General features: G+C 68.0%; 49 protein-coding genes (2 of these 49 running past the window's edge). 23 read left to right on the plus strand and 26 right to left on the minus strand.

The genetic code is table 11. The features are described from left to right. The 5 genes from TSH20_RS05925 to TSH20_RS05945 all read left to right on the plus strand — a co-directional run. On the plus strand, positions 1–1,095 hold the final stretch of the coding sequence (locus tag TSH20_RS05925) for a ligase-associated DNA damage response DEXH box helicase (protein ID WP_109073856.1). It extends 1,392 nt beyond the left edge of the window; the window shows 1,095 of its 2,487 coding nt (coding positions 1,393–2,487); the start codon falls outside the window, past its left edge; its stop codon occupies positions 1,093–1,095. Continuing rightward, positions 1,095–1,802: a ligase-associated DNA damage response endonuclease PdeM gene (pdeM, locus tag TSH20_RS05930; protein ID WP_109073857.1), complete on the plus strand. Its 708-nt coding sequence runs from the start codon at positions 1,095–1,097 to the stop codon at positions 1,800–1,802. Before TSH20_RS05925 ends, pdeM begins: the two co-directional genes overlap by 1 nt. 67 nt (positions 1,803–1,869) lie before the next feature. Next, positions 1,870–3,351, plus strand: a complete 1,482-nt coding sequence (locus TSH20_RS05935; protein WP_109073858.1) for a deoxyribodipyrimidine photo-lyase — start codon at positions 1,870–1,872, stop codon at positions 3,349–3,351. Between the two features lie 200 nt (positions 3,352–3,551). Then, positions 3,552–4,022, plus strand: coding sequence for a Fur family transcriptional regulator (locus TSH20_RS05940; protein ID WP_109073859.1), 471 nt, complete (start codon positions 3,552–3,554; stop codon positions 4,020–4,022). Beyond that, positions 3,992–5,191, plus strand: a complete 1,200-nt coding sequence (locus TSH20_RS05945; RefSeq protein ID WP_109073860.1) for a GTP-binding protein — start codon at positions 3,992–3,994, stop codon at positions 5,189–5,191. The genes TSH20_RS05940 and TSH20_RS05945 overlap by 31 nt, the downstream gene beginning before the upstream one ends. Before the next feature lie 241 nt (positions 5,192–5,432). Here TSH20_RS05945 and TSH20_RS05950 read toward each other — a convergent pair whose 3' ends face one another. From TSH20_RS05950 to TSH20_RS05960, 3 genes are all read right to left on the minus strand, one after another. Then, the gene (locus TSH20_RS05950; protein ID WP_247871521.1) at positions 5,433–7,472 is read right to left on the minus strand and encodes a M1 family aminopeptidase; all 2,040 of its coding nucleotides are present in this window, start codon (positions 7,470–7,472) and stop codon (positions 5,433–5,435) included. Further along, entirely contained in the window at positions 7,469–9,148 is a 1,680-nt protein-coding gene (locus TSH20_RS05955; protein WP_109073861.1) for a cache domain-containing protein, read from the minus strand. The genes TSH20_RS05950 and TSH20_RS05955 overlap by 4 nt, the downstream gene beginning before the upstream one ends. A 180-nt stretch (positions 9,149–9,328) precedes the next feature. After that, entirely contained in the window at positions 9,329–9,934 is a 606-nt protein-coding gene (locus tag TSH20_RS05960) for a gamma-glutamylcyclotransferase (protein ID WP_109073862.1), read from the minus strand. Positions 9,935–10,058: 124 nt separating this feature from the next. On the opposite strand from TSH20_RS05960, the gene TSH20_RS05965 reads away from it, so the two are divergent. Together TSH20_RS05965 and TSH20_RS05970 are read left to right on the plus strand one after the other, a co-directional pair. Further along, positions 10,059–11,123, plus strand: coding sequence for a DUF2125 domain-containing protein (locus tag TSH20_RS05965; protein ID WP_247871520.1), 1,065 nt, complete (start codon positions 10,059–10,061; stop codon positions 11,121–11,123). Between the two features lie 149 nt (positions 11,124–11,272). Next, complete coding sequence (locus TSH20_RS05970) at positions 11,273–12,040, plus strand: class II glutamine amidotransferase (protein WP_109073864.1); 768 nt, start codon at positions 11,273–11,275, stop codon at positions 12,038–12,040. Positions 12,041–12,050: 10 nt separating this feature from the next. On the opposite strand, the gene TSH20_RS05975 is transcribed toward TSH20_RS05970, so the two are convergent. The 4 genes from TSH20_RS05975 to TSH20_RS05990 form a co-directional block, all read right to left on the minus strand. Continuing rightward, complete coding sequence (locus TSH20_RS05975; protein ID WP_109074070.1) at positions 12,051–13,268, minus strand: ATP-binding protein; 1,218 nt, start codon at positions 13,266–13,268, stop codon at positions 12,051–12,053. A gap of 121 nt (positions 13,269–13,389) precedes the next feature. Further along, complete coding sequence (locus TSH20_RS05980; protein WP_109073865.1) at positions 13,390–13,839, minus strand: DNA polymerase III subunit chi; 450 nt, start codon at positions 13,837–13,839, stop codon at positions 13,390–13,392. 24 nt (positions 13,840–13,863) lie between these two features. After that, positions 13,864–15,372, minus strand: coding sequence for a leucyl aminopeptidase (locus TSH20_RS05985; protein WP_109073866.1), 1,509 nt, complete (start codon positions 15,370–15,372; stop codon positions 13,864–13,866). Between the two features lie 252 nt (positions 15,373–15,624). Further along, the gene (locus TSH20_RS05990) at positions 15,625–17,022 is read right to left on the minus strand and encodes an RsmB/NOP family class I SAM-dependent RNA methyltransferase (RefSeq protein WP_109073867.1); all 1,398 of its coding nucleotides are present in this window, start codon (positions 17,020–17,022) and stop codon (positions 15,625–15,627) included. Positions 17,023–17,435: 413 nt separating this feature from the next. Here TSH20_RS05990 and TSH20_RS05995 point away from each other — a divergent pair, with 413 nt between their 5' ends. The 3 genes from TSH20_RS05995 to TSH20_RS06005 are packed head-to-tail and all read left to right on the plus strand — an operon-like array spanning position 17,436 to position 19,948. Further along, complete coding sequence (locus tag TSH20_RS05995; protein ID WP_247871519.1) at positions 17,436–18,581, plus strand: murein transglycosylase A; 1,146 nt, start codon at positions 17,436–17,438, stop codon at positions 18,579–18,581. After that, on the plus strand, positions 18,581–19,123 hold the full coding sequence (locus TSH20_RS06000) for a GNAT family N-acetyltransferase (protein WP_109073868.1): 543 nt from the start codon (positions 18,581–18,583) through the stop codon (positions 19,121–19,123). Before TSH20_RS05995 ends, TSH20_RS06000 begins: the two co-directional genes overlap by 1 nt. A gap of 57 nt (positions 19,124–19,180) precedes the next feature. Continuing rightward, complete coding sequence (locus tag TSH20_RS06005; protein ID WP_109073869.1) at positions 19,181–19,948, plus strand: RNA methyltransferase; 768 nt, start codon at positions 19,181–19,183, stop codon at positions 19,946–19,948. A gap of 85 nt (positions 19,949–20,033) precedes the next feature. On the opposite strand, the gene TSH20_RS06010 is transcribed toward TSH20_RS06005, so the two are convergent. Then, entirely contained in the window at positions 20,034–22,583 is a 2,550-nt protein-coding gene (locus tag TSH20_RS06010) for an HWE histidine kinase domain-containing protein (RefSeq protein WP_109073870.1), read from the minus strand. Between the two features lie 394 nt (positions 22,584–22,977). On the opposite strand from TSH20_RS06010, the gene TSH20_RS06015 reads away from it, so the two are divergent. Together TSH20_RS06015 and TSH20_RS06020 are read left to right on the plus strand one after the other, a co-directional pair. Beyond that, entirely contained in the window at positions 22,978–23,577 is a 600-nt protein-coding gene (locus TSH20_RS06015) for an NUDIX domain-containing protein (RefSeq protein ID WP_109073871.1), read from the plus strand. 61 nt (positions 23,578–23,638) lie between these two features. Then, on the plus strand, positions 23,639–24,532 hold the full coding sequence (locus TSH20_RS06020) for a LysR family transcriptional regulator (protein ID WP_158281958.1): 894 nt from the start codon (positions 23,639–23,641) through the stop codon (positions 24,530–24,532). A gap of 30 nt (positions 24,533–24,562) precedes the next feature. Here the strand turns inward: TSH20_RS06020 and recN are convergent, their stop codons facing one another. The 10 genes from recN to TSH20_RS35620 all read right to left on the minus strand — a co-directional run bounded on the left by recN (position 24,563) and on the right by TSH20_RS35620 (position 38,624). Beyond that, positions 24,563–26,254, minus strand: a complete 1,692-nt coding sequence (recN, locus tag TSH20_RS06025) for a DNA repair protein RecN (RefSeq protein ID WP_109073873.1) — start codon at positions 26,252–26,254, stop codon at positions 24,563–24,565. A gap of 8 nt (positions 26,255–26,262) precedes the next feature. Next, on the minus strand, positions 26,263–27,078 hold the full coding sequence (locus TSH20_RS06030) for an outer membrane protein assembly factor BamD (protein ID WP_109073874.1): 816 nt from the start codon (positions 27,076–27,078) through the stop codon (positions 26,263–26,265). Positions 27,079–27,205: 127 nt separating this feature from the next. Then, positions 27,206–27,940, minus strand: a complete 735-nt coding sequence (locus TSH20_RS06035; protein WP_109073875.1) for a protein phosphatase CheZ — start codon at positions 27,938–27,940, stop codon at positions 27,206–27,208. 201 nt (positions 27,941–28,141) lie between these two features. Next, positions 28,142–29,251 carry a protein phosphatase CheZ gene (locus tag TSH20_RS36105; protein ID WP_109073876.1) on the minus strand — a complete coding sequence of 370 codons (1,110 nt, stop codon included), beginning with the start codon at positions 29,249–29,251 and terminating at the stop codon, positions 28,142–28,144. A gap of 114 nt (positions 29,252–29,365) precedes the next feature. After that, positions 29,366–29,731 carry a chemotaxis response regulator CheY gene (locus tag TSH20_RS06045; RefSeq protein WP_012974572.1) on the minus strand — a complete coding sequence of 122 codons (366 nt, stop codon included), beginning with the start codon at positions 29,729–29,731 and terminating at the stop codon, positions 29,366–29,368. Between the two features lie 245 nt (positions 29,732–29,976). Next, the gene (locus TSH20_RS06050; RefSeq protein ID WP_109073877.1) at positions 29,977–32,040 is read right to left on the minus strand and encodes an aminopeptidase P family protein; all 2,064 of its coding nucleotides are present in this window, start codon (positions 32,038–32,040) and stop codon (positions 29,977–29,979) included. Positions 32,041–32,295: 255 nt separating this feature from the next. Beyond that, entirely contained in the window at positions 32,296–32,766 is a 471-nt protein-coding gene (locus TSH20_RS06060) for a TerB family tellurite resistance protein (RefSeq protein WP_109073878.1), read from the minus strand. Between the two features lie 80 nt (positions 32,767–32,846). Continuing rightward, positions 32,847–33,737, minus strand: a complete 891-nt coding sequence (locus tag TSH20_RS06065) for a 50S ribosomal protein L11 methyltransferase (RefSeq protein ID WP_109073879.1) — start codon at positions 33,735–33,737, stop codon at positions 32,847–32,849. 113 nt (positions 33,738–33,850) lie between these two features. Further along, a complete protein-coding gene (locus TSH20_RS06070; protein ID WP_109073880.1) occupies positions 33,851–35,047 on the minus strand; it encodes a hypothetical protein in 1,197 nt (398 codons plus the stop codon). A 151-nt stretch (positions 35,048–35,198) separates the two neighbouring features. Continuing rightward, positions 35,199–38,624, minus strand: a complete 3,426-nt coding sequence (locus TSH20_RS35620) for a UvrD-helicase domain-containing protein (protein ID WP_247871518.1) — start codon at positions 38,622–38,624, stop codon at positions 35,199–35,201. Positions 38,625–39,204: 580 nt separating this feature from the next. Here TSH20_RS35620 and TSH20_RS06085 point away from each other — a divergent pair. Both TSH20_RS06085 and TSH20_RS06090 read left to right on the plus strand, forming a co-directional pair. Then, complete coding sequence (locus tag TSH20_RS06085) at positions 39,205–39,885, plus strand: response regulator transcription factor (protein ID WP_109073881.1); 681 nt, start codon at positions 39,205–39,207, stop codon at positions 39,883–39,885. 300 nt (positions 39,886–40,185) lie between these two features. Then, the gene (locus TSH20_RS06090) at positions 40,186–40,857 is read left to right on the plus strand and encodes a response regulator transcription factor (protein WP_109074072.1); all 672 of its coding nucleotides are present in this window, start codon (positions 40,186–40,188) and stop codon (positions 40,855–40,857) included. 71 nt (positions 40,858–40,928) lie between these two features. On the opposite strand, the gene TSH20_RS06095 is transcribed toward TSH20_RS06090, so the two are convergent. Together TSH20_RS06095 and TSH20_RS06100 are read right to left on the minus strand one after the other, a co-directional pair. Further along, entirely contained in the window at positions 40,929–41,630 is a 702-nt protein-coding gene (locus TSH20_RS06095) for an alpha/beta hydrolase (RefSeq protein WP_109073882.1), read from the minus strand. 240 nt (positions 41,631–41,870) lie between these two features. Next, positions 41,871–42,419 carry a hypothetical protein gene (locus tag TSH20_RS06100; protein ID WP_109073883.1) on the minus strand — a complete coding sequence of 183 codons (549 nt, stop codon included), beginning with the start codon at positions 42,417–42,419 and terminating at the stop codon, positions 41,871–41,873. Between the two features lie 284 nt (positions 42,420–42,703). On the opposite strand from TSH20_RS06100, the gene TSH20_RS06105 reads away from it, so the two are divergent. Then, entirely contained in the window at positions 42,704–43,141 is a 438-nt protein-coding gene (locus tag TSH20_RS06105) for a YccF domain-containing protein (protein ID WP_109073884.1), read from the plus strand. Between the two features lie 28 nt (positions 43,142–43,169). On the opposite strand, the gene TSH20_RS06110 is transcribed toward TSH20_RS06105, so the two are convergent. Next, positions 43,170–44,384, minus strand: coding sequence for a DUF3095 family protein (locus TSH20_RS06110; RefSeq protein ID WP_109073885.1), 1,215 nt, complete (start codon positions 44,382–44,384; stop codon positions 43,170–43,172). 247 nt (positions 44,385–44,631) lie between these two features. Here TSH20_RS06110 and TSH20_RS06115 point away from each other — a divergent pair, with 247 nt between their 5' ends. From TSH20_RS06115 to TSH20_RS06130, 4 genes are read left to right on the plus strand one after another with little or no spacing between them, the layout of a single operon-like run. Next, positions 44,632–44,997, plus strand: a complete 366-nt coding sequence (locus TSH20_RS06115; RefSeq protein ID WP_109073886.1) for a hypothetical protein — start codon at positions 44,632–44,634, stop codon at positions 44,995–44,997. Between the two features lie 60 nt (positions 44,998–45,057). After that, the gene (mutL, locus tag TSH20_RS06120) at positions 45,058–46,971 is read left to right on the plus strand and encodes a DNA mismatch repair endonuclease MutL (protein WP_109074073.1); all 1,914 of its coding nucleotides are present in this window, start codon (positions 45,058–45,060) and stop codon (positions 46,969–46,971) included. 39 nt (positions 46,972–47,010) lie between these two features. Beyond that, positions 47,011–47,307 carry a type II toxin-antitoxin system HigB family toxin gene (locus TSH20_RS06125; protein ID WP_109073887.1) on the plus strand — a complete coding sequence of 99 codons (297 nt, stop codon included), beginning with the start codon at positions 47,011–47,013 and terminating at the stop codon, positions 47,305–47,307. A gap of 2 nt (positions 47,308–47,309) precedes the next feature. After that, positions 47,310–47,684: a helix-turn-helix domain-containing protein gene (locus TSH20_RS06130; RefSeq protein WP_109073888.1), complete on the plus strand. Its 375-nt coding sequence runs from the start codon at positions 47,310–47,312 to the stop codon at positions 47,682–47,684. A gap of 55 nt (positions 47,685–47,739) precedes the next feature. Here TSH20_RS06130 and TSH20_RS06135 read toward each other — a convergent pair whose 3' ends face one another. Continuing rightward, positions 47,740–48,351: an NAD(P)-dependent oxidoreductase gene (locus TSH20_RS06135; RefSeq protein ID WP_109073889.1), complete on the minus strand. Its 612-nt coding sequence runs from the start codon at positions 48,349–48,351 to the stop codon at positions 47,740–47,742. Between the two features lie 132 nt (positions 48,352–48,483). Here TSH20_RS06135 and TSH20_RS06140 point away from each other — a divergent pair, with 132 nt between their 5' ends. Continuing rightward, positions 48,484–48,891, plus strand: a complete 408-nt coding sequence (locus TSH20_RS06140; RefSeq protein ID WP_109073890.1) for a helix-turn-helix domain-containing protein — start codon at positions 48,484–48,486, stop codon at positions 48,889–48,891. On the opposite strand, the gene TSH20_RS06145 is transcribed toward TSH20_RS06140, so the two are convergent. After that, positions 48,888–50,573, minus strand: a complete 1,686-nt coding sequence (locus TSH20_RS06145) for an alpha-amylase family protein (RefSeq protein WP_109073891.1) — start codon at positions 50,571–50,573, stop codon at positions 48,888–48,890. The two genes, TSH20_RS06140 and TSH20_RS06145, sit on opposite strands and share 4 nt — an antisense overlap. A gap of 312 nt (positions 50,574–50,885) precedes the next feature. Here TSH20_RS06145 and TSH20_RS06150 point away from each other — a divergent pair, with 312 nt between their 5' ends. Next, positions 50,886–51,107, plus strand: a complete 222-nt coding sequence (locus tag TSH20_RS06150) for a hypothetical protein (protein WP_109073892.1) — start codon at positions 50,886–50,888, stop codon at positions 51,105–51,107. 93 nt (positions 51,108–51,200) lie between these two features. Here TSH20_RS06150 and oxlT read toward each other — a convergent pair whose 3' ends face one another. From oxlT to TSH20_RS06165, 3 genes are all read right to left on the minus strand, one after another. Continuing rightward, positions 51,201–52,544 (minus strand): oxalate/formate MFS antiporter, encoded by a 1,344-nt coding sequence (gene oxlT, locus TSH20_RS06155; RefSeq protein WP_109073893.1) that lies wholly within the window; start codon positions 52,542–52,544, stop codon positions 51,201–51,203. Positions 52,545–53,205: 661 nt separating this feature from the next. Beyond that, positions 53,206–53,766: a 16S rRNA (guanine(966)-N(2))-methyltransferase RsmD gene (gene rsmD / locus TSH20_RS06160; RefSeq protein ID WP_109074074.1), complete on the minus strand. Its 561-nt coding sequence runs from the start codon at positions 53,764–53,766 to the stop codon at positions 53,206–53,208. Continuing rightward, entirely contained in the window at positions 53,747–55,162 is a 1,416-nt protein-coding gene (locus TSH20_RS06165) for a pseudouridine synthase (protein WP_109073894.1), read from the minus strand. Before TSH20_RS06165 ends, rsmD begins: the two co-directional genes overlap by 20 nt. A gap of 105 nt (positions 55,163–55,267) precedes the next feature. Here TSH20_RS06165 and TSH20_RS06170 point away from each other — a divergent pair, with 105 nt between their 5' ends. Together TSH20_RS06170 and TSH20_RS06175 are read left to right on the plus strand one after the other, a co-directional pair. After that, on the plus strand, positions 55,268–55,720 hold the full coding sequence (locus tag TSH20_RS06170; RefSeq protein ID WP_109073895.1) for a nucleoside deaminase: 453 nt from the start codon (positions 55,268–55,270) through the stop codon (positions 55,718–55,720). Positions 55,721–55,962: 242 nt separating this feature from the next. Continuing rightward, positions 55,963–56,996 carry the 5' portion of a PAS domain-containing protein gene (locus TSH20_RS06175; RefSeq protein ID WP_109073896.1) on the plus strand. Its footprint extends 472 nt past the window's final position, so 1,034 of the gene's 1,506 nt are visible here — the first part of the coding sequence; the start codon lies at positions 55,963–55,965; its stop codon lies off the right edge, out of view.

Genomic DNA, 56,996 nt, shown 5'->3' on the forward strand with positions numbered 1-56,996 from the left:
GACGGGCGGATGGCGGTGGCCGGCCCGGCGGTGGCACGCCAATACCGCATGAATGTCGGCACCATCACGCAGGAGGCGCTGCTGCGCGTCCGCCTGAACCGCGGCCCGGTGCTGGGCGAGGTGGAGGAGTATTTCATCCAGGGCCTGACCCCCGGCGACACCTTCCTGTTCGCCGGCCAGTTGCTGAAGTTCCTCGGCGTCCGCGAGATGGAGGCGCAGGTCGCCAAGGGCGGCAGCGGCGACCCGAAGGTTCCCGCCTATGCCGGCGGGCGGCTGCCGCTGACCACCCATCTGGCAGAGCGCGTGCGCGCCATGCTGGCCGATCCGCGCCAGTGGGACGGGCTGCCAGAAGACGTGCAGGAATGGCTGCGACTGCAACGCTACCGCTCGGTCCTGCCGAACCGCGACGGGTTGCTGGTCGAGACCTTTCCCAAGGCGGGCAAGCAGTTCCTCGTCGCCTATGCCTTCGAAGGGCGGAATGCGCACCAGACGCTGGGCATGCTGCTGACCCGGCGGATGGAGCGCTTCGGGTTGGGGCCGCTGGGCTTTGTCGCCACCGATTATGTGCTGGCGGTGTGGTCCTTGCGCTCGCCGACGGACATGGATGCGCTGTTCGACCAGGACATGCTGGGCGACGATCTGGAAGCCTGGATGGACGAATCGTCGATGCTGCGGCGGACCTTCCGCAATGTGGCGCTGATCGCCGGCGTGATCGACCGCCGCCATCCGGGGCAGGAGAAGACCGGGCGGCAGGTCACCTTCTCCTCCGACCTGATCTATGACGTGCTGCGCAAGCACGACCCCGGTCATGTGCTGCTGCGGGCGACACGGGCCGATGCAGCGGGCGGGCTGACCGACATCCGCCGCCTGTCCGATTTCCTGGCGCGGGTGCGGGGCCGGATCACCCACAAGGACCTCGACCGCATCTCCCCGCTGGCGGTGCCGGTGATCCTGGAGATCGGACGCGAGCGGGTGGACGGCAGCGCCACCGACGAACTGCTCGCCGCCGCCGAGGCCGAGCTGCTGGCGGAGGCGATGCCGGAACTGGCGCCTCCCAAACGTGTCAAACCGGAACAGGGCCGGTTGATCCTGTGATGAGCCTCACCGAGAGCACCAGCCGCGCGGCGCTGACGCTGTGCGGCGCCGATCTGCTGGCCGATCCGTCGGGCGCCCTGCTGTGGCCGGAGGAAGGCATCCTCGCCGTCGCCGACCTGCATCTGGAGAAGGGATCGGCCTTCGCCGCGCGCGGCCGGATGCTGCCGCCCTATGACACGCGGGCGACGCTGGGCCGGCTGGCGGAGATCATCGCGATGGCGCGCCCGGCGCGCGTGCTGTGCCTGGGCGACAGCTTCCACGACCGCCGCGCAGCGGAGCGGATGGACCCGGCCGACGTGGAGCGGCTGCGCGGCCTGACCGCCACCGTCGCCGACTGGGTGTGGATCACCGGCAACCACGACCCCGAACCGCCGCAGGGCCTGGGCGGCCGGGTGGCGGCGGAGCTGTCCATCGGCCCCCTGACCTTCCGGCACGAGGCGCAGCCGGGCGCGGTCGGCGAGTTGTCGGGCCACCTGCACCCGGCCGCCACGGTGGCGTTGGCCGGGCGGCGGGTGCGCGAACGCTGCTTCGCCCATGACGGTGCCAAGCTGATCCTGCCGGCCTTCGGCAGTTTCACCGGCGGGCTGAACGTGCTGGATGCCGCCTTCGACGGGCTGCTGGCGCCGGGCTTCGAGGTGCTGATGACGGCGCGCGGCCGGGTCTACCGCTTCCCCTGCGCCCGTTTGTCGCCGGACCGCGCGCGCTGACGCTCTGGCCGAAGCGTGAGCGCGGCCTATATCGGTGGATCCGGATGAGACCAATCGAGCACCGCGCATGCCCGCCCCCATCATCGTCTGGTTCCGCAACGATCTGCGCCTTGCCGACAATCCGGCGCTGACCGCCGCCGCCCAGGCCTCCGCCGAACGCGGCGCCCCGGTCATCCCGCTCTACATCCTGGAGGAGGAAACCGGGGATCCCCCCTTGGATCCATGGACGCTCGGCGGGGCGCAGCGCTGGTGGCTGCACGGCAGCCTGGAACGGCTCGCCACCTGCTGCGCCCGCCATGGCTCGCCGCTGGTGCTGCGCCGGGGCGAGCCGGGGGCGGTGCTCGACGCGCTGATCGCGGAGACGGGGGCGGAGTGCGTTCTGTGGAACCGCCGCTATACCCCCGCCAAGACCGCCCGCGATTCGGCGATCAAGGAGCGTCTGAAGGCGCGCGGCATCGACACACGCAGCTTCAATGCCGGCCTGCTTGCCGAACCCTGGACCGTCCGCAACAAGAGCGGTGGTCCCTTCAAGGTCTTCACCCCCTTCTGGCGCCATCTGTCGGCCACGCTGAACCCACCGCTGCCGACCCGCGCCCCATCCGAACTGATGGCGCCGGGCACCGCACCGGCCAGTGACGATCTCGACGGTTGGGGCCTGCTGCCGACAAAGCCCGACTGGGCGGCGGGCCTGCGCAAGCGCTGGGTGCCGGGGGAGACGGCGGCGCTGTCCCACCTTGCCGATTTCCTCGACGGGCCGGTCGGGGTCTATGCGACGGAGCGTGACCGGCCGGACCGCCCCGGCACTTCCGTCCTGTCGCCCTATCTGGCCTTCGGGGAGATCGGGCCGCGGCAGATCTGGCATGCCGCCCGCCATGCCGCCGAGGCCCGGCCGGAACTGGCGCCCGGCATCGACGCCTTCCTGCGCGAGATCGGCTGGCGCGAGTTCCAATACCACCTACTGCACCATGCGCCGGAACTGCCCGACCGGCCGCTCGATCCCCGCTTCGCCGACTTCCCCTGGCGCGAGGATGCCGCCGGCCTGAAGGCTTGGCAGCGCGGGCGCACCGGATATCCCATCGTCGATGCCGGTATGCGCCAGCTGTGGGAGACCGGCTGGATGCACAACAGGGTGCGGATGATCGTCGCCTCCTTCCTGATCAAGGATCTGCTGCTGCCCTGGCAGGAGGGGGAGCGCTGGTTCTGGGACACGCTGGTCGATGCCGATCTGGCCCAGAATGCCGGCAACTGGCAGTGGGTGGCCGGCTGCGGCGCCGATGCCGCCCCCTTCTTCCGCGTCTTCAACCCGGTCCTGCAGGGCGAGAAGTTCGACCCCCAGGGCGATTACGTCCGCCGGTACGTCCCGGAACTGGACCGGCTGCCGCCGCGCTGGATCCATCAGCCCTGGGCCGCGCCGACCGAGGTGCTGCGGCAGGCCGGCGTCCGGCTGGGCGACGACTACCCGCGCCCGATCATCGACCATGCCGTCGCCCGCGACCGCACACTGGCCCTCTACAACGAGCGCAAGGGCAAGGTGGAGGCCGAGACCTGAGTGTCGATCTTCATCGAAGAGTCATGGCGTCGCCCGCAATCGGTCACGCACCTTCGCTATCGTGCGTTCAGCGGCCCGGTGCGGTCGCGCCGTCCCAAAAAGAAAGAACGACCGCCACCTGACAAGGCGGCCCCTCCCCCGGGGCCGCCTTTTCCCTTGTCGCGTTGCATCAGCCGACAGAGCGTTATAAAGTAACACCCATGTCCGCGCTTCACGACCATACCCACTGCATCGCCGATGCCCTGACCCGTGCCGACGCGCTGTGCGCCGAACGGGGCGCGCGGCTGACCGCATTGCGCCGCCGCGTGCTGGAGCTGGTGTGGTCCAGCCACCGGCCGCGCGGCGCCTATGCGATCCTGGAGGATCTCAGCCAGCAGGACGGCAAGGCGGCGGCACCGCTGACCGTCTATCGCGCGCTGGAATTCCTGGTCGAGCAGGGGCTGGTCCACCGCATCGAATCGCTGAACGCCTATGTCGGCTGTGCCGCGCCGGGGGATGTCCATTCCGGGCAGTTCCTGGTGTGCGAGGCCTGCGGCGACGCCGCCGAGATCGACGATCCGGGCGTCGGCGCCGCCATCATCGCCGCGGCGGCCGAGCGCGGCTTCCGCGTCCAGCGCCCCACCGTCGAGGTGCGCGGCCTGTGCAAATCCTGTCAGGAGAATCCCCGTTGAGCGCTCCCGCCGCCTCTCCCGCCCGTCTTCCCGTCTCGGTGCTGACCGGCTTCCTCGGCAGCGGCAAGACCACGCTGCTGCAGGCGCTGCTGCGCAACCCGGCCATGGCCCGCACCGCCATCGTCATCAATGAGTTCGGCGAGGTCGGGCTCGACCATCTGCTGGTCGCCAAGGCGTCGGAGAACATGGTGCTGATGGACAGCGGCTGCCTGTGCTGCACCATCCGCGGCGATCTGGTCGACACGCTGCGCGACCTGTTCCTGAAGCGGGTGAAGGGCGAGATCCCCGAATTCGACCGGGTGGTGGTGGAAACGACCGGGCTGGCCGATCCGGCTCCGATCATCCACACCCTGATGTCCGATCCGTTGCTGGCCGCCCGCTTCCGCCTGGACGGCGTCATCGCCACGGTGGACGCGGCGCACGGCTCGCTCCAGCTCGACCGCCAGCCGGAAAGCGTGAAGCAGGCCGCCGTCGCCGACCGCATCGTCCTGACCAAGACCGACGTCGCCACCCCGGCGGCGACCACCGCCTTGATGCAGCGCCTCGCCGCCATCAACCCGGCCGCCCCGATCATCCCCGCCGCCCATGGCGAGGTCGATCCGAACAAGCTGTTCGACGCCGGGCTCTACAACCCCGAGACCAAGAGCCCCGACGTCGCCCGCTGGCTGCGCGAGGAGGCCTATCGCGACGAGCAGGCCAAGGCGCACGGGCATGAGCATCATGACCATGATCACCATGGACACGATCATGATCATGACCACGGGCACAGTCACGACCATGACCACGATCACGGCGACCATTGCGGTCCCGACTGCGGCCATGACCATCATCACCACGACGCCAACCGCCATGACGACCACATTCGCGCCTTCTGCATGGTGATCGACCGGCCGATTCCCTGGAACGGCTTCGTCGACTTCATGGAGGCGCTGATCGCTCAGGCCGGCGAGAATCTGCTGCGGGTGAAGGGCCTGCTGAACGTCCAGGAAAGCGAGCTGCCCGTGGTCGTCCACGGCGTCCAGCACATGTTCCACCCGCCGGTCCGCCTGGAGGACTGGCCCAGCGACGACCACCGTACCAAGCTGGTCTTCATCACCCGCGACCTCGGCCAGCCGGTGATCGAGCCGCTGTTCAACGGGCTGGTCTGGGGTGAGGGGAAAGAGGGGTAAGTGCGGGCTATGGGGTGCCCCCTCACCACATTGGTTGCCCCCTCCCCATCCCTCCCCCGCTTCGCGGGAGAGGGGGCAGGACCTTTGCAGAGGTTAGCAAAGAACGGCGGCAGTCCCCTCTCCCGCGAAGCTCTCGCACAAAGCTTTGCTTTGTGCTGACGCGACAGGCGGACCATAGGTCCGCTGAGAGCGGGGGAGGGTTAGGGAGAGGGCACTCGAAGCCGACACCGCCCCACCACCCTCACTTCCCCACCACCCGCCGCAGCGGGCTGTCGCCGACCGCCCACACCCCGCGGTCCGTCACCTTCGCCCCCTCAAACACCAGCCAACTCTGCCGCCCGTAATGCGGCAGCGGCCGGAGCAGCGCCTTCAGCGCCTCGGCATCGGCGCCCGACACCACCAGCGCCGTCCGCCCATCCGCCGCACGTGACACCCACACCCGTGCGCTGCCGCGCCCGGCCAACTCCGCCGGCACCGGCGGCAGCCTGCGCGCCTCCAACGTCCGCGCCACCGCCGCGTCGGTGCCGACCAGCAGCAGCGGCGCCGCTCCACCGCCACTCTCCCTGCCGCCACTCTCCCGACCGGAAGCGTCGATCAGCCGGCCGGCCAGCGTCCCTGCCGCCTCCGCCGCCTCGCCATCCATAGGGCCATCAACGGCGATCACCCGCTCCGCACCCGGACGCAGGGTCACGTCGCGCAGGATCGGCGGCGCCTCCCCCGGAGCCAGACGGCGGAACAGGTCGAAGTCGGGGTCGACCGCCACCGCCCGGACCTCCGCTTTCGATGGAATGCGCAACGTCGCCTGCCGGCTGTCGAATTGGGCGCTATGCTCCTCCACCCCGGCCGCCGTCTCCAGCCGCACCGGTAGGGTCAGGGCATAGGGCGCGTCGGCCTCCTGCCGCAGGGTCAGCTGCACACCGTCGCCCACGGCACGGGCATCGACCAGGGTCAGCATCGGCGCGCCCCGCCGCTCCACCCATTGACTGAACAGCCCGCTCAGGTCACGGCCGGACGCTGCCTCGAAGGATTGGCGGAGGTCGGACCAGCCGGCATTGCGAAAGGCAAACCCACTCCAGAATTTCCGGATGCCGGCATCGAAAACGTCGCGCCCGATCTCCGCCTCCAGCATGTGGAACAGCATCGCCGCCTTGCCGTAGCCGACGATCTGCGAGGCATCGTGCGTCTTGGACAGGAACTCCGTCAGCGGGCGGTCGCGCTCGGCCGGCAGGGCAGCATAGTCGCGCAGCCAGTCCAGCCGCATCGCCCGCGCCGCGTCGGCGCCGCGTTCGCGGGCGGCGGCATAATCGGCCATGTAGGTGGTCAGCCCCTCCGCCCAATTGCCGCCCTCACCGACCCGCACGCCGTTGCCCCACCAGTTGTGCATGATCTCGTGGGTCAGCGACTGGCTGCGGATGAAGGGCAGCGGCAGCACGGCACGGCCGATGGCGGTCAGGCCGGGGAAACCCAGCCCCACCGGCGGTGGAACCGATACAACGCTGAAGCCGTCGAAGGGATACGCGCCGATGCGGGCGGACCCGGCGGCGATCGCCTGCTCCGACAGTCCAAGATAGCCATCGGCCAACCCGGTCTGTTCCGGATGGCGGTAGAGCCGCAGGCGCAAGGTTCCGGCCATCCGCTCCTCCACCGTCCAGGGGCCGGCGAAGACGGAGGGTTCTTCCACGCTGCGGCTTTCCTCGAACACCGCGCGGTAGCCGGCGGCGTCGCGCCCCTCTTCCACCAGCCGTCCGGTGGCGACGGCGACATAGGGCGCCGGCACCCGCACCGACAGGCGCCAGGTCGGCGGTTCTTCCGATGCCGAGGCCGGATCGGGCAGCCAGCCGCCAAGCCCCGGCAGGAAGGCGCCCTCTCCATCCAGCGCAAGCCCGGTGCCGGCGGTGAAGCCCGGCAACCGGCCGCCGTAGCGCAATGTCACCGGCCCGCCTCCCTCCGGCACCACCAGCCGCAACCGGTCGCCACGCCGATCCACCGGGACGGGCTTGTCGCCGGCCCGCGCCTCCTCCAGCGTCAGGGCCGGGTCCAACCGCAAGGACTGAGTCCCGGCCGGCAGTGTCAGCCGATCCACCGCCTCTATCCGTCCGGCGGCGGGATCGAGCGTCAGGTCGATGTCGTGGTGAAGCGGTGCGGCACCGGCCGGGGCGACCACGCCCAGGACCAGTGCCACTCCCACCAGGGTCCCCAGCGCAGGGAACCGGATGCGCAGGATGGTCGTCATGGCCCTGAAGATGGTCGCCGGACCGGCAAGGCGCCAGCGCGGCGTCATGCCGCGCGGATGCTCTCCAGGAAGCCGTCCACCTCGCGGCGCAGCCGGTCGGCGACGCCGGTCAGGAGCCCGGATTCATCCAGCATCTCGTTTGCCTTGGCACCGGCATCAGTGGTCGCCTCGCTGGCGCCGGCGACATTGACCGAGACCGCCTGCGCACCCTGGGCCGCCTGATGGACGTTGGCGGAGATGTCCCGTGTCGCAGCCCCCTGCTGTTCCACCGCCGCGGCGATGGCGCTGGAGATGCTGGTCATCTCGCCAATGACATGGCCGATGTCGCGGATCGCCACCACCGCCACGTTGGTCGCCTGCTGGATTTCGGCGATCTTCTTCTGGATGTCGTCGGTGGCGCGGGCGGTCTGGTTGGCCAGTCCCTTCACCTCCGACGCGACGACGGCGAAGCCCTTGCCGTGCTCGCCGGCACGCGCGGCCTCGATGGTGGCGTTCAGCGCCAGCAGATTGGTCTGCCCGGCGATCGAGTTGATGAGGCTCACCACCTCTCCCACCTCGTTGGCAGCGCGGACGAGGCCATTCATCACCTCGTTGGTCTTGGCCGCTTCGGTCACCGCCTGGTTCGCCACGTCGTTGGAGGCGCTGACCTGCCGGCCGATCTCGCCGATGGAACTGGACAGCTCCTCCGTGGCACCGGCGACGGTGTTGACGCTCACTGCCGCCTCTTCCGCGGCCTGGGCGGCGGCGCTGCTGCGGCTGGTGGCTGTGCCGGTGCTGACGGTCAGCGACTGGGCGGTCTGGCGCATGGTGCCGGCCGAGGCCGTCACCTGCCGCACCACCTCGCCGATGGACCGTTCGAAGCCGTCGGCCAGCCTGGACAGCAGGGCCACCCGCTCGGCCTCCGCCTTGACGTGCATCTCTTCCTGCTGGGCGCGCAGGCGGCGGTTTTCCAGCCCGCGTTCCTTGAACACGCCGACCGTCGCGGCGATCTGCCCGATCTCGTCCCGGCGGTCGGTGTCGGTGACCTCGACATCCAGGTCGTCATTGGCCAGCCGCCGCATCGCCGCGGTCAGCCGCGACAGCGGATGAGTGATGGAACGCGCAATCCACAACGACAGCAACAGCGCCGCGATGCCCAAACCACCACCGAGCAATCCGGCCTGCAGTGCATGACGGCGGAACTCGGCCTTGATGTCGTCGACATAGACACCGGTGGCGACGATCCACTTCCAGCCCGGCGTCATCTGCGAATAGGCGATCTTGGGGCTTGGTTTGGCCCCCGCCACCTTCGGCCAGGAATAGGAGACGTACCCGCCACCCTTGCGCCCCTCTTCCACCAGAAGCTGCGCAAATGGGACGCCATTCGGGTCCTTGGAGTCGCCGAGATTTCGCCCTTCGATTTGCGGCTGTCCACCGTGGACTTCAACCAAGCCATCGGCATCTGTGGCGAACAGATATTCGTTCCCGGCGTAACGCATCGAACGTATGGCGTTGCGGGCTGCGGTACGGGCCGCGTCCAAGGGCATCTCACCCTTTGCAGCACGGGTTTCAAAATCTTTGACGACACCGATGGCAGCCTCGACGATCGAACGAACCTTTGCCTCGCTGGCCTCCTGTTGAGTGGTGTGAAGAGAAGAGAGAAGGATGGCGGCCACACCTATGATTGCGCAGAGCATAACTGCGGAAATGGTGAGGAATTTTTTTCCTATGCTGACGTTCTGCATTCACACGACCTCCCGGATAGAATATTAGAATTCTATGGATTCGGTCGGTCAGTGTCAAAACGGAATAGTGAAGACACAATTGAACGTCAAATGCGTCAGAAGATTACAGGCCGCTAAGAGATTGATAGCAAATCATCACAATTGATCGGAAAGACTCCAAAAACAGATCCCAAGCCTAGGTCAACCCGCATAGGCGCGCACCCGATCATACAACTTTGACAACCGGACATCGCAGATCTCTAGCTCTTTCAAGTGATCAACTGTGTTGGCCAAGTAATCGATGTTGGGCCCGCGCTGGCCGCAGCAGCCGGCGATGCGACAAACGACCGCAGCCTCTTCCAGGCCTCGGCAGTATTGCGGGTGGTTGCGGTCGACGACGAAGCAGCAGGCGCTGACCGACTCCAGCCCTTCCGCCGAGCAGCCGTCGCGCAGGCGGACGCGCAGCAGTCTCGGCCGGTAGACCCGGCTGTCCATCTCGCGCTCCCACAGATAGTCGAGGGTCGAGGGCACGTCCGTTGCGGCCACCCGGAAGACGATGCCCCGGCAGGAACCGCCGCGGTCCAGCCCCAGCACCAGCCCCGGCCGCTCCGGTGTCCCGCGGTAGCGGTAGGAGGCGACGCAGAAGCTGCGGTGGTATCCCGCCAGGGTCGCCGCATGCCGCTCGGCGAAGGTGAAGCCGGGGTTCCACATCAGCGAGCCATAGCCGAACACCCACAGGTCGGCACCGGGGTCGACGGCGATGTCGCCAGTCCAGGCAGGAGTCGGAAGCGGTGAATCGGGAGCCATGGAAGATCGCTGGAGAAGATCGCGGTGGAAAGATCGCTTGGGGACGTTTGGAACCGAATCGGAAGTGGCCGAGCCTAGCATGCGGGTTCCGGGGTCGCTATAACGGTGCGGATATGGAACGGACATGCCACGGATGCGACCCAACGCCACCTTTTCCGCCCCGCGCCGCCTGCTGACCGGGCGCCGGATCGCGACCATCCTGGTGCTGATGGTCCTGCTGCTGCCTGCCCTCCTCTATTCACTGTGGTGGTGGCAGGCGGCCCGCTCCGTGCGGGAGGGGCTGGAGACCTGGGTCGCCGACCAGCGCTCCAATGGGGCTGTGGTCGAGCATGGCGGGCTGACCGTCGGCGGCTTCCCCTTCACCCTGCGGGCCGAGATGGAAAAGCTCCATCTGGCGACCCGCGGCGCCGACTGGCAGGGTGCTGGTCTGGTGGCGGAGGCGGCGCCCTGGAACCCCACCCGCATCGCGCTCGCCTTTCCCGGCGAGCAGCGCCTGTCCGTCATCCAACCCGGTCAGCCGCCCATCGACATCCTGGCCCCGCAGGGCGGCAGCGGCGACGTGACGATGCGGATGTCGGGCACACTGGAGCGGCTCGCCCTGCATTTCACCGGCCTGACCGTGCAGGTCGCCGGACAGCCGGTGCCGGTCGCCACGCTCGACGTCAGCGCCGCCCAGCCGGACCAGCCGCCGGCCGAACGCGGCACCGCCGGCCTGACCGTGACGCTGTCCGCCGACGGGCTGACCCTGCCCGACGGCATGCCGCCGACGCTGGGCCGCGAGGTGAAGCGGACCGAGATGACCCTGCGCGTCATGGGCACCCCGCCCCGGCCGGAACCGGCCAGCCTGTCGGCCTGGAGCCGCGACGGCGGCACGGTGGAGTTGGACCGGCTGGCGCTGGACTGGGGACCGCTGGGGGCGGTGCTGTCCGGCACGTTGGCGCTGGACGCACAGTTGCAGCCGCAGGCGGCGCTGACCGCGGAGATCCGCGGCGCACCGGCCATCCTGGACGCGGTGAAGCCGATGATGCGCCCGAACGAGGCCGCCATCGCCAAGACCGTCCTGGCCATGCTGGCGCGTCCGACCGGCCCGAACGGCGAACCGGTGGTCACCGCCCCGGTCACGGTGCAGGACCGCGCGCTCTATGTCGGGCCGCTGCGCGTCGCAGCATTGCCCAAGCTGGTCTGGTGACAAGTATCGGGCGGCGCGGTCGATAACCGGCGGAAATGCAACAGGTGCCGGCGGGCATGACGCTTCCATGACTCCGCCCCCTTGTTTCACACGGCGCATCAGGTCAAATTGACGCAGTCCCTGTCGCGGCTGCCATGGTGCGTCGGTCGATGTGTCGGTTTCTTGCCTATTGCGGCGAACCCGTGTTCCTGGAAACGCTGGTCTGCACGCCCTGCCATTCCCTGATCGAGCAGTCGATGCACGCCGCGGAGGCGAAGACCGAAACCAACGGTGACGGTTTCGGCGTCGGCTGGTACAGCGAGCGGACCGAGCCCGGCCGCTATTGCGAGATCCGCCCGGCCTGGTCGGACGAGAACCTGCAGTCGATCTGCAACCATGTCCGCTCCCACCTGTTCTTCGCCCATGTGCGGGCGGCCACCGGCACCGCGGTCAGCCGGGCCAACTGCCATCCCTTCAAGGCCGGGCGTTTCCTGTTCATGCACAACGGGCAGATCGGCGACTGGCCCCGCCTGCGCCGCCGGGTGGAGGCGATGATCCCGGACGAGCTGTACAGCTCGCGCACCGGCACCACCGACAGCGAGGCGATCTTCCTCGCCGCCGTGGGACAGGGGTTGGAGCAGGAGTCGGTCGGCGCCTTCCAGCGCGTTCTGCATGCCATCCGCGACGAGATGCAGGCGCTGGACATCACCGCGCCGCTTCGCTTCACCGCGACCTGGACCGACGGCGAGCGGGTGTGGGCGGTGCGTTGGGCATCCGACGACAAGCCGCCCAGCCTGTACTGGCGCCGGGCCGAGAACGGCCTGATCGTGGTGTCGGAGCCGGTCGACGCCCAGCGCGACCAGTGGCGGCAAGTGCCGCCCAGCGGCGGGCTTGTGGCACGCATCGGCGCGGCGCCGGAGATGTTCACGTTTCATTGAGGGAGGGGCATCACCCCTCCAGCAACCGCTCCTTCGGAAGCAGGATCGTCACCGCCGTCCCCCGCCCCGGTGCGCTGTCGATCTCCACGCCGCCGCCATGCAATTCGGCAAAGCGGCGCACGATGGGCAGCCCCAGCCCGACCCCCTCATGCTGGCGGATCAGCGAGCGTTCGGCCTGGGTGAAGGGGTTGAAGATGCGTCCCATCAACTCGGTGGGAATTCCCGGCCCGTCGTCGCGCACGGTCAGCCCGACGAAATTGCCACGGTCCTCGACCGCCACGGCGACATGGCCACCGGCGGGCGTGAACTTGACGGCGTTGTCCAACAGGTTCAGCACCATCTCGCGCAACCGCCGGCGGTCGATGCGCATGCGGAAGGCGGGACAGGGATGGACGGCCAACGTCAGCCGCTTGCCCGCCGCCTTCGGCGCCAGCATGTCGGCGCAACCGGTCAGCAGTTGGGGAATGTTGACGTCGCTTTCCTGGATTTCGATGGAGCCGGTGGAGCCGCGGGTATAGTCCAGGATGTTGTTGACCATGGTCAGCAGCGACCGGCCGCTTTCCTCGATCAGCTTCACATATTCCAGGTAATCGGGATGGCCCAGCTTGCCCATCCCCTCTCCCGCCAGCACGTCGGCGAAGCCAATGATGGAGTTCAGCGGCGTGCGCAGCTCGTGGCTCATCACCGCCAGGAAGTCCAGCTTGGCGCGGTCGGCCTTGCGCGCCGCCTCCAACGCGTCCGACAGCGCAGCGGTGCGCTCCGACACACGGTGTTCAAGCTCGCGGTTCTGTTCGGCGGCGCGGCGGTAGAGCTTGCGGATCTCCACCATGTTGCGGACACGGTGCAGAAGCTCCCAGGCGATGAAGGGCTTGGTCAGGAAGTCGTTGGCGCCCAGTTCCAGCGATTTGCGCCGGGTCTCCTGGTCGGTCTGGGCGGTCAGCACCAGGATCGGCACGTAATCGTCGCCGAAGATCGGCTTCAGCCGCTCCATCAGGTCGAAGCCGCTCATGTGCGGCATGCGGATGTCGATCAGCAGCAGGTCGAATGGCTCGGCCGCGCAAAGGTCCGGCACCTTGCGCGGGTCGGTCTCGCCGCGCACACGGCGATAGCCGTCATGGCTCAGGATTTCCCGCAACAGGTCGACGTTGGACGGGTTGTCGTCCACGATCAGGATGCTCGCGTCCTTGACCTGCTGGGCGAGCGCCGGGTCGATCTGGCTCCTGTTCATCGGGAGCATGCACCTTTGAACCGTCCGCGTGGGCAATTAGATTTGCCTCTGAACGGATCGAATGCAATCCAAAAGGAGCAGGCCGGCGAAATGAGCGGCCGGGCATCCGGCCCGGCACCGCTCAGGCCCGCTTTTCCCAGCCGCCCCGGTCGGTCTGCTGCCAATAGGTCAGACTGTGGCCGGCCGCCTTGCAGGCTTTCCAGCGCTGACGGGCGGCCAGCACCGCTTCGTCGTCGTTGCCGTCGAACAGGTCACAGACAAGCTCGAAGCCGTCCATCCGATCGCTGACGCAGCCGTCCACCGTGACCAGCACCGTGGCGCCGTTGGGGTTCTCGTCGGCATCGGTCAGCCACACCGGCTGACGGTCGGCGAAGCCGTCGCGCGCCGCCCCGTGGGGCAGGAAGGAGCCGGGATCGTAGGTCCACAGATGCTGGTTCAGCATGTCCACCCGCTCCGGCGAACCGGCCAGCACGACGGCACGCCAGTTCCGCTCAAGAACCTTCTCCAGGATCTTGGGCAGCGCCTGCTCCATCGTGCGCCGTTGCAGGTGGTAGAAGCGGACTTCGGTCATGGCTCCTTCACTCAACTCAGGTCATCAGGCCTCGTGGAAATCCGCCACGAAGCGGTCGAGCAGGCGCACGCCGAAGGCGGAGGCGCCCTTCGGAACGGTGGGTCCGTCCTTCTTCGCCCAAGCCACGCCGGCGATGTCGATGTGCGCCCAGGGCAGGTCGTTGACGAAGCGCTTCAGGAACTGCGCGCCGACGATGCTGCCGGCGCCGCCGCCCGACCCGGTGTTCTTCATGTCGGCGGCCGGCGAGTCGATTTCCTTGTCATAGCCGTCGCCCAGCGGCATGCGCCACACCGGCTGGCCAACCTTCAGGCCGGCGGCCGTCAGGTTCATGGCGAGGTCGTCGTCGTTGGCGAACAGGCCGGCATGCTCGTGGCCCAGCGCGACAATGACGGCGCCGGTCAGGGTGGCGAGATCGATCATCAGCTTGGGCTTATAGACGTCCTGCGCGTACCACAGGCAGTCGGCCAGCACCAGACGGCCTTCGGCGTCGGTGTTGATGACCTCGATGGTCTGGCCGGACAGCGAGGTGACGATGTCGCCCGGACGCTGCGCCGTGCCCGACGGCATGTTCTCCACCAGACCGACGATGCCGACGGCGTTGACCTTCGCCTTGCGGGCGGCCAGCGCGTACATGGTGCCGATCACGGTGGCGGAGCCGCCCATGTCCCACTTCATGTCTTCCATGCCGGCCGCACCCTTGATCGAGATGCCGCCGCTGTCGAAGGTCACGCCCTTGCCGATGAAGGCGACCGGGCGCTTGTCGGCGGCATCCGGGTTGCCGTTCCAGCGCATCACGACCACGCGCGGCTCGAAGGCGCTGCCTTGCGCGACGCCCAGCAGGGCGCCCATGCCGATCTTCCTCAGCTTCTTCTGGTCGAGGATCTCGACCTCGACGCCGAACTGCTCCAGCTCCTTCGTCTTCTCGGCGAGGCTTTCCGGATAGATGACGTTGGCCGGTTCGGACACCAGATCGCGGGTGAAGCGGATGGCGTCGGCCAGCGTGTCCAGCTTTTTGAAGGTGGCCTTGGCGGCGCCGTCATCCTCGACCAGCAGCGTCACCTTGCGCAGGCTGGGCTTCGGCTCCTTCTTGTCGGACTTGCGGTCGTTGGTCCGGTACTTGTCGAACTTGTAGCTGCGCAGCTGCGCGCCGAAGGCGATCTCCGCCGCGGCGGCGGCCGGGGAAAGCTTGGCCCCCTCCGGCAGTTCGACCAGCAGCGCCGCCTCGTCTGCGGCCTTGTCGAGCTGGACGGCGATGGCGCCGCCGGCGGCCTGGAGGACCAGATCGGTCAGGTCGGCGCCCTTGCCGATGCCGACCAGCAGGATGCGGTCAAGCTCGGTCCCGGCTGGAGCGAGCAGCGTCAGCGTCTCGTCCTTCTTGCCGGTGAAGCGGGCGGCGGCCATGGCGCGGGCCAGCGCCCCGCCGGTCTTCTGATCCAGCTCGCGCCCGATCAGGCCGAGGCTACGGTCGGCGGCGACGGTCACGGCGAGCACGCCGGAGGACGGCAGGGACGGCTTGGCGAAGGAGAACTTCATCTGGTCCTCTTGAGGGGGATTGGGCGAATACGCCCGGATGGCATCGGCGGCGGAAAGCCTACCCCACCGATAAGGAGCGCGCCACCCCGGCTGTCAAGGGTGGGGTTCTTCGGCTTTCGTGCGAAGTCAGACCCCCACCTAACCTCCCCCGCTGGGCGGGGGAGGGACTGCCGCCGCTCTCCCGAACAAGCACTTGCCCCCTCCCCCGCCCAGCGGGGGAGGGTTGGGGTGGGGGCATTCAGCAGGCGCTACTCACGCATCGATCGCCTTGCCCAGTTCGACCGGATCGACCTCGCCCTGCTCCATCCCGACGTCGGACACGCTTTCCTCCGACACCGTCTCCTCTACACGGCGTTCCAGCACGGCGGCGAAGAAGCCGTCGGTATCGTGCTTGGCCGGGGTCAGGCGCAGGTACGGACCCTCGACCGGCGGCGCGCCGGCCTCCTCCTCCGCCCACACCTCGGCGACGGGCTTCACGATGAAGTCGTGGTGGGTCTGCAGGAAGGCCTCGACCTGCGCCTCGTTCTCGTCATGCAGCATGGAGCAGGTGGCATAGATCAGCCGCCCGCCCGGCTTCACCAGACGCGCCGCGCTGTCCAGGATGTTGGCCTGCAGCGGCAGCAGCTGTTCCAGCCCCGGCCCGAGCTGGCGCCAGCGGGCATCCGGGTTGCGGCGCCAAGTCCCGGTGCCGGAACAGGGGGCATCCACCAGCACCCGGTCGAACTTGCGCTTGTGGCGCTTCACCCAGGGATCGCGCTCGCTGGTCAGCGGGTGGGCCTCGATGTTGTGCAGGCCGGCACGCCGGAAGCGCTCGGCGGCGCGCTTCAGGCGCTTGTCCAGAACGTCGCAGGCCACCACACGGCCCTTGTTCTTCATCAGCGCCGCGACGGCCAGCGTCTTGCCGCCGGCGCCGGCGCAGAAATCGACCACCTGATGGCCGGGCTTCGGCGCGACAGCCAGTGCGACCAGCTGCGAGCCCTCGTCCTGGATCTCGACCAGACCGTCCTTGAAGGCGTCGACGCTGCCCAGCGGCGGCCGGCCCTTCACCCGCAGGCCCAGCGGCGACCAGCGCGTGGTCTCCGCCGTGATCTGCGCCTTGGCCAGCGCCTTGATGGCGCTCTGCTGGTTCGCCTTCAGCGGATTGATGCGCAGGTCGAGCGGCGCCGCCTCCAGCAGCTTTTCCATCTCCACCCCGAAGCGGTCGCCCAGCGAGGCGCGCATCGCCGCTTCCGCCCACTCCGGGCATTCCACCCGCACCGTCTCCGGCATGTCGGGATGGTCCATCGTGTGGCTTTCCAGCTTGCCGACCAGCGCCAGTTCGTCATCGGTCAGGCGGGCCGGGGCGAACTTGCCACCGCTGAACATCTCCAGCACCACGCCGGCGTTGCGGTTCTCTTCCAACAGCAGATAGGCCAGGACGCGGGCGCGCGGGGTGGCGCGCTCATAGCCGCCGCGCTCGATCCACCAAGTGAGCCGGGCATGGCGGCGCAGGATCGCGTAGGCCATCTGGGCGACGGCGGTGCGGTCCTTCGACCCGATGTAGCGGCGATTGCGGAAATAGGCGCTCATCACCGCGTCGGCGGGGCGAGGGGTCTCGTCGATCTCGGTCAGCAGATCGATGACCGCCTGGAGGCGGGCGGCGGGTGTCATGGCGTCTGGTCCCTTGGGGTGTCACATGGCGGCGAACAGGACCGGCCGCCCGCATGTTCCCCCGCATCGGATCGGGGACGGGATGCACAGTTGCGGACGGTCCTTCACGTATGGGCTGTCGATACCGCGTTTGCCGCGTCCTGTCACGCCTTGCCGCCGCGCGGCTGCCCCGCTTGCCGCCGGAAAGGCGCGGCCGGCGCCCACCCGTGACAACCGGCCGCGACCTACCCGAAAGTGCAGGTTGGGGATTGACGACTCGGGGTAACCACCGGCACAAACGATCGGGTGATGTGACCTTATCGTGACCGGACCGCCAGAGCGGCCGGACGATCCGGGTCTTCGAATGGACAGATCGATTGCTGGTGGCGGAGTGCGCGATGGCGGCTGCGGCTGGGGTGGCGTGTGCGCGTGAAATGAAGCGGCCCAAAGTGCGGCAGCTCCTGCGGCTTTCCCTGCTCGGCGGCCTGCTGGCGACGCTGGCGGCCTGTGCCGGCACCGCGCCGACGGTGGACGGGCAGCGGACCACGGCCCAGCGCCCGACCTGGGATCAGGTGTCGCCCGACTTCCGCCATCTCGCCGGCTGGATCGACGACGACCATGCCCAGGCGGTTCCGGCGGTGCAGCGCACCTGCGGCTGGGTGAAGAACCAGCCGCCGGGCAAGGCGCTGGGGCAGTTGCGCGCCGCCGGCACCACCGACGACTGGCGCGCCATCTGCGCCGCCGCCCGCGACCTGCCCGCCGGAGACAGCGAGGCGGCCCGCCGCTTCTTCGAGACCTTCTTCACCCCGCGCGATGTCAGCAACGGCGAGAACGGCCTGTTCACCGGTTACTACGAGATCGAGCTGCACGGCAACTGGACGCGGACCGAACGCTACAACGTCCCGCTCTACCGCATGCCGGCGCGCGGCAAGCGCGGACTGCCGACCCGCGCCCGGATCGAGTCCGGCGCGCTGAAAGGCAAGGGGTTGGAGCTGATGTGGGTGGACGACCCGGTCGACGCCTTCTTCCTGGAAATCCAGGGCTCCGGCCGGGCGGTCATGGCCGACGGCTCGGTGGTCGGCATCCATTACGCCGGCCAGAACGGTCACAGCTATTACCCGATCGGCCGCCATATCATCGACATCGGTGACGCCACGCCGGAACAGATGTCCTTGCAGACGATCCGCCGCTGGCTGAAGGACCATCCGGCCGAGGCCCAGCGGGTGATGAACCTCAATCCCTCCTACGTCTTCTTCAAGGTCAAGCCCGAGGTTGGCGCCCGCGGCGCCCGCAACATGGAGCTGACCCCCGGCCGCAGCCTCGCCGTCGATGTCAAGCATATCCCGCTGGGCGTCCCGCTCTGGCTGGAGGTGCGCGACGCCCCGGTGCCGGGCGGCGCCATCAACCGGCTGGTGGTGGCACAGGACACCGGCGGCGCCATCAAGGGTCCCGTGCGCGGCGACCTGTTCTGGGGCCACGGCCAGCAGGCGGAGGAAGGGGCCGGCGTGATGAAGGCGCGCGGCCACTACACCATGCTGGCCCCGCGCAGCCTGTCGGTCCAGACCGCACAGCGGAAGTGATGACGGCGGGTGGAGACATCCGGCTGGAGCGCCTGACCGCACTGCCGGACCGCGCGGCGGCGCTGTCTGCCCTGGAGGACATCTTCTTCGCCTCCACCACCCGGACGGAGTTCGCGTCGGATGCCGACCGCGCCGCCTTCCTCTCCACCTGGACCGGCTGGTTCGTGGCGGAGGCGCCGCGGGACATCTGGATGGCGGTGGCAGGCGACGGGCTGGTGGTCGGCTATCTCACCGGCTGCAAGGACAGCGCCGGCTCGGTTGAGTTGGCGCGGCGCATCCCGAAATACGAGGTCTTCGCCGACCATTTCACCGCATATCCCGCCCATTTCCATGTGAATGTCCGGCCGGGCTGGCGGGAGCATGGGCTGGGCCGCCGGCTGGTCGACCGCTTCGCCGAGGATTGCCGGGCCGACGGTCTGCCCGGCGTGCATCTGGTCACCGCCGTCTTCGCCCGCAATGTCGAGTTCTACCAGCGCGCCGGCTTCACCGACGCCTGCCAGCGCGGTCCGCTGCTGTTCCTCGGCCGCCGCCTGAACCCCTGACTTTGGGGACGCTGCTGTGCTAGGCAGGGGCATCCCCTTGCCGGAAAGCCCGTTGCCATGACCCGCCCGCCCCTGCTGATCGAAAGCCCGCAGAACCCGCAGTTCAAGCTGTGGGAATCGGCGCTGGAAAGCCGTGGGCTGAAGAAGAACGGCAAGTTCCTGCTGGCCGGCCTGAAGACCGTGCCGGAGGCGCTGCGCCAGCATCCCGACCGGTTCGAGCGGCTGCTGTTCACCGACCCGGCGCAGATATCCGCCTGGCGCCTGCCGCCGGGGGTGGAGCCGGTGCAGTTGGCCCCTGCCCTGTTCCGGACGCTCGACGTGTCGGGTACCGGTTTCCCGCTGCTGGTCGGCGCGGTGCCGAAGATGCCAGCCATCGACCTGTCGCAGCCGCCGCAGGGGCTGGAACTGCTCTGTGCGCTGGGCGATCCCAGCAATTTGGGTGCTTTGCTGCGTAGCGCGGCGGCGTTTGGGGTGTCGCGGATCGTGCTGCTGGAGGGGGCTGCGCATCCCTTTCATCCAAAATGCCTGCGGGCAGCATCGAATGCGCAGTTCGCGCTGACTCTGCTGCGTGGGCCGCGATGGTCGGCGGTGAACGACGCGGCCGGGCCGCTCTATGCGCTGGACGGTGGGGGCGAGGATCTGACGCGCTTCGACTGGCCGGCCGACATGCGGCTGATCCTGGGCGAGGAAGGCCAGGGCGTGCCGGCCGACTGCCCAGCGACGCGGCTGTCGGTGCCGACGACCGGCGCGGTGGAGTCGCTGAACGCCACGGTGGCGGTCAGCGTGGCGCTGTTCGCGCGGTACGCGGCGGTGAGGGGCGGTTAAGGGATGGGCTTCGATTTGCCCCCACCTAACCTCCCCCGCTGGGCGGGGGAGGTTAGGTGGGGGTCTAATTCAGCAAGTAACCTACCTACCCCATCACCGACGCCAGCACCTGCACCACCTGATCCGACCCGTAAGGCTTCTTCAGCACCGGCACGTCCGCGAACCGCTCCGGCACCGCGGCGCTCTCGCCATAGCCGGTCGCGAACACGAAGGGGATCCCCAGTTCCCGCAGCCGTTCGGCGACCGCGAGCGAGGTCTCGTTGCCCAGGTTGATGTCCAGCACGCCGACCACCGGCGGGTCCTCGTCGATCAGGCGCAGGGCGTGGCGGACGCCGGCGGCGGTGTTGACGCGGCTGGCGCTGAAGCTCAGCAACACGTCCTCCGTCGCCATGGCGATGATCATATTGTCTTCCAGCAGCAGCACCGGACCATCGATTGAGAAATCGGCCGCAGGCACCGGCAGGCTGCGCCGCCCGCCCCCCGGCAGGCTGGCGGCGACGGTGACATACTGGGCCGGGATCATGAAACGCGCCCGCAAGCCCGACAGGGCATAGGTCACCTCGGCCTCGCCCTGCAGATCGTGGGGGACGGAGCGCTCGATCACCGTGGTGCCGAAGCCGACGCGCGAGGGCGCCCGCACCGGCGGACCGCCATTCTCCTGCCAGTCGATCTGCAGCCGTCCGCCCTCGTCGATCGACCAGACGGCCTCCACCCAGCCGCCGCTGTCGCTGAGCGCACCGTATTTGGCCGAATTGGTGGTCAGTTCATGCACCACCAGCGCGAAGACGGAGAAGGCCTGCGGCGCCAGCAGCACCTCCGGCCCGGTCAGCCGCACCCGCTCGCTTTTGGCCGACAGATAGGCGCCGATCTCCGCCGCGACCAGGGCGCGCAGGGATGCCGGCCCCCAATTGTCGGCGGTGATCTGATCATGGGCGCGGGCCAGCGCCTCGATGCGGCCGGCGACGATGGCGGCGAACTGCTGCACCGTCTCCGCCCCGGTTTCGCTCTGCCGCACCAGGGCACGGACGAGGCTGAGGATGTTGCGGACGCGATGGTTCAGTTCGGCGATCAGCAGCTCCTGCCGCTCGGTCGCCTCCTTGCGGGTGCGGCCGGCGATGTCGGCCAGCCGCAACACCACCTCCAGCAGCGTCACCCGCAGGGATTCGGCGTTGCGCTCATCCAGCTCGGCCCAGGGCTTGGACCGGCCGCGCACGGTTTCCTTCCAGGCCTCGAAGCTCTTGCGCGGGGTCAGGCGCGGACCGTTGGGGCCATATTGCGCCGGCTTGGTCGGGTCGCCGCCCCAAGTGACGGTGCGGATCAGCTCCTTGCGGAAGAAGACCAGATAGTCGCGCGGCATGCGCGAGACTGGGATGGCCAGCAATCCGCAGGCCCGTTCGGTGAAGTCGCGGGCCGGCGGGTGGACGGCCCCCAATTCGTCGGTCAGATAGACCTTGCTGGGCGGCGTCCGATGGAGGAAGCGCATGATGCCCTGCGTCTCCTCCCGCGTTGGCGTCTCGCCCTCCATATGCAATTGGCCGTCGATGCAGCAGGCGAAGCCGTCGCACTCGATCAGCGTCCGCAGCTCCGCCGCGAAGGTGAGCAGGTTTTCCAGCGGCGATTCGCTGTCGGCCAGCATCGACATGATGCGGACATGGGCGCGGCGGGCCTGGGCCTCGTGCTGGCTTTCCTGTTCGCGCTCGCGTCCCTCCAGCAGAAGCGAGGCCATTTGGCCGAACAGTTCGGCGGTGGTGCGCCGTTCGAAGGAAAGCGAGCGGGCATGGCGATGGTGGCAGGCGAACAGACCCCACAGCTTGCCATGCCGCAGAATCGACACCGACAGCGAGGCGTTGACACCCATGTTGCGCAGATATTCGACATGGATCAGCGAGACGCTGCGCAGCAGGCTGAGCGACAGGTCCAGCGGCTGCCCCGTGGGATCGAGCGTCGGCACCACCGGCACCGGCGGCGCATTCACGTCGGCGATGCAGCGCAGCCAATTGCGTTCGTACAGGCGCCGGGCCTGCTGCGGGATGTCGGAGGCCGGATAGCGCTGGCCAAGGAAGCTGCCGATGCCGTGCACCGCCGATTCGGCGATCACCTCCCCCGCCCCGTCGGGGCCGAAGCGATAGACCATCACCCGATCGAAGCCGGTCAGCGCCCGCATCTGGCGCGCCGCCTCGCGGCAGAAGGCATCGAAGCCGCGGGTGTTCTGGACCCGCGCGATCATCGAGCGCAGGAGCGACCCGGAGTCCTGCGGCCCCTCCCCCTCGCTCGGCTCCGCTTCGATCACGATGGCGGAGCCGGACAGGTGAACGGCGACGTCGCAGATTGGAGCGAGTTCGGACAGATGGACGCCGAAGGCGCGCTCGACGCTGCCGTTGATGTGGGCGACCTGCAACCGGCCGCGGATGGTGTGCAGCGCCTCACCGGTGATCACGCGGGACAGCGGAAGCCCCAGCAGGTCTTCGGGTTCCACCCCCAGCCAGCGGCCGATATTGGCCGAGACATGCAGGACGATCCAATCGGCCGTAACGGCGATCAGGAATCCGGTGGGCTGGATAAGACCAAGCTGGTGAATGGGCTCCCGGTCACAATCGGTGAGGTCTACAGACCCCGAAGGAACCGGTCCGCTCATCGAACAAAGACTTCGGACAAACGCGACCTCAAGCGGAAGCTGGACCGGCGGCGTTTGTCACGCACTGCCAAGGGATTTCGTCAACAATTTAGGCAGGTGGATGGAAGGCCGCAACGCTCCAAAATGGCTATACCTATGCTCTCATTAAGGCTTGTTAACTTAACATAGGATAAGCACCTGAGCGTTCTGCGCGTGATTTGAACCGCCAAGCTTTGGCATTGCGCGAGATCGTCAGAACTTGGTGCCGGCTTTCTACAACCAGAAATACGTGGCCCGAGAACCGGACGCGCGACCCCCAAAATTCCGCAGTGGGACCTTTCATCCCTGACGGGCTGCTCGAAAGCCGACGGCGGCGCAGGATGCCGGCCTTTCCAACCGCCACAGGATTCCCGCAATGACGACGCTGGCCGCAGGTCAGGACGACCGCATCCGCATCCGTGAGGTCACGCTGCTGTCCGACGACTGGTATGTGCTGAAGAAGACCATTTTCGATTACCGCCGCCGCGACGGCAGTTGGCAGACCCTCAGCCGGGAGACCTATGACCGTGGCAACGGGGCCGCCCTGCTGCTGTACGATCCGACCCGCGGCACCGTCCTGCTAACCCGGCAGTTCCGCTTTCCCGCCTACGTCAACGGCCACGCCGAGCCTCTGCTTGAGGTGTGCGCCGGCCTGCTCGACGACCGCAGTCCGGAAGAGGCGATCCGGGCCGAGGCAGCGGAGGAGCTGGGCGTGACCGTCCAGGCGCCGCGCCGGGTGTTCGATGCCTTCATGAGCCCCGGTTCGGTGACGGAGCGTTTGGCCTTCTTCGTCGCCGAATACCGCGCCGCCGATCGCAGTGAGGGCGGCGGGGTTGCCGAAGAAGGCGAGGACATCGAGGTGGTCGAGTTGACGTTCGCCGATGCCCTTGCCATGGTCGGCAGCGGGGCGATCCTGGATGGCAAGACCATCATGCTGCTGCAGCACGCCGCCCTTCATGGCCTGCTGCCACGGTGACGACATCCGCCCGCCCCGCCGGCCCAGGCAATTCGGATGGGGCGATTCGGATGGGGACTGGATGATCGACGATGCGGATCTCGACTGGGAGGATATCCGCGCCTTCCTGGCCACGGCGCACAGCGGCAGCCTGACCGCAGCGGCACAGCGCCTGCGGCTGAGCCCGCCGACCCTGGGCCGCCGGCTGAAGCGGTTGGAAGAGACGGTGGGCGGTCCGTTGTTCGACCGGCTGCCCAACCGGCTGGAACTGACGGCGCTCGGCCGCTCCGTGCTGGACAGTGCTGCGGCCATGGGCGATGCCGCCGCGGCCTTCGCCCGCAATGCCGACCGGCTGGCCGCAACGGCCCGGCCGGTGCGGGTGACGGCAACCACGTCCGTCTCCGCCTTCCTCACCCTGCATCTGTCCGATCTGCTGGCGGATACCGGCGCCGACCTGACCATCCTCAGCACCCGCAACCCCTTGAACCTCGCCCAGCGCGAGGCCGACATCGCGCTGCGCATGGACCGGGTGCCGGCCGAGGGCGATCTGGTCACCCGCCGGCTGGGACACTTCGGCTTCACCCTCTATGCAAAGCGGGAACTTCGCGACGATTGGTCCGGCCGCTGGGATGGCGTTCCGGTGGTCGGCCTGCCGGAAACCCGGCGGCGGCCGTCACAATCGGGTTGGGTGGACGATACGATCCGGGATCGCGGCGCCCGAATCGTGGCGCGGCTCAGCGAATTGCCGATGCGGCTCGACGCCGCCCGGCGCGGAATGGGGATGACGCTGCTGCCCTGCGTACTGGGCGATGCCGAACCAGCGCTGGTCCGCGTCGTCGATCCGCCGGCCGCGCTCGGCGAGGATGTTCATCTGCTGGTCCACCGCGACCGGCGCGAGGCGCCGGCCGTGGCAGCGGTGGTGGATGCTCTGGTCCGTCTGTTCCGCCGCCATGCCAAGGCGCTGGCGGGGAAGTGATGCTCCTTTTCAGAGCATCCGCTCTGGGCGTCAGCCGCGGCCGGCGATCAGGCTGTCGGCGGCCGCGCGGGCCTCTGCCGTGACGGTGGCGCCGGACAGCATGCGGGCGATCTCCTCGCGCCGCTCGTCGCCGTCCAGTTCGGCGACGCCGGTGGTGACCTGCTCGCCCTTCTGCGACTTCTGCACCTTCAGGTGAACGGCGCCGCGCGCCGCGACCTGCGGGCTGTGGGTGACGACCAGCACCTGCAGGCCATGGCCCAGCGTTTCCAGACGCTCGCCCACCGCCGCGGCGACGGCGCCGCCGATGCCGGTATCGACCTCGTCGAACACCAGCGTGCCGACGGTGGAGGTCTGGGCCAGCACCACCTTCAGCGCCAGCATGAAGCGCGCCAATTCGCCGCCCGACGCGATCTTGTTCAAGGCACCCGGCGGGGACCCGGGGTTGGTGGCGACCTGGAAGGCGACGCGGTCGATGCCGGCCGCATTCCATTCCGACTCGTCGAGCGGCTCGACCAGCGTGCGGAACTTGGCCTTTTCCATCTTCAGCGGCGCCAGTTCGCCGGCGACCGCAACATCCAGACGGCCGGCGGCCTCGCGACGGGCGGCGCCCAGCGCCTCGGCGGCCTTGTGGAAGGCGGCGCGGGCCTGTTCGGCCTCCTTCGCCAGCTTGGCAAGCAGGTCGCCCTGATCCTCGATCAGCAGCAGGCGTCCGGCCATCTCCTCGCGCAGAGCGGCCAGCGCATCGACATCGACGCCATGCTTGCGGGCGGCGGCGCGCAGCGCAAACAGCCGCTCCTCCAGCTTCTCCAGCGCCCGCGGGTCCATGTCGACACTGCTGGAGGCGGCCTGCAGCGCGGCGATGGCCTCCCCCGCCTCGGTGGCAGCGCGGTCGAGGGCGGCGATCACCGGGTCCAGCGTGCCGCCGGCCTTGTCGGCGATGCGGGACAGGGTGCGGATGGCCGAGGACAGCGCGCGTTCGACACCGCGGTCGCCCGACAGTTCCGCATAGGCGGCGTTCATGCCGTCGACCAGCTTCTCGCGATGCATCAGCACCGCGCGGGTCTCCGACAGTTCCTCCTCCTCGCCGGCCTTGGGGGCGAGCGCATCCAGCTCGGCCACGGCGTGGCGGAGATATTCCTCTTCGGAGCGGGCGCGGGCGATGTCGGCGGCGGCGGAATGGCGCGCATCCTCGACCTGACGCCAAGCCCGATGCGCGGCGGCGACCTGCGCCGCTTGCGCCGACAGCCCGGCATAGGCGTCGAGCACGCCGCGGTGGGTCTGCGGGTTCAGCAGGCCGTGGGTGTCGAACTGCCCATGCACCTCGACCAGCTCGGCGCCCAGCGTCTTCAGCAGGCCAACGCCGACCGGCTGGTCGTTCACCCAGGCGCGGCTGCGCCCATCGGTGTTGACGGTGCGGCGGATCACCAGTGTTTGGTAACCGGCCGCGCCGTCGCCCGAATCGGCGTCCAGCCCCTGTTCCTTCAGGATGGCGAAGGCCGGGTGGTCGCCGGACAGCTCGAACTCCGCGGTGACGGAGGCCTGATCGGCGCCATGGCGCACCAGCCCGGAATCCGCACGCGCGCCAAGGGCCAGCCCCAGCGCGTCGAGCAGGATGGACTTGCCGGCACCGGTCTCGCCGGTGAGGGCGCACAGGCCCTTGCGGAAGGACAGGCTCAGCCGCTCGATCAGGACGACGTCCCGGATCGTCAGCGACACGAGCATGGAGCGTCCTAGAACAGGGAGTTCCAGGCTCGATTGAGCCACGACTTCTCGTTTCGCTCGGGACGCAGATTGGCGTCCACCAGCAGTGCGTAGCTGTCCGTGTACCATTCGCTGCCGGGGAAGTTGTGGCCGAGCACGGCCGCGGCGGCCTTCGCCTCGTCGGTCACGCCCAGCGCCAGATAGCACTCCACCAGGCGGTGCAGCGCCTCAGGCACATGGGACGTGGTCTGGTAATTTTCAACGACGGCGCGGAACCGGTTGATCGCGGCGGTATACTGATGCTGACGCAGGTAGAAGCGCCCGACCTCCATCTCCTTGCCGGCGAGGTGGTCGTTGGTCAGGTCGATCTTCAGCTTCGCGTCGCGGGCGTATTTGCTTTCGGGGAAGCGGCGGACCACTTCCTGCAGGGCGTCGAGCGCCTGACGCGTCATCTTCTGATCGCGGCGCACGTCGGTGATCTGCTCGTAATAGCACAGCGCCCGCATATAATAGGCGTAGTCGACATCCGGGCTGCCCGGATGAAGCTGGATGAAGCGGTCGAGCGCCAGGATGGCGTCGTCGTACTTCAGGTCCTGATAGTGGGCATAGGCGGCAAGAAGCTGCGCCTTGCTGGCCGAATCCGAATAGGGATGCTGGCGCTCCACCTCGTCGTAGAGCTTCGCGGCCTTCTTGAAGGCGTCCTCGCGCATCGCCGCGTCGGCTTCCGACAGAAGCTGGTCGGCCGGGCGTTCGACATACGCGTCCTCCTTGGTGGAGGAACAGGCGGACAGGGCGGCGGACAGGAGGATGGCCGTCAGCGGCAGGCGGTACGGGCGAGGAAGCATCGTCGTCTTGGGCGCTTTCGAAGTTGCCCCTGTATAGCACGCCGGGGTGAGGGCGCCGCAAGCGGTAACGCGGGGGCGGGCGATATGCCCCTCCCCGCCCCTGGCGGAAAATCTGCGGATAAGCGCCTTAGCCGAACAGCGCGTCGATGTCGGCCTGGCTGATGTTGCCGCTTTCGGGCGTGGCTTCGGCCGGACCGTGCAGGTCCAGATCCTCGTCCTTCTTGGTGACGGACGGCGGCAGCGGCATCGCCTCGAACTCGCGCTTGTTCCACAGGCCCATCATCGCGTCGACGCGCTCTTCGATGAAGGACATGGCTCGGACGACCTTGGTGATGCGCTGGCCGGTCAGATCCTGGAAGTTACAGGCTTCGTAGATGCGGACGATGACGTCGACCATGTCGTTGACGCGGTCGTTGTGATAGCCCTCCGGCAGGGACGACTTCAGTTCCGACACCACCTCTTCCAGTTCTTCGGCGCAGGCCATGATGGTGTTGGTCGCGGCCTCCGTCGCGGCGACGACGGCGCTCAGTTCCTGGCTGGCCTGCTGGAACTTGTCGTCGCCGGCCAGCGGGTGGCGGATGGCCGCCATTTCCACCTTGGTCGCCTTGATGCGGCCGGAGATGTCGGCGATCTCCACCTGAATCTGGTCGATCTGCGCCGCGTCCATCGTCAGGAAGCGGTCCAGCTTGGCGCCGAGATCGCCGATGGCGCGCAGCACTTCGGTGTTGTCGGCCTGGACAACCGGGGCCGGCACAGGAAGGGTCGGAGCCGCCGCACCGTCCTCGATCAGGGACTGGAAGGGATGCCCGGATTTGCGGGCTTTCTGAAGCTCGGCCATGAAGGGCTTGGTCATCTGCTTCATTCTCGGTCCCGCCTCTCGGAAACGGCCGCCAGTGGCCTGTATGTGGTGGATGTCTGGTCGCGTGCGTCGGTTCTGCGTTTGGATCGGCTGACCGCACGCCATCCAGCCATCGGCGGGCGGAGGCGGTCAATCGGGAGAGAGCCTGAATGCCCGGGTCGGAATGCCCTTATCTGAATGCCTGCGCCGGAGTCGGACCGCCCCCTATCCGAACAGGGCGTCGATGGCCGCCTGATCCAGCGGTGCCGGCGGCTCTGCCGCGGCGGGCGGCGGAGGCGGGGCGGCGGGCTTGGGAGCGGCCTTGGCCTTCGGTGCGGCGCCCGGCGGCTTCGGCACCGGCTTCTTTGCCGGAGCGGGTGCGGGCGTGTCGAACATGCTGTCGATGTCCGACTGGCTCGCCACCGCCGGAGCCGCGGCGGGTGCGGGCGAATCGAACAGGCTGTCGATATCCGCCTGGCTCGACTGGACCGGAGCCGCAGCCGGCGCCGGCGCAGGGGCGGGGGCCGGACTATCGAACATGCTGTCGATGTCGGCTTGGCTCGACTGGACCGGCGCGGGCGGTGGAGGAGGCGGGGCCGCGACCGGGGCCGGCGCCGGGGCCGGGCTGTCGAACATGCTGTCCACGTCGGCCTGGCTGACGCCATGGCCGTCCAGCTGCGGACCGTTCAGCAGATGGGCGTCGGGACGGCTGTCCGTCTGCTCTTCCTTGACGATGATGCCGGCCAGCCCATCCTCGCCCCAGATGCTGATCATGGCCATGACGCGCTGCTCGATGTAGCGGAGCGCGTTGACGACCTTGCTGGTGCGCTGGCCGGTCAGATCCTGGAAGGAGCAGGCGGTGAAGATGTCGTTCACCTGCGTGTCGATCTCGCCGCACATCGCGGGATCGGCACCGCTGGACCGCAGTTTGCCCGCCAGATCCATCAGCCGTTCCGCGGCGTTCAGGATCTCGAAGGACGCGCGTTCGGTCGAGATGACGATGGCGTCCAGCTCGTTGGTGGCGGACAGGATCTTGTCGCCCGACCCGTCCGGGGGCCGTAGCGCCGCCACTTCCCGCCTCGCCTGCTCGATCGAGGCGGCCATTTCCATCAGCTCGCGGCGCAGGACGCCGACATGCTTGCCGGCCTCCACCGCCTCGTTCTGGCGATTCCAGGAGTCGCGGAACTCCTGGAGCATGGCGCGCACTTCCTCCGTCGCGGCCCCAAGGGACCGCCGGTGGAGCCGCCGCAGGAACGCCCTGCCCTTCGCCGATCGGGCGATGGCGTCCTCGATCTGCTCGAACTCCTCATCGGACAGCTGCGGAAGCTGCTCCAAACCGGTCCACTCCCCAAACTGGATTCGCCAGCCGCCCTATGGACCGGGCACCGAACGGCAGATGCCGCCGTCCGCCCGGACCGAACAGTCAGTCGCGATCACGAAAACCGAGGATCAGCCGCCGATGACGGCCTGGATCTTCTGCTTCAGCGTGTCGGCGTTGAAGGGCTTGACGATATAGTTGTTCACGCCGGCCTGCTTGGCGGCGATCACGTTCTCGGTCTTGCTCTCGGCGGTGACCATGATGAAGGGCGTCGCCGCCAGCTTCGCGTCCGCGCGGATTTCCTTCAGCAGCTGCAGACCGGTCATCGGCTCCATGTTCCAGTCGGAGATGATGAGGCCGAACTTGCTCTCACGCAGCTTCGCCAGCGCCGACACGCCGTCGCCGGCCTCGTCGATGTCGGTGTAGCCGATCTGGGTCAACAGGTTCCGCACGATGCGCCGCATGGTGGCGTAATCATCGACGACGAGGATCTTCATCTAGACGTCTCCGCAATAATCCGTTGCCGGTGTCTGACCGGCCGTTACGCCCACCCGGCGCGGGGGCTGCGCCGTAATCCGGGAAGTGATGCCGACTGTAGTGCCCTAACTGCCGCCAAAAGTCATCCCCTTGGGTCACACTGCAGCAGGCTGGTAAAGAACGTGTTACCACGGACGGCAACATCCTGCGGAATCAGGGCCGCCCCCAGCAATGGGCCATGATTTGATACAGCCGTCCGCTCCCGTTACAGGGGGGCGGTCGCCTGCTCCAGCCAGCGGCGGGCCGCCTCGTCCAGCAGCGGCGACAGCGACTCGCGCACCCGCGCATGATAGGCGTCGACCCAGGCGGCCTCCGCGTCGTTCAGCAGCGCCCGCTCGATCACCGACCGGTCGATCGGCACCAGGGTCAGCGGCTCGAACTCCAGAAGCGGACGCTCGGCCCCAGCCAATTCGCCTGCCAGTTCGCCTTCCGGCTCCACCGGCCGGACGACGATCAGGTTCTCGATGCGGATGCCATAGGCGCCGGTCTTGTAATAGCCGGGCTCGTTGGACAGGATCATGCCCGGCTGCAGGGCGACGGTGTTGCCGACCTTCGACACCCGCTGCGGCCCCTCATGCACCGACAGGAAGCTGCCGACGCCGTGGCCGGTGCCATGGTCGTAGTCCAGCCCTGCCTGCCATAGCGGCAGACGCGCCAGCACGTCCAACTGCGAGCCCGTCGTGCCCTGCGGGAAGCGGACGGTGGACAGCGCGATGTGGCCCTTCAGCACGCGGGTGAAGCGGTCGCGCATCTCCGCCGCCAGCGCCGGGTCCAACTCGCCGACCGCCAGCGTGCGGGTCACGTCGGTGGTGCCGTCCAGATACTGCGCACCGCTGTCCAGCAGGAATAGGCTCCCCGGCTCCAGCCGGCGGTCAGTCTCCGGCGTGACGCGGTAATGGACGATGGCGCCGTTGGGACCGGCCCCGGCGATGGTGTCGAAGCTGACGCCGCGGAAGCGCTCATTCTCCCGGCGGCAGGCCAGCAGGCGCTCCACCACCGCCAACTCGGTCAGCATGCCCTTCGGCGCCTCTTCCGAGAACCAGTGCAGGAAGCGGACGAGCGCGGCGCCGTCACGGACATGGGCGGCGCGGGTGCCGGCCAGCTCCGCCGCATTCTTGCAGGCCTTGGGCAAGGCGCAGGGATCGCCGTCCCGCTCCACCCTCGCACCGGCCAGATGCAGGCGGTCGACGATCCAGGCGGAGGTGCAGGACGGGTCGGCCAGCACACGGGCGGAGCCGCGGGCGACGGCGTCGAGCGCCGGGCCGAACTCCTCCACCGGCCGCACCCGCACCTGATTGCCGAGATGGGCGCGGGTCTGCGGCGCCAGCTTGCGCGGGTCGAGGAACAGCTCCACCGACGCATCGGCGGACAGGATGGCGAAGGACAGCGGCAGCGGCGTGCAGGGCACGTCGGCACCACGGATGTTCAACAGCCAGGCGATGCTGTCCGGCTGGGTCAGCACGGCGGCGGCGATGCCCTTCTGCCCCAACTCGTCGGCCAGGCGCGCCCGCTTGTCGGCGGAGCTTTCGCCGGCGAAATCCTCGTCCTGCGGCACCACGGGGGTGAGCGGAGCCGGCGGCTGGCCCTGCCATACCGAATCGAGCGGATTGTCTTCACACGCCACCAGCAGGATACCGGCGCGTTCCAGCGCGGCGCGGGTCTTCTCCACCCAGCCGATGGTGTGCAGCCAGGGATCGAAGCCGAAACGGCCGCCGTCCGGCAGGGCGGCGATGATCCAGTCGGTCAGCGGGTCCTCGACCAGATGCTTGTATTCGTATAGGTCGGCCGGCACCTCGCTGCGGACCTGGAGGGTGTAGCGGCCATCGACGAAGATCGCCGCACGGTCGGCGGCGACCACCGCATTGCCGGCCGATCCGGTGAAGCCGGTCAGCCAGCCCAGCCGCTGGGCCCGCGGCGGCACATATTCGCCTTGATGCTCGTCGCCGCGCGGCACGATGAAGCCGTCGAGATCGCGGCGCTTCAGCGCGGCACGCAAAGCCGCCAGACGCTGGGCGGGGCCGGGCTGGACGGTCGGTGCCTCGGCGGCCAGCAGCGCTTTCAGCGCCTGGAGCTGTTCGGTCAGGGGCGGCGGGAGGTTTTCTCCAACCAGCACCGTCCAGGCGGCGGGTTCCTCCCCCTCCGGCGCCGCCAGCACGCCGGCGAGCAGCGCGCGGACATCGGCAGGAGACCGGCCGGTCCCGGCCTCGGTCAGCAGGGTCGCAAGGGCGTCGTCGCCACGATAGGCAGCGGAGGGAATCGCGCTGAGCACGGAACCTGTTCCTTGGAAGAGTGAATCCTGTGGCCACAGGCTAGGCACCCCGCAGGCACTGCGCAAGCGGCGGGGCGGCGGCTATGCCGGTTGGAGTGGGAGAGTGTGGAGTCTTGCGAGGTTAGACCCCCACCTATCCTCCCCCGCTGGGCGGGGGAGGGACTGCCGCTACTCTGCCGCACAAGCACCGGTCTCCTCCCCCGCCCAGCGGGGGAGGATTAAGGTGGGGGTCTAACCTCGCAAGAACCCGCCCTCTCAGGCCGGCAACCCCGCATCGTCCGGCAGCCCCAGCCGCGCCAGCACGCGCTTGCGAGCCTCGCCGCGCTCGACGTCGGAGATGTGCAGCAGCCCGCCGATCCGCCGCAGCAGGCTCGACTCCAGGTCGTTCAGCACGCCGTCGGCGTAGGCGACCTCCCACAGCATCTCGATGATCCAGATGCGCTGGCCGGGCGGGCAGCGGTCCATGATGACACTGACGTAGCGATGGTAGGGCGACACGTCCTCGGTGTCGAAGACGGCGGCGGACAGCAGGTCCTGCGCCTCTTCCTCGCTCAGTTTGAAGTGACGGCGGGCGACGGCCATGATGCGGTCGCGCTCCGCCTCGGAGATGGTGTTGTCGGTGCGCGCCGCCTCGACCATCAGGGCGGCGGCGGCGGCCTGCAGGGCGTCCTCGCCCGGCTCGACGCCGTCGTCGCCTGCGAACAAGGACCGGATGCGGTTCAGCATGGTGGCTCCCCAGAAACGTGTCGGAACATCGTCCCTAGGGGAAGTCGCATCACGGCCCTTTGGTTTCAACGGCCCCTGGATTAACGCTTCACCACAAGAGTGGTCCATTCCCCGACCGGAATGCGTGCCACCAGACGCAGACCCTGGTTGCGGTGGGCCTGGATGACGTGGCGTTCCTGCCGGTTCAACAGGCCGGCCAGCACGGCATAACCACCCTTCTTCAGGTGGCGGCGCAGCTGCGGCGCCATGCGCGACAGCGGGCGGGCCAGGATGTTGGCGGTGATAAGCGTATAGGGCTTGTGCCGCCCGACGATCGGGGTGTGATATCCGTCGCCGCCCTGGGCGCGGATCATGTGCTTCTGCCCGTTCAGCGCCGCGTTGATGAGGGTGACGCGCACGGCCTCCGGATCGATGTCGACGGCGGTGACCGGCACGCGCCAGCGCTTGGCGACCGCCAGCGCCAGGATGCCGGAGCCGCAGCCCATGTCGAGCGCGCCGCGCCGGCCGCCGCGCGGCAGCTTCAAATGGCGGGACAAACGGTCGAGCGCCTGCAGGCAGCCGTTGGTCGAGCCATGCTCCCCCGTGCCGAAGGCGGTGGCGGCGTCGACCAGCAGAGGAATGCTGCCGGCCGGCACGATGCCCTCATGGTGGGAGCCGTGGACGAAGAAGCGCCCGGCGCGAATCGGCGGGAAGCCCTGGTAGCTGTGCGAGACCCAGTCGATCGGCGGCAGGTTCTCGACCGCCAGCTTCGGCTCCTCGATCCCCAGCGCCTTGGCCAGCACGGCGACGCGGGATTGCAGCCGCGCCTCGTCCGGGGCGCCGTACAGAGTCGCCTCCACCAGCCAGTTGCCGCCCTCCTCCAGTTCGAAGGTCGACACCGCATCGGCATGGTCCCCCACCGCCTCGGCGAAGGCCGGCGCATGGGCTTCGGGAACGACCAGCGCGATGCGCCAGAGCGGGGTTTGCGACATGACAGGGGCTTTCCGACGACGACGCGAGAACATAAGCGGCGTTTTTAGCATCAAGCCGGAAAGAGACCAAGGTTTCAGGTTATCGGGAGAATCCTTAATCGTCCGACCGCCCGTTACCGCCCCGACAACCGATCGGCAATGTCATGCATGCCCTGGGCGCGCAGGACCGACTGGCGGTGGCGCAGCAGCCGGCGCTCCAGCGCCTTCTCCATCGCCGCCCCGCCGAGCAGCACACCGTCCGCCCCCTTCATCCGGTCGGCAAGGTCGTGGGTCAGCATCCCATCCGCCTTGGCGTCGCGACGGTCGAGCGGCTGGTCGCCGGCGATGCTCTGGCGCAGGCGCTCCAGCAGGACGGCCCGGCTCTGCGGCGCACGGCCCTGCAGGGCAAGGCGGCAGACCCGGCGCAACGAGCCGACCATCGGCGCCAGCGCCGGATCGGGATCGCGGTCGAACAGCCCGTCGGCCAGCACGCAGAGCCCGGCATGCAGGCTGGGCTGCGCGCCGAGCAGCTCCTTCACCGTGTCGGCGGACCCCATGATGTCGGCGACCACCCCGTCCAGCAGGGCGAGATGGCGCGGTTCGGCATCCTCGCCCATCATCGCCAGCAGCAGATCCAGCTTCCCCGCCAGCGGTCCGCCGGCCTCCAGATGCTGGCACAGCAGGATCAGGAACAGCGCATCGTGGCCGGCCGGTTCCACCGCTTCCTCGATGCGGCGGCTGGTGCCGGGCAGGTCGGCGGTATCGAAGCGCGGCAGCCGGCGCCGTTCGGCCAGCGCATCGCGGGCGGCCCCGGTGACCGCCTCCACCAGTTGGCGCAGTTCGCGAGCGCGGGCGGCGTGGGAAACGCCGTGGATGTCGGCATGATGGCGGGCGACGGCATGGATGGCGGCGCCCAGCAGCGCCCCTTGCTCCTCGAACCGGCGGAACAGCGGCCAGGAATGCAGCAGTTCGGTCGGGGTGATGCGCTGGGCGTCCAGATAGGGGCGCAGCAGCCGGCCGATCACCACCCGGCTCTCGAAGCCGCGCAGATCGTCGGGCGTGCGGCAGAGCGGCGCCCCCTCCGCCGTACCGCCCAGGGTCAGGCCCTTGCGCGGGGCCTGCGGGACGGTCTTGTGCAGGATCACGGTTTCCAGCGACAGGCCGGCGATGGTGCGGAACTTCACCACCTTCGCCTCCTCCACCCCGGAAGCGGCCAGCTGCGAGCGGGCGGCCGACATCGCCGACTCCTGGTCGGTATAGGCCCCCTCGATGCGCCAGCGGCCCTCGCGGCGGCTCTGCACCTCGTAACTGACGCTGCCCGTTCCGAACACGACGGATAGCCTCCGGCTTCTGTTGCACCGTTGCAATCTTGAGCCGCACCGGCCGCCGCGGCTGTGACGGCCGTCACAGTGCGGCAACCCGTCCTGTACGGAGCGGACCACCCGTCGGATCAACCCGCCTTCTCGCCGGGCATATCCCTATTCAGCCCGCCTTCTCGGCGGGCACGACGAAGCTGTCCATCACCTTCTTGCTGCCGGAATGATCGAAGTCGATCTCCAGCTTGTCCTCCGACACGGCGACGACGGTGCCGTAACCGAATTTCTGGTGGAAGACCCGCGCTCCCTTGGCGAAGGGCGCATCGGGCCGCGCGCGCGGCGCCACCGCATAGGCACCCTGATCCAGCGTGATCGTCTTCGGCGCCGGCGCCTGCCGGGTGGAGCCGCGGAACTGGAAACCGCCACCTCCGCCATACCCCCCTGCCCCGCTGCCAAAGCCGCCGCCGAAACTCCCTCGGCCGCCGCTGCCGGCGAACAGGCCGTTGGCGGCCTCGGCCTCCACATTGTCCTGCGGGATTTCCTCGACGAAGCGCGACGGCACGGCGCTGACCCAGTTGCCGTAGAGCCGGCGGTTGGCGGCATGGCTGACATAGGCGCGGCGACGGGCGCGGGTCAGGCCGACATAAGCCAGCCGCCGTTCCTCCTCCAGCCCGGCGATGCCGGTCTCGTCCAGCGCGCGCTGGTTGGGGAACACGCCCTCCTCCCAGCCCGGCAGGAAGACATGGTCGAACTCCAGCCCCTTGGCGCCGTGCAGGGTCATCACCGTCACCTGCTCGATCCCGGCGGCCTCGGCATTCTCCATCACCAGCGCCACATGCTCCAGGAAGCCCGGCAGGTTCTCGAACTCCGCCATGGCGGTGATGAGTTCCTTCAGGTTCTCCAGCCGTCCGGGCGCCTCGGGCGTCTTGTCCTCCTGCCACATGCGGGTGTAGCCGGATTCGTCCAGGATGGTGCGGGCAAGCTCGGTGTGCGGAACCGTCGCCATCAGCGTCCGCCAGCGGAAGAAGTCCTGCAGCAACCCGCGCAGGGTGGCGCGCAGCTTCGGCTTCAGCTCGTCCGTCTCGGTCAGCGCCCAGCCGGCCTCGGTCAGCGGGATGCCCTGCGCCCGCGCCGCGGTGTAGAGGCACTGCATCGCCGCCGGGCCGACGCCGCGCTTGGGCAGGTTGACGATGCGTTCGAAGGCCAGGTCGTCGTCGCCGGAATTGACCACGCGGAAATAGGCCAGCGCGTCGCGGATTTCCTGCCGCTCGTAGAAGCGCGGGCCGCCCAGCACCTTGTAAGGCAGGCCGAGCGTGATGAAGCGTTCTTCGAACTCGCGGGTCTGGAAGCCGGCGCGGACCAGCACGGCGATCTGCGCCAGGGAGGTGCCCTTGCGCTGGAGCGTCTCGATCTCCTCGCCGACCCATCGCGCCTCCTCCTCGCCGTCCCACACCGCCTTGACCTTGACCGGTTCACCGCCGTCGGCCTCGGTCCACAGCGTCTTGCCCAGCCGCCCCTGGTTGTTGGCGATCAAGCCGGAGGCTGCGGCCAGGATATGGCCTGTGGAGCGGTAGTTCTGTTCAAGCTTGATGATGGTGGCGCCGGGGAAGTCGGTCTCGAAACGCAGGATGTTGCCGATCTCGGCACCGCGCCAGGCGTAGATGGAATTATGGGTGAAGATGCCATCGGCGGAAAAATTATGCGTCGACTCGATATCCAGATCGTGAACCGTGCCTTCGTAGAATTCCCGCTCTACCGAAGCGACGATGTCGTAACTGCCATCCTCAGCGAACATCGCCATGCCCGGAAGGACCGAAGCGGCAGGCGTGAACGGAAGGGAGTTCACCTCCGTCACGTCGCCCAAATTGGTCCCCAGCCGCGCCACGCGGATCAGGTTCGCCGAACCGAAAGCGTTGCGGATCCGCTCCGCCTCGCCCATCAACTGGTCATAATCCTTGTTCGCAGTTTCCACGCGCCAGCTGTCGGATCCGGCTTTGGCAGCCCGTATGCTGAAGCCAAGCTCCTTCAGCGCGGAACTTCCCGGCTCGTCGTTGCCGACGATGGAAATGCGGTGCATCGGGGTCGAGCCGCGCCGGTCACCGCACAGCGTCACCACGACGTTTCGCCGGCTGGCATTGCGTGAGCGAGGGCGGTGATGCGGATGGTCCGCCGGCAGCCCCCGATCAGCCAGAAGGCGTGCGGCGCTCTCGTCGGTGTTGAAGGCCGAGAAGACTTTCGACAGATAGGCGGCATCCTGAACCAGCCCATTCTCCGACCTGCCCTTGCGCGGCACAAACGGGAGGGTTGGGATCTGATAGCGCAGGGACGTGATGTATTCGTCGGCCCGCGCGTCGTTTTCGCTGGCGTGGGTTCCGACGATCCAAAGCGCGTCGGCCCGTTCCTGCAGCAGGCGCTGCATGAACCCGACCATCGGCTTGACTTGCCCCGCGGTATAGACCTGCGACGTGCCGAGCCGCCAGCCGATCCCTTCCTTGTGCATCAGGTAGGTGAAGTAGGTCTGGGGCGTCAGCCCGAGGCGATAGCCGGCGAAGTGGACATGCTCCGGCGTACTGACGATGCGGCGGCCGGCGCTGGTCCGGATGACCACGACCTCGCCACGATACTGTTTGACATGGGTCCGCGCGACGATGGCCGGCCGCAGGTCGCCGCTTCCATAGTTGGACAGGATGGCGTCGCCGGCCTGGATTTCTTCGATGGCCCGCCCGCTACCATCGGCCATGGTCACCGGCGTGCCGGCGATCAGGCACTGATCCTCGTCCCCGACGCAGCAGATGTTCTTGTGCGCCTGGGAGAGTATCCGCAGCCACAGATACTGTGCGACGTTCGTATCTTGGTACTCATCCACCAGAACATACTTGAACTTACGGTGATACTCCGCCAACACGTCCGGATTGTTCTGGAAGATCGTGATGTTGTGCAGCAGCAGATCGCCGAAGTCGCAGGCGTTCAGGGTGCGCAGGCGCTCCTGATAGGCGCGGTAGATCGCCACCACCCTGCCGCCGGCCACATCGCCGCCGTCGGCGTCGCCGAGACGGTCGGGGGTCAGGCCGCGGTCCTTCCAGCGCTCGATGGCGCCCAACACCTGACGGGGCGGCCACTTCTTGGAATCGATGTTCGCGGCTTCCAGCAACTGCTTGATCAGGCGGACCTGATCGTCGGTGTCGAGGATGGTGAAGTTCGACTTCAGCCCGACCAGTTCGGCATGACGGCGCAGGATGCGGGCGGCCAGCGCGTGGAAGGTGCCGAGCCACCAGCCCTCCGGCTCGATCCCCACCAGATGGGCGACACGCTCGCGCATCTCGCGGGCGGCCTTGTTGGTGAAGGTCACCGCCAGGATCTGGAAGGCGGCGGCGCGCCGCGTCATCAGCAGATGGGCCAGCCGCGTGGTCAGCACCCGCGTCTTGCCAGTGCCGGCACCCGCCAGCACCAGGACCGGTCCGTCCAGAGCCTCCACCGCCGCCCGCTGGGTCGGGTTCAGCCCGTCCAGATAGGCGAAGCGCTGCGCAGCAGCGGGAACGGCTGCGGCAGGAGCGGCGTGGTTCAGCGGATCATCATCAAAAGCGTCTGACATGGCGTCCCGGTCCGGGGATGAACGAAATTCCGCTCAAGCATGCGAATGCTGTCTTGCGGTCAGAACGTATACAGCACAGAGCCGGCCGGCACGACCCCCCGTGAGAAGCCCCTCACCCCTTCGGGAACCGCGTGCCTCGGCGCCCACGCTTATGCCGAACGGCGAGCTGTTGAGATGTAGGACTCCAACCAACGGGCGATGACATAGTCCTGATCCACCGGATCCATTCTCTATGACAGTCCATCGCCGCTGTAGTTCAGTGTCCCGACGAAGTCACAGGGGTCAGGTTAACGATTTCCCCTTTTCTGTCACAGACAGTTATTCCACCTGACCAATGCGAGCTGATTTATGTCCGCATCTTGTCTTATGCAGGCTTACGGCATATGCCCATTGCTCGACGCGAAATTTACCTAAGCGAAATTTTGCGCGGCGCAAATCGGGGGTATCTATGGATCACAACGAGGCACCCCCGAACCCTGAGGGTGAGTGGGCCGGACGCAGGAGCGGAAGGTCGGGAATGCCTCCGAAGCGCCAATCGGCGCCACATCGATCCGAACGGAACAAAAGGCGGGCTGAGACCATGGATCCCATCAACGTTTTCCTCATCGACGCCAACAAGCTTTTCCGTGAAGGCATGAAGCGCCTGTTCGAAGGCACGCCCTTCAACGTCGTCGGCGAGGCCGGCAGCCTGCGCGAGGGCCTGTCGGCGCTCGGCACCGGCACCAATCCCGACCTGATCCTGATCGACTTGCCGAGCGGCGCCGACGAGGAAGTCGATGCGATGCGCACGCTGCGTGAGAACCACCCGTCGATCAAGGTCGTCATCCTGACCAACGACCTGGAAACCCGCCGGCTGTCGGCGGCCTTGAGCGCAGGCGCCGGCGGCTATCTGCTGAAGGACATCGCCTGCGAGGCGCTGATGCAATCGCTGAAGCTGGTGATGATGGGCGAGAAGGTGTTCCCGACCCATCTGGCCGAGCTGCTGGTCAATGGCCGCACCGAGGACATGGGCGCCGAGTTGCCGACCCGCCGCAAGGGGCTGTCGCAGCGCGAGGTTCAGATCCTGCGCTGCCTGCTGAACGGCAACAGCAACAAGATGATCGCCAACCACCTGAACATCACGGAAGCCACCGTGAAGGTTCACCTGAAGAGCCTGCTGCGCAAGATCAACGCCTCCAACCGCACCCAGGCCGCCATCTGGGCGTTGAACAACGGCATCGGCGACCAGACTGCCGAGGCCGGCGTCGCCGCCACCGTCTGATCCATTCGACCGCTCTGCCAAAAGGTCTCGCCCGCCTTCCGTCCTGGCCGCCCGCCCCATCCATCCGGGGCAGGCGGTCGGCGGAGCGGAGCGTTGCCTTTTGCAGTGCTTTTCCGTCTCCGGAGCACTGAATTTGGGGTGTGACCCTGCCCCTCGGCCAGGAAAGTGCGACGGGCATAGAGGAAGCGGTCTAAGACCAAAAGCGAACTACAGCGTCAGAACGGGCGTTCCTATGTGAACGTCCGGGCCGATGACGCCATCCCGGTGTCGGATCGCCGCAACCTTCTGGAAATGCCCGCGATGAACGTGCTGATCGCCGACGATCACCTGCTGTTCCGAGACGGTCTGCGCCGGCTGCTGGCGCAATTCGACGCCGACATGACGTTTTTCGAAGCCAGCACCTATGACGAGGTGCGGGCGCTGTGCGATGGGACCAGACCCTTCGACCTGATCCTGCTCGATCTCGGGATGCCGGGCTGGACCGGCTTCTCGGCGCTGGGCGACATCCATGCCAGCCTGCCGAAGGCGCTTCTGGTGGTGGTGTCGGGATCGGAGAAGCGCTCCGACCTTCTGGCGGCCCTCGAGAACGGCGCCGCCGGCTATATCCCGAAATCCTCCAGCGCCAAGGTTCTGCTGGGTGCGCTGCAGCTGGTGCTTGCCGGCGGCATCTATCTTCCCGAACAGGCGATCCGCGGCGGCGACCGTGTCGAGCAGATGCATGGCGGCCACGGCGGGAGCGGCTCCGGCGACACGATGGACGAGTCCACGGCGCTGGGAAACGGGAACGGCGACCAGCTGACGCCACGGCAGCGCGACGTTCTGGCCCGCCTGCGCGACGGCAAATCCAACAAGCAGATCGCCCATGAGCTGGGGCTGACGGAAGGCACGGTGAAGGTCCACGTCACCGCGATCCTGCGGCATCTCGGCGTCCGCAACCGCACCCAGGCCGCTCTTACCGCCCAGAGTTTGTGACGCCAGGGTTTGTGATCGGGAGGACCTGCACCGCGCAGGTCCGCTACCGCCTCTTTTCTCCTACCGCCCTCTTACCGTTGGGCGCGCTCCACTGCGGAGACCAGCGCCAGCAGCGCGCCGCGCAGTTCGGCCGCATGGGTCCGCGGGCGGACGGCGGTGGCGTCGGGCACCGCGACGACCGTCAAGGTCCGGCAGCCGGTCAGCCCGTCCTCCAGCCGCGCGAAGAGGCCGGCCGGGTCGCTGCCCTGCATCAGGGTCACCGGCACCCTCACCGCCGGCAATTCGGAAACAAGCTCTCCCAGATCGCCGGACAGCACCGCCGGCAGCGCCCAACCGAAACGGGTGGCCAGCGCATTCCAACGGCGGCGCATCGGCGATTCGGCCCCGACATCGTCGACGATCATCACGCCACCGACCCGCTCCGGGTAATCGAGCGCCGCGGCGATTGCGAGCGGCGCCGTCACCGCCCCCGCCACCAGCACCGGCCGGCGCCCGCCACGCTCAACCAGCAGGGGAGACAGGATCGCCGCCCCGGCCGACGCCGGCACGGTCAGCCATTCCTGGCCCTTCGGCACATGGTCCAACAGGCGCCACCACGCCCCCTTGCCGGGATGAAGGAAGATCACCCGCCGTCCGGATGGATCGCCGGCACGGTCGGCCGTGCGGTCGCCCGCCCCGTCCACGGTCCCATCCACGGCCAAGCCGGTCACCGGAAAGCGGGCGGCATCTGCCCGTCCGGCGCGGACGGTGGAAGGCTGGGTGTGAAAGAACACGGTCGCGGTCCCCGGTGCTGGCGTTCCGCGATGGGACTGCCCCATCGCCGAAGCCAACCCTAACGAAGCGGAACCCAAATCGTCCCGTACGATAAATCGGGCAGAAACCTTAACACGGCCCGAAAAGCCGCCCTGCCCGCAAAAGGTTTCAGCCGCCGCCGAAACACGACAAAAGCAAAGCAAATTCCAAGACTTGCCGACATGTCCGGACCACAGGCCGCCGGCCGGCAAGGCGATCGTTCAATGCAGGGTCACCTCCTCCCCCTCGCCATCCGGTGCCACCGCCAGCGGGCGGCGCAGCTCGCCGGCCAGACTGCGCCATTCCGGCGCTCCACCCAACTGTTGCAGCAACTGTGCGGTGAAGGCGAAGACCGCATGTTCCAGAGGCCCGTTGTCCTCGGCATGGGCATTTACGGTCAGGCAGGATTCCGCGGCGCTTTCAAAGATGGCGGCCGCGGCGCTGGCACCCGGTCCGGGGTCCGGCAATGGGATGGCCTGCGGCTTCTCCCCGCTGACACGCAGGCGCGACAGGTTGTCGGCCAGCAGGCGGGTGCGGATGGCGTTGTCGACCGCGGCGGCCATGGTGTAGCCGGCCTCCTCCTCGACGGTGGCGCGCAGGATGCGCAGGCCGGCGATCAGCCCGCGGACCACATCGCCGTTGCCGCCGCGCTTGGCCGCCGCCGCGACGGCGGTGCCGAGGATGGCAGCGACCACCGGCGAGAGCGATTCGCCGTCGCCCGGGACGTTCGGCGCATCGGCGCCGGAGTCGGTGTTCAAAGCCTCGTTCATGCGGCCTCCGATCCGTGTGAACCGGAAACGGGCGGCCCGCCGGCGATGCTGCCGACGAAGGACCCGTCCGGATGCGTCGTCATGATGCCTGTACCGGATCTGTGGACCGAACGGATACGGTTCAAGGCATGGATGGCATACACCACCCCCTCTTTCGCGCCGCCGGACGGGGTGCTCCATCTTTGGAGTGTCCAAAGTCCGAAAGGCCACGGTTCGAAAGGCCCGCCTCTAGGCGCGCGGTGCGACCGTCCCCACATCTGCGGCGAAAGGGAGGGTTTCGTGTCATGTCTCTGCTCAGTCTTCTCCTCAACCTGCTGTGGCTGGTCACCGGCGGCATCTGGATGGCGCTGGGCTGGCTGTTGGCCGCGGTTCTGATGGCTCTGTCCATCGTCGGCCTGCCCTGGGCCCGGTCCGCCCTGACCATCGCCCATTACACCCTGCTCCCCTTTGGGCAAACCGCCGTACGCCGGGATGAGTTCCGCGGGCGCGAAGACATGGGCACAGGCGCCTTGGGCTTCGTCGGCAATGTCGTTTGGTTCGTGCTGGCCGGCTGGTGGCTGGCGCTTGGCCATCTGATCTCGGCGGTCGGTCTTGCCATCACCATCATCGGCCTGCCCTTCGCCTGGGCGCATCTGAAGCTTGCGCTGCTGGCTCTCTGGCCGATCGGGACCGAGATCGTGCCGTCGGACGATACCGGCCGGCGCGTGGCCGGACGGTTCTGATCCCGGTCCTGCGGCACTTTCCGCCAATTCAGTTCGGGGCGGCGGTTTCCATCCCCTTCGCCGCCCCGCCTTCCTGCCCAGCCTTTTCCCGCGCCTTCATCGCCTTCAGCATGACCGAGGCGCGCCAGAAACCCAGCCCGGCGCCGTCGACGAAATGCACATGGCGGTCGGCCGTCACATCGCCGACCAGACAGGTGACGGTGGTGGCATCGGCCCGTGCGGTGCCGTAGCGGATCGAGCCGGCCTGGGCCGCCTGGGCCAGCAGCCTTTCGATCGCGTCCGCCTCCCCCTCCGTCACGTCCAGCACCAGCCGCGGCCCGCCGGCCGATTTGCGGAAATCGGTACGCTCCGCCATGTGGCGGCGGTAGCGCTGCGGATCGAAGCCGCCAAGCGTCAGCCCCAGCTTCAGCAGCAAAACCAGCAGCCCCGACCCGGCCAGAGCCTTGCCCACCCGCCGGATGCGCGTGCCCAAACCGGCGCCGTCCCGGCCGCCGCGCGCCTCCATCAGCAAGGAGCGCCAATCCGGCGGCCAGCGCGCCTCCAGCCGCTCCCCCACCCCCAGCGGAGCGGCGCCGGCGGTGGGCACGATCGCTTCGATGGCGCGCTGGACGCGGGCCAGTTCCAGCAGCCCGGCCGCACCGGAATCGACCGCATCGACGATGACGCACAGCACGGTTCCGCGCCGCGGCGGCACCGGGTTCCAGCGGCAGGACACCGACTCCAGCCCGGGCAGCGGCCCTTTCCGCGGCGGCAGGCGCCATCGCGCATCCTCCTTCACCCAGGCGTCGGCGGCCACCACCCCGGCGCCCAGGAACAGCCCGAAACTGTTGCCATTGCCGACATCGTGCAGGGCGGCCATCACCTCAAGCCCGTGGTCGAGCAGCGCCCGCACCGGCACCAGCCCGACGCGCAACGGCACGTCCATCACCTCCGCCGACCAGTGGGCAAGCGCCGAGAGCGCAGCCCGTGCCGCGTCCTCCCGCCCCGGCGGCACCGCGGCGATGGCGCCGTCGCCACCGAACTGGCAGGCCACCTGCTCCTGCCCGACCCGTACAGCGTCGGACAGCACCGCGACCACCCCGGCGGCGACGAAATTCACGTCACGGTGACGACCCTGCCCGGCCAGCTGCGTGCTGCCGGTGACGTCGGCCACCGCCAGCGACCATCCGCCGTCCAGCGCCGCATAGCGGCGTGGGTCCGAGGCCTCGGCGGCGAAATCGCGGATCACCGGCAACAGCGGCATGACGGACCCTCCCCAACGGGCAGCGGCAAGGCGAGGGTCGACCGTAGCACGCCCCCGGCCAGGACGGCAGGGTGGTGGAACCCTGAAAGTCGAGCGACATCACCGTCGAAGCGGATCCTGAATACGGAAATTTCCATGCCGTAACCGATGCTTACGTCATTAACCGTTGTTAAAGGATATGGCGCCGAAACTGTCGGAATATGTCGGCACGGTTTCAGGTCTTCGAAACGAGGGGACGTCGCTCTTCATGTCTTGGCTGTCGAGATTTTCCGGAGGCAACAAGGAACCGGGTGGCACGAAGGCCGCCGCGGAACCGCGCAAGGAGCGCCCGTCCTCCCTGCCCAAGATCGTGATCGACCACCACGACTATGTGCCGGAGGAGTTCGTCCTCGGTTCCTTCCGCATCCGTCCCTATGACGGCGACCTGATCGCCAAGCAGAAGTTCGACTTCCGCCTGCAGTTCGACATCGGCGGCGATCCGGTCGACGTGTCCTGCATGGGTATCGTGGTGAAGCTGACCGCAGAGGCCGGCCTCGTCGCCCGCTACCAGTCGCCGCAGCCCTTCTACGAACGCAAGCTGGTCGACTACATGAAGGCCTTGAAGGGCCTGTAAGCGCGCAAACATGGCCGAAGATGGTGGTGCCGCGCGCCGGCTGCCACTATATCTATGGGCATGCCGATCCGACTGCTTCCCGAAACACTGGTCAACCGCATCGCCGCCGGCGAGGTGGTCGAGCGTCCCGCCGCAGCCGTCAAGGAGCTGGTGGAGAACGCCATCGATGCCGGCGCCACCCGCATCGACGTGGTGGCGCGCGACGGTGGCAAGTCGCTGATCGCCGTCACCGACGACGGCTGCGGCATGACCGCCGACGAACTGGTTCTGGCGGTCGAACGCCATGCCACCTCCAAGCTGCCGGGCGACGATCTTCTCGACATCCGCTCTCTCGGCTTCCGGGGGGAGGCGCTGCCCTCCATCGGCGCCGTCAGCTGCCTGACCATCACCAGCCGCGCCCGCGGCGCCGACAGCGCCTGGAGCCTGACGGTGGATGCCGGCGCCAAGGGATCGCCGCAGCCGGCGGCGCTGGCCCAGGGCACGCGGATCGAGGTGCGCGACCTGTTCGCCGCCGTGCCGGCCCGGCTGAAATTCCTGAAGGCGTCGCGCACCGAATACGACCACATCGCCGATTGCCTGGAGCGGCTGGCAATGGCCCATCCCGGCGTCGCCTTCACCCTCAGCGACGGCGGGCGCGGCGGCCTGCGGCTGAGCGCGGCGCAGGGCGAATTGCTGGACGCCCGGCTGACCCGGCTGGGCGCCCTGATGGGCCGCGATTTCCAGGAGAACGCCGTGCCGGTGATGGCGCAGCGCGAGGGCGTGTCGCTGGCCGGCTGGATCGGCCTGCCCACCCTGCACCGCCCGACCGCCAAGCACCAGCACCTGTTCGTCAACGGCCGCCCGGTGCGCGACAAGCTGATGGTCGGTGCCGTGCGCGCCGCCTATGCCGATTTCCTGCCGCGCGACCGCCACCCGATGCTGGCACTGTTCCTCGACATCGACCCGCAGGAGGTCGACGTGAACGTCCACCCGGCCAAGGCTGAAGTGCGCTTCCGCGACCAGGGTCTGGTGCGCGGCCTGATCGTCGGATCGCTGAAACACGCGCTGGCCGAGGCCGGCCACCGCGCCTCCACCACCGTCGGCCTCGCCACGCTGGGCGCCCTTCGGCCAGAACAGTCCGGCGAGAGCGACAGCGGCTTCACCCCCTCCCCCCTCCCCTACGGACGTTCCGGCGGCGGGTCGGGTGGGAGTTGGGGTGGCTCCTATACGCCGACCGCCGTGCCGCGCGGTCTGGCGGAGCGCTCCGCCGCCTTCCAGGCACCGACCCAGACTGGCCTGCCGCCCTTGCAAGGCCGTCTCAGCGGCTTCGGCAACGGCTTCGCCCCTGGCGCCCGCCCGCCGGAATACCGCACCCCCGACCCGTCGGCGCAGAAGCCCGAGCCGCCGCCCGACAGCCACCCGCTGGGCGCGGCACGGGCGCAGGTCCACACCACCTACATCGTGGCCCAGACCCGCGAGGGCATCGTCATCGTCGACCAGCACGCCGCCCATGAACGGCTGGTCTATGAACGGATGAAGGCCGCCCTGCTTGACGGTGGAGTGAAGCGTCAGGCCCTGCTGATCCCCGAACTGATCGAGCTGGACGAACCCTCCGCCAACCGCCTGCTGGCCCGCAGCGCCGAACTGGCCGAGCTTGGTCTGGTGATCGAGGGCTTCGGCCACGGCTGCGTCATGGTGCGCGAGGTCCCGGCCCTGCTCGGCCAATCCGACGTGAAGAACCTGATCCGCGACCTTGCCGAAGAACTGTCCGAACTGGGCGACGCCCTGTCCCTGAAGGAGCGGCTGGAGGAGGTCTGCGCGACGATGGCCTGCCACGGCAGCGTCCGCGCCGGCCGCACGCTGAGCGTCGACGAGATGAACGCGCTGCTGCGGCAGATGGAAGCGACGCCGCACAGCGGGCAGTGCAATCATGGGCGGCCGACGTACGTGGAGTTGAAGTTGGCGGATATTGAGAGGTTGTTTGGGCGGAGGTAGGGGTTGCTCCCACCACGGGAGCACATGTAAGCTCCCTCCATGAGGATCATTTCACGCCGAACTCTGCGGGAGCATTGGGAAAAGCCCGGTCGGGGTGACAGCGAGGCGCCGTTGACGGATTGGTTCAACGTGGTTCGCAACGTCGACTGGGCGGATACGGCAGCCGTCAAGGCTCAGTTCCGCTCAGCGTCTTTCGTGGGTGACCGGGTGGTCTTCAACATCGCCGACAACAAATACCGGCTCGTTGCCGGGATCGATTACCGGTACCGCACGGTTTATGTGAAATGGGTCGGTACGCATCGGGAATACGACTCCATCGACGTGAGGACGGTGTAATCATGGATATTCGCCCGATCCGGTCCGATCAGGACCACGCCGCCGCCCTGGAGGAAATCGACCGCCTGTGGGGCGCCGATCCCGACACCGCCGACGGTGCGCGGCTCGAAATCCTGATGATGCTGGTGGAGGCCTATGAAGAGGCGAACCACCCGATCCCGCCGAGCGATCCGATCAGCGCCATCGAGTTCATGATGGAACAGCGCGGGCTGACCCGGCACGATCTGGAACCGATGATCGGCAGCCGCGCCCGGGTCGCCGAGATCCTGAATCGCAAGCGTGCCTTGACCCTGCCGATGATCCGACGACTGGCGGAAGGCCTGCATATCCCCGTCGATATCCTGGTGCGCGACTATCCCGTCCAGCGGGCAGCCTGACTCGACTTCCTCAACACAACGGGCGGCGCCCTTTTCGAACGCCGCCCGCCTAGCCTCAGTACCCCACCGTGAACCGCTTGCGCTCGTGCTTCGGCGTCTCAATCTCGTCGACCAGCGCCACGGCGAAGTCCTCGTAGCTGATCCAGCTGCGCCCCGCGCCGTCCACCAGCAGCGCGTCGTCGCCCAGCCGGAACTTGCCGGAGCGCTCGCCCAGCACGAACTCGGCGGACGGCGACAGGAAGGTCCAGTTCAACTCCGGTTCGGCCTTCAGACGGTCGAGGAATTCGGCGCCCTTGCTGGCTTCGGCCTTGTAGAGGTCCGGGAACTCCGGGGTGTCGATCAGGCGGACGCCGGGGGCGACCTCCAGGCTGCCGGCACCGCCGACCACCAGATAGCGTGGCACGCCCGAAGCCTTCACCGCGCCGATCAGGCTGTCGGCATCGCCCATCAGGAACATCACGGCGCTGACCACCGCGTCATGGCCGGTCAGCAGCGGGGCGAGCGTCCCGGCGTCGTTGGCATCGCCCGCCTTCACCGTCAGGCCGGGGGCGGCGGCGACCTTGGCGGGGTCGCGGACGATGGCGGTGACGCTATGGCCGCGACGCAGCAGTTCGGCCTGGATGCGGCTGCCGGCGCGGCCGGCGGCACCGATGATGGCGATCTTCATGGCAGGTGTCCTTTCACCAGGTTTCCAATGGTGACTTGATGGCCGGTTGGAAATCTGGTGTAAAGAAGGCACCTTTTTGTTACATGGTCACCCGTGCGTAACCGCGGGCGGACGGCTGCCGGGGGATTTGTCATGCACCAGTGCGGAACCGATCAGGATGGAAACGCCTATGCCTCCGCTTGTCCGACGCGGCAAGCGCTGGACCGGATCGCCGACAAATGGACGGTGCTGATCCTCGGTCTGCTGGAAAGCGGGCCGATGCGCTTCAACCAGCTGCGCCGCGAGATCGAGGGCATCTCGCAGAAAATGCTGTCGCAGACCCTGAAAAGCCTGGAGCGCGACGGGCTGGTCAGCCGCAAGGTCTTCGCCACCGTGCCGGTCACCGTCGAATATTCGATCACGCCGCTGGGCGCGACGCTGGCCGAAACGCTGGTGCCCCTGCGCGTGTGGGCCGAGACCCACATCGCTCAGATGCTGGAAGCCCGGTCCGCCTATGACCGCAGCGAGGAGGATGGACCGGCCCGGCTGGACGTCGCTTAGACCGACTTGCCCGGCTTCACGTCCGCCTCCGTCCGGCGCAGCAGATAATCCAGCCCGCCGACCCGGAACCAGCGATAGCCATAGGCCTCCATCACCAGACGGTGGCGGCCCTCGGCGTCGGGTTCGCTGTGGTCCTCCGACAGCAGGTTGACCAGCCGGCAGGCCTCGCCGTGCCCGTCCACGTCCAGCACGATCTCGCAGGGCTTGTCCGACAGGTTGTGCAGAACCACCACGCCGTTGTTGCGCCAGTCATAACGCAGGGCCAGCACCTCCGGCCGGCCGGTCTTCAGGATGCGGAAATCGCCCCAGCCGATCTCCGGGCACTCCTTGCGCATGCGGATGATGCGTTCGGTCCAGTTCAACAGCGATTCGGGATCGCGGCGCTGGATCGCGGCGTTGATCCGTTCGAACCCGAAGACGCCGCCGCTGATCACCGGGCTTTCCGGGTCGTCGGACTTGGTGAAGCCGCCATGCGGCTCGTCAGACCATTGCATCGGCGTGCGGGCGCACTCGCGTTCGGGCAGCGACAGGTCGTCGCCCATGCCGATCTCATCGCCATAACGGATGACCGGCGTCCCCGGCAGGGTGAACATCAGGCTGTAGGCCAGCTCGATCCGCCGCCGGTCGTCGTGCAGCATCGGCGCCAGCCGCCGCCGGATGCCGCGGTCATAGAGCTGCATGGATTTTTCGGACCCGAAGGCGGCGAAGACTGCCTGGCGCTGCTCGTCGGTCAGCCGGCCGAGGTCGAGTTCGTCATGGTTGCGCAGGAAGCAGCCCCATTGCGCGGTGGCCGGGCGCGGCTTGGTGATCTCCAACGCCTTGGCCAGCGGCCCGGTGTCGGCGGTGGCCAGCGCATAGAACAGGTGCTGGTTGACCTGGAAATTGAACATCATGTGGCAGCGGTCGCCGTCCTCGCCGAAATATTCCAGGTCGTCCTCCGGCAGGATGTTGGCCTCCGCCAGCAGCACGGCGTCACCGCGCCGCCACTGCACGAATTCGCGGAAGCTGCGCAGCATGCCGAACTGCTCCTTCGGCTTGGCGATGTCCGCTCCCTTCTCCGCGATGATGAAGGGCACGGCATCCATGCGGAACCCGGCGACACCCAGCTGGATCCAGAAGCCCATGATCTTCAGCAGTTCGGCATGCACCTCCGGGTGCGAGGTGTTCAGGTCGGGCTGGAACTTGTAGAAGCGGTGGAAATACCAAGCCTTCGCTTCGCGGTCATAGGTCCAGGTCGATTTCTGCACGCCGGGAAAGACCATGCCCTTGTCGGCATTCTCCGGCTTCTTGTCCGACCAGACATACCAGTCGCGATACTTGCTGTCGGGATCGCTGCGGGCGTCCTTGAACCAGGGATGTTCGTCGGAGGTGTGGTTGATGACCAGATCGATGATGACGCGGATGCCGCGCTGTTCGCAGGCATGGGTGAACTCCACGAAGTCGCCCAACGTGCCGTAGCGGGGATCGACGCTGTAGTAATCGGCGACGTCATAGCCGCCGTCCTTCATCGGCGAGGTCTGGAACGGCCCCAGCCACAGGCAGGTCACCCCCAGCCCCTGCAGATAGTCCAATCGGCGCAAAAGCCCCTGGAAATCGCCGATACCGTCGGCGTTGGCGTCCATGAAGGTCGATAGCGACAGATTGTAGATGACCGCGTTCTTGTACCAAAGGTCCCGGATCATGGCCGCTCCATCCCTTTTGCCGATCCCCGGCCCAAAGCGGGGCCGACAGGCGGGGAACAGCGGCAGGGCCGGTTTGGTTGCGCCGGAGGATCGGTCTTTGGCGGTATGAGGCCCTGCGGCAAAGTTGCAGGTCAGGCATCCGGCATCTGGCATGCAAAACTTTTTGCGGTGGCATGCCAGTTTGCTTATGTTGCGGCACAGCATGACTTGGCCGTCACCGTGGGCGATCGCCGTCCGCGGGGGATGCCGTTTGCGGTCATGCGCTGTTGTTCCTGTCGACGCCCTCCCCTCCCCGATAAGGACGTTTTCCTCATGATCGAGACCCAGGCCCTTCTGTTCCTCGCGCTGACCGGCATGATCGGCCACGCCGTCTATATGGCCAGCGGCCGCGGCGGCTTCACCGTGATCGAGCCCGAGAAGGACGAGACGGAGGAAGAGCCGGGCATCCTGTTCTCCTCCGACCGCTTCCAGCAGGCGGCCCAGAATGAGGCGAAGTCCGACAAGGCCAAGGACCGCCCTTTCTGGATCGAATGAATGATGCGGCCGACGAAATGGGCCGGGGTGCTTTGCGCATCCCCGGCCCGTTTCCATCAGCCAGTTCCCTGAACCAGCCCCCCAACCGTCCCCTTACCCGTTGGCGGTGCTGGCGGCGGCCCCGACCGGGACGGAATGTCCGGTTTCACCCTGCTCGGCACGGCGCGCCAGTTCGGCGTTGCGGGCATGGTGCCGGGCCAGCATCGGCTTCAGAACCAGCAGCGCACAGGCCGCCGCGGTCAGGTCCATGGTGGCCGTGACGTACAGCACGGTCGCCCAGGTGCCGGTGGCTTCCATCAGCAGGTTGCCCATCGGCACCAGCAGCGCCGCGACACCCTTGGCGCAGTAGAGGACGCCGTAGATCTTGCCGGCATGCTTGGTGCCGAAGGTGTCGGCCGAGGTGGCGCTGAACAGGCTGTAGACTTCGCCCCAGGCCAGGAAGACCATGCCGCTGAGGATCAGGAACATCATCGGGTCGTGGCCGAAGCGGCTCAGCATGATGATGCCGACGCCTTCCAGCGTGAAGGCGACGAACATGGTCGCCTCACGGCCGATGTGATCCGAAATGAAGCCGAACAGCGGGCGCGAGATGCCGTTCATCACGCGGTCCAGCATCAGGGCGAAGGGCAGAGCCGCCATGGTCAGGCCGAAGACGCTGACCGGGGCTTCCTTCACGCCCAGATCGTGGGCGATGACGCCCAGCTGGGCCACCGCCATCAGGCCGCCGGTGACGGTGCCGATGAACATCGCCCACATCACCCAGAACACCGGCGTGCGGACCGCTTCGCCCAGCGTGTAGTCGCGGCGGGTCTGCGCGACCTTGGTGGAGGCCTTGACCTGCTCCTTCTGCGGCATGCGCAGGAACAGCGCGGCGCAGATGATGATGGCGCCCTGCACCAGACCGAACCAGAAGAAGGCCGACTGATAGCCGCTGCTGTGGATCATCGCCGAGATCGGCAGGATGGTGAGCGCCGAACCGGCGCCATAGCCGCCCGCCGTCAGGCCGACCGCCAGACCGCGCTTTTCCGGGAACCACTTCAGCGCGTTGTTGACGCAGGTGGCGTAGACGCACCCGACGCCGATGCCGCCGATGGCCGAGCCGACATACAGCATGCTGAGCGTGCCGGCATAGCTGTCGATGATCCAGGACAGGCCGGTGAAGAAGCCGCCGGCGGCGACGATCACGCGGGGGCCGTATTTGTCGATGAAATAGCCCTCGATCGGCGTCAGCCACGTCTGCACGACGACGAAGATGGTGAAGGCGGTCTGGATCGATGCGCGCGTCCAGCCATGGGTTGCCTGGATTTCCGGGACGAAGAGCGTCCAGGCGTACTGGATGTTGGCCGCCGCCACCATGCAGACGATGCCGACGACGATCTGCGTCCAGCGGACCGCATCGGTCACCGGCGGCGCCGATGCCGCCGGTTGTGAATTCATATGAGCCATCGTGCCTCCCGTTTAACTTGCCTGAGCCGGCGGCGCGGCCCCTCTCCCGGGGACCGGCACGCCAATCACGATTGCGGAATGACCCGGACGGACCGCTCTTGCTGACGGTTCCTTTCCGGAACTCGGCGCGGATGCCGACAATCGCTCGGAGTTCGATTGTCCCGATTTAGGAATGCCAGATATGTAATCTGGTATGCCAAAACCGGGGACAAAAAGACACCGACGGACGGATCGACGCCGTAGGCATACAGTCAGACAAAGTAAAAGCTACAATTCGCGTCGCGCCGGATGCCCGGTCCACACCGGTTCTTGTGTCGGTTCACCCGCTTTGACGTAGGTTCTGCAAAAAGAAGCCGTGCCGGTACCTGCACGGCCCCCTCGAACGAGGGTGTGCAGTCTTAGGAGATAGATAGATGCCGCCGTTTCCATAAGGAACCGCATCGGCGACACATGATCTTTTGCTCGGATTGTTTTGGAACTCAACAGTCCGTTTCGTCTTTCCGCATGATGGAAAAACACGGATGTCCGTCTTGGAACGCAAGGGATGCGTCACCACCGGCCTTTGGGCATGGTCGGCAAAAAATGAAACTCGGGGGATTGAAGCAGCGGACCGGCAACCCCGGGGAGGGGGCCGCGGTGTCCGTCCCTGCGGTCAGGCCGGGCGGCGGACCGTCAGGAAGGCGACGCGGGTGTCGCCATAGCGGCGTTCATCGACCGCCGTGAAACCGTCGGGAAGAGGCAAGGGATCGCGATCGGCAACCTCAACCACCGCGAGAGCGCCGTCGGCCAGCCAGCCGGCGCGCAGCAACCCCTCCAGCGCGCGCGGCGCCAGCCCCTGGCCATAGGGCGGGTCGAGGAAGGCCAGCGTGCAGGCGTGAGACGCCGGGGGTGGCTTGGTCGCGTCGGCGCGCAGGATTTGAGCGTTCGCCGCTTCGCGCAACGCCTCGACATTGGCGCGCACGGCGTCCAGCGCCGGCCGGCCCATGTCGAGGAAGCCGCACCAGGACGCCCCGCGCGACAGGGCTTCCAGCCCCAGCGCGCCGGTGCCGCAGAAGGCGTCGACAACCGCGGCGCCCTCGAACTCGGGCGTCCAGTCGGCATGGGCCAGGATGTTGAAGATGGCTTGCCGGGTGCGGTCGGTGGTGGGGCGGGTGTCGCGCCCGCCCGGCGCCACCAGACTGCGGCCGCGATGCTTACCGCCGACGATCCGCACGCGGGCGCTCCGTCCGTCCGCCAGCACCGCCACCGGACCTGTCGCCGCCGCCCTTCGGCCCGCCCCGCGGCGCCGGGCCGGCACCCTTCGGGCCGTTCCCCTTCGGGCCGGCGGATTTGGGGCCAGTGGATTTGGGACCCGCAGTTTTGGGTCCTGCCGCCTTGGACTCGGCCGCCTTGAAGCCCGGAGCCTTGCCGTCTCTCGGCTTAGCCTCCCGGGGCTTGGCATCCCGCGAACGGGCGCCTTCGGAGCGCGGGGACTCGGACCGGCCTGCGTCGGGCCGCCGGGTGTCGGACCGCGCGCCCTCTGGCTTGCCGGGACGACCCGGCTTGGCCGCCGCACCACCGCCCAGCGACAGGGTGCCACGGGTCGATGCGCCGCGCCGGGCCGGCTTGGCCTCTTCGGTGCGGGCGGCTTCGGCCTCGTGCCGCTTGGTGGCGGAGCGCGGCGCGCGCTTCGGAGCGGTTTTGGCGTCCGCCTTCGCATCCGTCTTGCCGGTCGCACGGCCGCCGGAAGCCGCCTTCGCCGGAGCGGCCTTCACCGCCGCATCGGCGCGTGCCTTCGCGCGTTGCTTGGTCCCAGATTCGGCAGGCTCCGCCCCTTCGGGCGTGCCGAAGAAGGGGGCGATCTGTTCGCGGACGACGCGCTTCGGCACCTCCTCGACGGCGCCCTCCTCCAGCTTGCCGAGCTGGAAGGGGCCATAGGCGACGCGGATCAGCCGGTTCACCTGGAGCCCAAGCGACTCCATGACCTTGCGGATCTCGCGGTTCTTGCCTTCCTTCAGGCTGACGGTCAGCCAGGCATTGCGGCCCTGGATGCGGTCCAGCGCGGCCTCGATCGGGCCGTACTTGACGCCTTCGATGGTCGGACCCTTCTCCAGCGCCGCCAGTTGCCGTTCGTCCACCTCGCCGAAGACGCGCACTCGGTAGCGGCGGGTCCAGCCGGTGGCCGGCAGTTCCAGGAAGCGTGCCAGTTCGCCGTCGTTGGTCAGCAGCAGCAGCCCCTCGGTCGTCAGGTCGAGACGGCCGATGGAGACCACGCGCGGCAACTCGGGCGGCAGGCGGTCGAAGACGGTTTCGCGCCCCTTCTCGTCACGGGCGGTGGTGACCAGCCCCGACGGCTTGTGATAGCGCCACAGGCGGGCCGGCTCCGGCTCCGGAATGACCTTGCCGTCGACCTGCACGATATCGCCGGGACGGACCACGCAGGCGGGGCTGTCGAGCACGCGGCTGTTGACCGCGACGCGGCCCTCGGCGATCCAGCGTTCGGCGTCGCGGCGCGAGCAGAGCCCGGCGCGCGCCAGTCGCTTGGCGATGCGTTCGCCGCCGTCGGCGGCGGGGCCGGCGGCAGGGGTGGCGGCGGATTTGGATTTCTTGGCGGTATCGGAGCGGTCCATGGCCGGACCATAGGGCCTGGACGCGCCGCCCGCAACACGAGTCCAGTGCCCGGACGCCGGAATCCGGTTGACGCGCTCCCAGCGGGGTTGGCACCTTGCCCGGCCATGCCGTCTCCCCGCTATATGGACCTTGCCTTCGCCGCCGCCGAGGCCGCCGCCGCGCGTGGCGAGGTGCCGGTTGGCGCCGTCGTCGTCGACCCCGCGACGGGCTCCGTCCTCGCCACCGCCGGCAACCGGACCGAGGAGCTGTGCGACCCCTCCGCCCATGCCGAGTTGCTGGCGATCCGCGAGGCCTGCGCCGCCCGCGGCCAGCCCCGCCTGCCCGGCTGCGACCTCTATGTGACTCTGGAACCCTGCGCACTGTGCGCCGCGGCGATCAGTTTCGCCCGCATCCGGCGGGTCTATTACGGTGCCTATGATCCCAAGGGGGGCGCGGTGGACCACGGTCCGCGCTTTTTCACTCAGCCCACCTGCCACCACGTGCCGGAGGTCTACAGCGGCATCGGGGAAACACGGGCGGGCGCGCTGCTGCGGGGGTTCTTCAGGGAGCGGCGGTGAGCGCCCCGCGGGTCTCAGCCGGCTCCGCGACGCAATGTTATTGCCGGCGCCATGCAATAGAATTGCGCAACGGTCAGGCTTATGCCCCGCAACTCATGCCATAGCAAAGACAGGTGAAAATCCCCCTTCCGGAACAACCGACGCATATAGTTCGTGTAAATACGGTTCACTCTGTTAAGTGTTTGTTTAGCGAATATATGCTCATGATGCGCTGACCGCCTTCAGCCATCAGGAGTTACGAAATGTTGTCGTTCCGCAAGCCGCAGGACAATCAGGCCGCCGAAGAGCTGGCCCTGCTGGGGCGCCATGCGGGTGTCGGGCTTTGGGATGCGGTGATCCACAACGGCGATCCGATGCACGCGCAAAGCCGTTGGCACTGGTCGCCGGAGTTCCGCCGACTCGCCGGCTTCGACCGCGACGACAAGGCAGGCTTTCCGGACAAGGTCGGTTCCTGGGCTGACCGGCTGCATCCGGACGATGCCAAGCCGACCTTCGACGCCTTCATGGCCTGCCTGAACGACCGCAGCGGCCGTACCGGCTACGATGTGAATTACCGGCTGAAGGTGAAGGACGGCAGCTATCGCTGGTTCCGCGCCATCGGCGGTGTCGCCCGCGACAGCAGCGGTCTGGCGCTGCGTGCCTGCGGTTCCTTGATCGACATCAATGCCGAGCGCAATGAACTGGAGCGGGCAAAGCTGCTCGACCGCCACGCCGGTGTCGGGTTGTGGGATGCGGTCTTCCACAATGGCGATCCGATGCATGCGCAGAGCCGTTGGCATTGGTCGCCGGAATTCCGCCGTCTCGCCGGCTTCGACCGCGACGACAAGGCAGGCTTTCCGGACAAGGTCGGTTCCTGGGCCGACCGGCTGCATCCGGACGATGCCAAGCCGACCTTCGACGCCTTCATGGCCTGCCTCAACGACCGCAGCGGCCGTACCGGCTATGATGTCGATTACCGGCTGAAGGTGAAGGACGGCAGCTATCGCTGGTTCCGCGCCATCGGCGGCGTCGCCCGCGACAACAACGGCGTGGCGTTGCGCGCCTGCGGATCGCTGATCGACATCGATGCGGAGAAGCTGTCCGAACTGCGGCAGGTGGAGATGGACGGCGAGCGCCGCCGCACCGTTTCCGGACTTGCCGAATCGCTGGACCGCGAGGTGGGCACCGCCGCCGACCGCGCCACCGCAAACGCCCAGACCGTCGCCGCCGCGACGGAGGAGCTGTCGGCCTCGATCTCCGACATCAGCAGCCGCGCCAACGAAGCGTCGGGCGCCTC

The sequence above is a fragment of the Azospirillum sp. TSH20 genome, assembly GCF_003115935.1.
Lineage (GTDB): Bacteria > Pseudomonadota > Alphaproteobacteria > Azospirillales > Azospirillaceae > Azospirillum.

Excerpts from the sequence above, each read along its gene's own strand:
- TSH20_RS06130 (WP_109073888.1), top strand. The coding sequence starts at position 47,310 with ATGGATATTCGCCCGATCCGGTCCGATCAGGACCACGCCGCCGCCCTG.
- TSH20_RS05990 (WP_109073867.1), bottom strand. The coding sequence starts at position 17,022 with ATGACACCCGCCGCCCGCCTCCAGGCGGTCATCGATCTGCTGACCGAG.
- TSH20_RS05980 (WP_109073865.1), bottom strand. The coding sequence starts at position 13,839 with ATGACCGAAGTCCGCTTCTACCACCTGCAACGGCGCACGATGGAGCAG.
- TSH20_RS06010 (WP_109073870.1), bottom strand. The coding sequence starts at position 22,583 with ATGAGCGGACCGGTTCCTTCGGGGTCTGTAGACCTCACCGATTGTGAC.
- TSH20_RS05975 (WP_109074070.1), bottom strand. The coding sequence starts at position 13,268 with ATGAACAGGAGCCAGATCGACCCGGCGCTCGCCCAGCAGGTCAAGGAC.
- TSH20_RS35620 (WP_247871518.1), bottom strand. The coding sequence starts at position 38,624 with ATGTCAGACGCTTTTGATGATGATCCGCTGAACCACGCCGCTCCTGCC.
- TSH20_RS06015 (WP_109073871.1), top strand. The coding sequence starts at position 22,978 with ATGACGACGCTGGCCGCAGGTCAGGACGACCGCATCCGCATCCGTGAG.
- TSH20_RS05960 (WP_109073862.1), bottom strand. The coding sequence starts at position 9,934 with ATGGCTCCCGATTCACCGCTTCCGACTCCTGCCTGGACTGGCGACATC.
- TSH20_RS06100 (WP_109073883.1), bottom strand. The coding sequence starts at position 42,419 with ATGAACGAGGCTTTGAACACCGACTCCGGCGCCGATGCGCCGAACGTC.
- mutL (WP_109074073.1), top strand. The coding sequence starts at position 45,058 with ATGCCGATCCGACTGCTTCCCGAAACACTGGTCAACCGCATCGCCGCC.
- TSH20_RS06170 (WP_109073895.1), top strand. The coding sequence starts at position 55,268 with ATGCCGTCTCCCCGCTATATGGACCTTGCCTTCGCCGCCGCCGAGGCC.
- TSH20_RS06145 (WP_109073891.1), bottom strand. The coding sequence starts at position 50,573 with ATGATCCGGGACCTTTGGTACAAGAACGCGGTCATCTACAATCTGTCG.
- TSH20_RS06105 (WP_109073884.1), top strand. The coding sequence starts at position 42,704 with ATGTCTCTGCTCAGTCTTCTCCTCAACCTGCTGTGGCTGGTCACCGGC.
- TSH20_RS06110 (WP_109073885.1), bottom strand. The coding sequence starts at position 44,384 with ATGCCGCTGTTGCCGGTGATCCGCGATTTCGCCGCCGAGGCCTCGGAC.
- TSH20_RS05940 (WP_109073859.1), top strand. The coding sequence starts at position 3,552 with ATGTCCGCGCTTCACGACCATACCCACTGCATCGCCGATGCCCTGACC.
- TSH20_RS06005 (WP_109073869.1), top strand. The coding sequence starts at position 19,181 with ATGACCCGCCCGCCCCTGCTGATCGAAAGCCCGCAGAACCCGCAGTTC.
- TSH20_RS05955 (WP_109073861.1), bottom strand. The coding sequence starts at position 9,148 with ATGCAGAACGTCAGCATAGGAAAAAAATTCCTCACCATTTCCGCAGTT.
- TSH20_RS05950 (WP_247871521.1), bottom strand. The coding sequence starts at position 7,472 with ATGACGCCGCGCTGGCGCCTTGCCGGTCCGGCGACCATCTTCAGGGCC.
- TSH20_RS05970 (WP_109073864.1), top strand. The coding sequence starts at position 11,273 with ATGTGTCGGTTTCTTGCCTATTGCGGCGAACCCGTGTTCCTGGAAACG.
- TSH20_RS06020 (WP_158281958.1), top strand. The coding sequence starts at position 23,639 with ATGATCGACGATGCGGATCTCGACTGGGAGGATATCCGCGCCTTCCTG.
- TSH20_RS06000 (WP_109073868.1), top strand. The coding sequence starts at position 18,581 with ATGACGGCGGGTGGAGACATCCGGCTGGAGCGCCTGACCGCACTGCCG.
- TSH20_RS06030 (WP_109073874.1), bottom strand. The coding sequence starts at position 27,078 with ATGCTTCCTCGCCCGTACCGCCTGCCGCTGACGGCCATCCTCCTGTCC.
- TSH20_RS06045 (WP_012974572.1), bottom strand. The coding sequence starts at position 29,731 with ATGAAGATCCTCGTCGTCGATGATTACGCCACCATGCGGCGCATCGTG.
- pdeM (WP_109073857.1), top strand. The coding sequence starts at position 1,095 with ATGAGCCTCACCGAGAGCACCAGCCGCGCGGCGCTGACGCTGTGCGGC.
- TSH20_RS06085 (WP_109073881.1), top strand. The coding sequence starts at position 39,205 with ATGGATCCCATCAACGTTTTCCTCATCGACGCCAACAAGCTTTTCCGT.
- TSH20_RS05935 (WP_109073858.1), top strand. The coding sequence starts at position 1,870 with ATGCCCGCCCCCATCATCGTCTGGTTCCGCAACGATCTGCGCCTTGCC.
- TSH20_RS06065 (WP_109073879.1), bottom strand. The coding sequence starts at position 33,737 with ATGTCGCAAACCCCGCTCTGGCGCATCGCGCTGGTCGTTCCCGAAGCC.
- TSH20_RS06140 (WP_109073890.1), top strand. The coding sequence starts at position 48,484 with ATGCACCAGTGCGGAACCGATCAGGATGGAAACGCCTATGCCTCCGCT.
- TSH20_RS06060 (WP_109073878.1), bottom strand. The coding sequence starts at position 32,766 with ATGCTGAACCGCATCCGGTCCTTGTTCGCAGGCGACGACGGCGTCGAG.
- recN (WP_109073873.1), bottom strand. The coding sequence starts at position 26,254 with ATGCTCGTGTCGCTGACGATCCGGGACGTCGTCCTGATCGAGCGGCTG.
- TSH20_RS05995 (WP_247871519.1), top strand. The coding sequence starts at position 17,436 with ATGAAGCGGCCCAAAGTGCGGCAGCTCCTGCGGCTTTCCCTGCTCGGC.
- TSH20_RS06125 (WP_109073887.1), top strand. The coding sequence starts at position 47,011 with ATGAGGATCATTTCACGCCGAACTCTGCGGGAGCATTGGGAAAAGCCC.
- TSH20_RS05985 (WP_109073866.1), bottom strand. The coding sequence starts at position 15,372 with ATGAAGTTCTCCTTCGCCAAGCCGTCCCTGCCGTCCTCCGGCGTGCTC.
- TSH20_RS06035 (WP_109073875.1), bottom strand. The coding sequence starts at position 27,940 with ATGAAGCAGATGACCAAGCCCTTCATGGCCGAGCTTCAGAAAGCCCGC.
- TSH20_RS06135 (WP_109073889.1), bottom strand. The coding sequence starts at position 48,351 with ATGAAGATCGCCATCATCGGTGCCGCCGGCCGCGCCGGCAGCCGCATC.
- TSH20_RS06165 (WP_109073894.1), bottom strand. The coding sequence starts at position 55,162 with ATGGACCGCTCCGATACCGCCAAGAAATCCAAATCCGCCGCCACCCCT.
- TSH20_RS06115 (WP_109073886.1), top strand. The coding sequence starts at position 44,632 with ATGTCTTGGCTGTCGAGATTTTCCGGAGGCAACAAGGAACCGGGTGGC.
- oxlT (WP_109073893.1), bottom strand. The coding sequence starts at position 52,544 with ATGAATTCACAACCGGCGGCATCGGCGCCGCCGGTGACCGATGCGGTC.
- TSH20_RS06090 (WP_109074072.1), top strand. The coding sequence starts at position 40,186 with ATGAACGTGCTGATCGCCGACGATCACCTGCTGTTCCGAGACGGTCTG.
- TSH20_RS06150 (WP_109073892.1), top strand. The coding sequence starts at position 50,886 with ATGATCGAGACCCAGGCCCTTCTGTTCCTCGCGCTGACCGGCATGATC.
- TSH20_RS05965 (WP_247871520.1), top strand. The coding sequence starts at position 10,059 with ATGCCACGGATGCGACCCAACGCCACCTTTTCCGCCCCGCGCCGCCTG.